This is a genomic window from Sphingobium sp. B11D3B (assembly GCF_025961735.1).
In the GTDB taxonomy this organism is placed as follows: Bacteria; Pseudomonadota; Alphaproteobacteria; order Sphingomonadales; family Sphingomonadaceae; genus Sphingobium.
Genome location: NZ_JAOQOF010000001.1, coordinates 2282469 through 2338875, shown reverse-complemented (window position 1 = coordinate 2338875; position 56407 = coordinate 2282469). Strand labels below are relative to the sequence as shown.

Sequence of the window (56407 nt, the reverse complement as noted above, 5' to 3'; positions counted from 1 at the left end):
GATCGACCAGACGCTGGGCGACCAGATCCGCATAATGCTGGAATTCAAGGCTGCCGGCGAGATCCTGTTCGCCGGGCATGATCGTGAAGCTTTGGCCCTGCGCGGGCGGAAGCTGCTGGAAGCGGGCCACATCCGCCTTGAAGGGCGAGGCGCAGCCTGCGAGGCCAAGCGCAAGGAGCGAGGCCGCTGCAGTGACGAGGAGACGCTTGCTGTTCATAAGACGGTTCCGTTTCTCGGGCGAGTACACCCTCTAGGACGTAGTGTACGCCTTGATACCTTAGGTCAAATGAACTGGCGTTGAATGCGGTTCCTGCAATCGGTGTGTCGTGTGTCGAAACGGCGCAGCGGCCTTCGGCTCAGCGCATCAATCCCATCGCCTCATAGGCGCCGCGCAGGGTGGGCTCGGCTGCCTTGGCGGCCGCTGCGGCACCCTTTTCCAATATGGCATCGAGCGCGGCATGATCTTCCTGCAACGCAATGAACCGCTCCCGGATCGGCGCGAGGTGCGTCACCAGAAGATCGGCCAGTGCCGGCTTGAAGGCGCCGAAGCCCTGCCCGGCGAACTGTGCGCACACCGCATCGGGCGTGATACCCGAAAGGGTGGCGTAGATGCCGACCAGATTGAGCGCCTCGGCCCGCCCGGCCAGACCAGCCGCCTCGGCGGGCAGCGGCTCGGCGTCCGTCTTGGCCTTGCGCACCTTCTGCACGATGGTGTCGCTGTCGTCCGTCAGGTTGATCCGGCTCATGTCGCTGGGGTCGGATTTGGACATCTTCGCCGTGCCATCGCGCAGGCTCATGATCCGCGCTGTCTCCTTGGGGATGATCGGATCGGGCAGGGTGAACAGCTCCACGCCGAAATCGGCGTTGAACTTGACCGCAATGTCGCGGGTCAGCTCCAGATGCTGCTTCTGGTCCTCGCCTACGGGCACGTGGGTGGCCTGATACAGCAGCACGTCGGCGGCCTGCAGAACCGGGTAGACGAACAGGCCGACGCTGGCGCCCTCGCGATTCTTGCCGGCCTTGTCCTTGAACTGGGTCATGCGGTTCAGCCAGCCGATCCGCGCCGTGCCGTTCAGCAACCAGCACAGCTCGGCATGAGCCGGCACCCGCGCCTGATTGAACAGCACCGAGCGATCCGGGTCGATGCCGCACGCGACCAGCGCGGCGGCCATGTCCCGCACATTGGCCAGCCTTTGCTCGCGCGTCTCGTGGACGGTGATCGAGTGCATGTCCGCCAGGAAGAAGAAGCAGTGCGACTCCGCATCCATCTCATCCTGCATCCGCACCCAGTTGCGGATCGCGCCCAGATAATTGCCCAGATGGAGATTACCGGTCGGCTGGATGCCGGAGAGCACGCGCATGAGGAAAGTCCTGCTTTATAAGAAGAGCTCCGCTCTGTCGTCCGTGAGGCGTGGCGTCAAGCCGGGCGAACAATCGGGAGGGCGCGCCTCAGCGCGGCCTGCGCCGCAACTGCGCCTTTAGCTCGGCGATGCGATAGGCGCCAAAGCCGATGGCGGCGATGGCGTAGACCAGCCCGCCGCCACCGCAGAGCAGGCCAAGCGCAATGAGGCGGCGCCAGAAGCCGGCGGCCATATGTGCGTCGAGAAGCTGGTTGCCCGCCCAGAGTGCGGCGCCCATCAGCAAGCCGGCCGCGACGATGCGCAGCGCCTTGGCGCGGAAGCGCGCGTCGAGGGTGAGGTGCTCCTTGCGGCTGAGCGTCCAGTAGAGCAGCGCGACGTTCACCCAGGCCGAGAGGGCCGTGGAAGCGGCAATGCCGGCGGCACCGAACCGCCAGATCAGCGTGAGATTGCCCACCAGATTGACCAGCATGGCGATGAAGGCGATGCGCACGGGCGTTTTCGTGTCGGCGCGGGCGTAGAAGCCGGGGGTCAACACCTTGATGAGCACATAGGCCGGCACGCCCGGTGCGAAGGCGGCGAGCACGGCCGCCGCGCCCAGCGTGTCGTCCGCCGTGAAGGCGCCATGCTGGAAGACGCCGCGGATGATTGGCACGGCCGAGACGAACAGGGCGATCGCGGCGGGCAAGGCGAGGAACAGCGCCAGCTCCAGCGCGCGGTTCTGCGTCTCATTGGCCGCGCGGGTGTCGCCGGCGCCGATCTGGCGGGAGATGAGCGGCAGCATCGCCGTGCCGACGCCGATGCCGATCAGGCCAAGCGGAAGCTGGTTCAACCGGTCGGCATAATAAATCCAGCTCACCGACCCTTGCGGCAGGAAGCGCGCTGCAAGCGAGGTGGAAATGAGCAGGTTGATCTGTATGGCGCCTTGGCCGATGGCGGCCGGTGCGATCAGCAGCAGCATCGTCTTCACCTGTGGCGAGAGGCGCGGGGCCGACAGCTTCAGGGCTACGCCGATCCGGCGGCAGGACCAGATCAGCCAGAGCAATTGCATCGCGCCGGAAACCGTGACGGCAATCGCCTGAGTGACGGCCGTTTGGATCTCTGTGTCGCCCCGGAAGAACAGCAGCGCCCCGATCATGCACAGGTTGAGCAGGGTGGGCGCTGCGGCATTGACCCAGAAGCGGTTGAAGCTGTTGAGGATGCCGCCGAGCAGCGAGGTGAGCGAGATCAGCCCGAGATAGGGGAAGGTAATGATGGTGAGATGGCGCGCGAGCGCGAACTTCTCCGGTCCGCCATCCGGGAAGCCGCCGGTCATCGCCCACACGACCGGTCCGGCGGCGAGCATCATGACGATGGTGAGCGCGACGAGGATGGGGAAGAGGACCGAGAGCACCTGACCGGCAAAGCGAATCGCTGCCGCGCGTCCGGCCTCCGGATCATCGGCGCCCTCCTTGCCCATGATGCGGTTGAACATCGGCACGAAAGCGGCGGAGAAAGCGCCTTCCGCGAACAGGGCGCGGAACAGGTTGGGCAGGCGCCAGGCGATCAGGAAGGCGTCCGACGCGAAGCCGGCGCCGACATAGCGCGCCATCAGCATGTCCCGCACCATGCCGAGGACGCGGCTGACGAGGGTGAGGGCGCCGATGGTGCCGGTGGAGCGCAGCAGGCTCATGGCTGTTCCGACAGTGGCGACGTCGACGATATTCGGGCCGGGCGAAACGGTACCGCCCGGCAGCGCTGGGGAGCGGCCGGGCGGCGAAGGGTTGCAGTCAGGCGAGGAAAGGCAAGGCGCATGGGCATGACCCTTCCTCTATGCCGGACTGGCGGATGATCAGGCGTGGCCGGCGGGCTCGCCCTGCGCAGCGGCCTCGATCTGGGCCTGCTGCTGGACGTAAAGGGCGCCGAAATCGATGGGATCGAGCATGAGCGGCGGGAAACCGCCATCCTGCACCGCATCGGCCAGCACGCGGCGGGCGAAGGGGAAGAGCAGGCGCGGCGCCTCGGCGTAGAGAAACGGGCGCATCTGGTCCTCGGGCACGTTGCGGATGCCGAAGAGACCGGCGAACACCAGTTCGACCGCGAAGGCGGTGCCCTGCTCGGCCACGGCCTTGGCGCTCACCTTCAGCGCGACTTCGTACACATCATCGGCAATCTGGTTGTTGCTGATGTTGAAGTTGATGTCGATCTGCGGCTGCTCCTGCCACTGGTAGACGGCCGGCGCGTTCGGGTTCTCGAACGAGAGATCCTTCACATATTGCGCGATCAGGCCGATCTGGGGCTGGGTGTCGGCGCCATTGGCGACGGTGTCGGTCGTGTCGGTCATGCGTGAATCCTGTTCCTCGATGGTCGCTGCCATGCCGCCGGCGCAGGACCGCCGCGACCTAGAAGCTGGAAATTCGCCGGACACCGAGCGTGCCGGGCGAAACCGCGCTCCTTGTCCATGGGCGCGCCGCTTAGCAGGCACGCAAGGCGGGGGCAATGGGGGTGGCGCTTCCCGGGTGCGCGGAACGCTCGCGTGGCCGACGAAAATCGGGGTGAGGAGGCCGGGCGGCTGCGTTGGGGGCTTTTTTACCGAATGTCGGTATCGTTCCGGCGGTCTGGCGCGTTGTCCGTTTGAAGTTTTGCGCGAACGTGCCTATGTCTTGCGGGTTATGTTTTGAAGGAAGGGTGTTGACCTCGTGACCGTCATCGTCGTGCTGGCCATGATCTTCGCACTGCTGGCGTTGCGGCTTTACTCTGTGCTCGGCAAGCGCACGGGTCATGAGCAGCGGCAGCTTCCCACGCCGGCCGACGATCGTCCGGCCGCGCCCATGCCGTCCTCCGGGCAGGTCGACAATCGCACGCCCGCGCAGCGCGCGGCCGACAATGCAGTGGCAGTGCCGGCCCAGCCCGGGCTGCGCGCGATCATCGCGACCGACCGCAACTTCGATGTCGCGCAGTTTCTGGGCGGCGCCAAGGCGGCCTATGGCATGATCCTCGAAGCCTATTGGAAGGGCGACCGCGAGACGCTGCGCACCTATTGCGCGGACGATGTGTATGACGCGTTCAGCGCCGCCATCGACCAGCGCGAGGCCGATGGTCTGACCATGGACAACAAGCTCGTCCGCATCGAGGACGCGCGGATCGACGCTGCGCGCGTCGAAAGCGGCACCGCGTTCATCGCGATCCACTTCGAAGCCGATCTGTCCGCTGTCACGCGCGACCGGGACGGCAATGTTGTGGGCGGATCGCTGGATGACGCCATCTCCACGGCGGAAACCTGGACGTTCAGCCGCAATCTCTCCAGCCGCGATCCCAATTGGGAGCTGGTGGAGACGGACGAAGGCTGAGCGGCGCGCAGGCGGATCGCCGTGCCGGCTCGCTTTCAGACCCGTTTCAAGCAGCTTTCCGCTCTGGCAAGCGCGCTGGCTCTGGCGGCGTGCGGCAGCATGATCCCGCCGGGTGGGCCTGGTCAGCGACCCGTCCCCTCCCGGCCTTCTTCGCCCGCCACGCCGCCCCAACCGGCAACACCTCGTCCGCCGCTTACCCCGGCCCCTGCGCCTACCCCTGCGCCCGATCAGGCTGAACTGGCGCCCGCCGTGGCCGCCGGCCTGACGCCGGGGCCAGCGATCGACACGGTCCTGCCGGCTGCATCCGAGCGGATGGGGCAAGCCTTGCGAGCCTTCCGCCTCTCCTGCCCCTCGCTGCTGCGTCGGCGCGACCAGAGCGGCCTCACCGGCAATGCCGACTGGCAGACGGCCTGCGCGGCCGCAGCAAGCTGGAGCGAGGCAAACGCGCGGGAATTCTTCCGGCGCTATTTCGAAACCGTGCAGGTCGGTGACGGCAAGGCATTCGCGACCGGCTATTATGAGCCGGAAATCGCCGGCTGCCGCACGCGCGCCACCGGTTGCGAGACGCCGATCTATCGCAAGCCGGACGATTTGATCGAGGTCGATCTCGGCCTGTTCAGCGAGAGCCTCAAGGGTCGGCGCATCAGGGGCAAGGTGCAGGGCTCCAGCTTCGTGCCCTATGATGACCGGGCGGCAATCACCGCAGGCGTGCTGGACGGGCGTGGCCTGGAACTGGCCTATGCCGTCGATCCGGTCGAGTTGTTCTTCCTCGAGGTGCAGGGCAGCGGGCGGTTGCGCCTGCCCGATGGCGGGATCATGCGCATCGGCTATGCCGGGCAGAATGGGCGCGATTATACCGGCATCGGCCGGCTGATGCGGGACCGGGGGCTGATCCAGATCGGCTCGATGCAGGACATCATGAGCTGGCTGCGCGCCAATCCGGCGCAGGGCCAATCGATCATGAACGAGAATAAAAGCTACGTCTTCTTCCAAGAGCTGACCGGTCCCGGGCCGCTTGGTGCGCTGGGCGTGCCGGTGACGGCGGAGGTGAGCGTCGCGGCCGATCCGACCTTCGTGCCGCTCGGCGCGCCGGTGCTGCTGTCGCTCGACCGGGCCGAGCCCAACGGGCTCTGGATCGCACAGGATACCGGCGGCGCCATCAAGGGCAGCAACCGTTTTGATACCTTCTGGGGTGCCGGTGAGCGCGCTCGCGGCATCGCCGGCGGTATGTCGGCCCGTGGGAGCGCGCTGCTGCTGCTGCCGATCGGCACCTATGCCCGCCTGACCGCTGGCCGCTGAGCGTGGCCCGGCGGGTTCTCACGCCCGATGAGCGCGCGCTCTGGGGCAAGCTAACCCGTACGGTGACACCCCTGCGGCGGGTCCGTCCGCTTCCGCCGGTGGAGCCGGTCTCGGCAGCGGCTTTTGCTGCGGCGCTGGATGCGCCCAAGCCGGTGAAGGGCCGAATTCCACCGAGTCGTCCTATGGCGCCGCCGCCATCCCCGCCGCCGCCCGTCGCCGTGCCCGTGCTGGACGGCAGCTGGGAGAAGCGCATTCGTTCCGGGCGGATTATTCCCGATCATGCCATCGATCTGCACGGCCTCAATCTGGCAGCAGCGCATATCCGGCTGGAACGGGCCATCGGCGATGCCCTCGCGCAGGGCTGGCGGGTGCTGCTGGTGGTGACCGGCAAGCCGCGGCCCGCCCCGGCGCCCGGCGAAACCCGGCGACGTGGCGCGATTCGCGCGGAAATCGGTGATTGGCTGGCGAGGAGCGCCCATGCCCACCGCATTGCCAGTGTGCGCCAGGCCCACCCGCGCCATGGCGGCGATGGCGCTCTCTACGTGATTTTGCGCCGCAGCAATTAGGCAGCGCTGCGTGGCCCGGGATAGCCATGCGCACGAGGATGTCCGCACTGGCATGTCGCCCGCTGGCAGGCAGGAAACCGCCATTTGCGTTCGTTCATGTTCGCGCTCCGAAATGAGACAGAAATTTACCGCGTTTCTGCGAAATCCCATTGGACGGAGGGTTAAGAATCGATTAACAATTGCCCCTCTTATGTGGGAGTTGAACATGAACATGAACCTCTTTGCCAAGGCGTCTGCGATCGCCCTCGGCCTTGCCGCGGTTACCCCGGCGCAGGCCGTGACCTTCCTGTACTTCCCCGGCACGTCCGCACCGACGGCAGGCTACAATGTGATCAACCAGTTCGACACGACGGCTGGCATCACCGGCTCGAACTTCCAGATCAACACGCCGCCGTCCAACTCGACCGGCGCGCCGCCGGCCTATGCGACGTTCGGTTCGTCTTCCTATCTGTCGGTTCTCGCCAACGGTTCCGCGACGATCAACTTCGGCGCCGCCAGCGCCGTGGAGTTCGACTGGGGTTCGATCGACGCCTACAACACGCTGACCGTTCTGCTGGACGGTGGCTCCAGCTTCGTGATCACGCCGGGCGGCAACTTCACCAACGACGCCGACGGCAACCAGATCCTGGCGAACACCAACGGTCTGTTCCAGATTTTCGCTGAGGGTAACGAGAAGATCGTTGGCCTGACGCTGCAATCGAGCCGCAACTCGTTCGAGATCGACAATCTCGCGACCGTTCCGGTTCCGGAGCCCGCCACCTGGGCGATGATGATCGCCGGCCTCGGCCTGGTCGGTGGCGTGATGCGTCGCCGCGCTGGCGCCACGAGCGTCACCTTCGCCTGATTTTCGATCAGTCGACAGATTTGGGAAGCGCCGTCGGTTGGGAGACCGGCGGCGTTTTCTTTTGGTTTTGGGATCGGCGGTTTAGCAGGTGAGGCGCAAGGCTGCCTGAGCGGTTCGCCCTAGTGTCGCCGCGTCAACCGAGCGTTCGGGCCGCGCTCAGGATCCGCTTGTAGATGCGCGTGAGGCTTTCGATGTCGGCCAGCGACACCGCCTCATCCAGCTTGTGCATCGTCGCATTCAGCAGACCGAACTCCACGACCGGGCAAAGCGCCGAGAGGAACCGGGCATCCGAGGTGCCGCCGCTGGTGGACAGTTCCGGTGTGACGCCGGTTTCGGCGGCGATCGCCTCGCTGATCAGGCTTGAAAACGGACCCGGCTGGGTGAGGAACGACTCGCCGCTGATCATGGCGCGCAGCGTGCCGCCTTCGGCCTCCACCAGGGTGCGGATTCGGGCAACGAGATCCTCACCGCGATGCAGATCGTTGAAGCGGATCGAGATGCGGGCCGTGGCCTTTGCGGGAATGACATTGGTTGCTGGATTGCCGACATGCAGGTCGGTGATCTCGATATTACTGGGCTGGAACCAGTCGGTGCCCTGATCCAGTTCGATCGCCTCGATGGCGGACAAGATGCGCACCAGCGGCGAAATCGGGTTTTTCGCCAGATGCGGATAGGCGACATGGCCCTGCATGCCCTCGACGCTGATCCACATGTTCACCGAGCCGCGCCGGCCGATCTTGATCATGTCGCCAAGGCGCTGGACCGAGGTCGGCTCGCCCACGAGGCAGACATCCGGCGTCACGCCGCGCTCGGCCATATGGCGCATCAGCGCGCGGGTGCCGTGGACGGCGTCGCCCTCCTCATCCCCGGTGATGAGCAGGCTGATCGTGCCGGGCAGCGGGGCGCCCTCGGCATCGGCCCGCGCGATGGCCGCGACGAACACCGCGATGGAACTCTTCATGTCCACAGCGCCGCGCCCGTAGAGCAGTTCGCCGCGCCGCTCGGGCCGGAAGGCGTCGCTCGTCCACCCCTCGCCGGGGGGCACCACGTCCAGATGGCCGGCAAAGGCGACATGCGGGCCATCGCCCGTCCGGCGGACTGCCAATAGATTTTCGACCGGCCCGTGCGGCGGCTCGCCATCGATGAAGCGCTCGACGGTGAAGCCGAGCGGGGTGAGCATGGCTTCCAGCGCATCGAACACCGCGCCGCTCGCCGGTGTGACGGACGGGCAGGCAATCAGCGCTTCGGCAAGCGCGACAGGATCGGTGAGGGACGGGGCGGTGCTCATGGCGCCTGCGTTAGCCAAGCTTGCGCGCCAAGGGAAGCGAGGTCCGCGCCCCGCGCTCCCTCTGGCGGTGATGGGGCCCCTGCGGTAGCGAGGAGGGGCGCAACACAGGAGGAGCCGACATGCCCAAGATCGAGATCGAGCAGGTGGAGCAGAGCAACAGCACGGGCTATCCGCCGCCGTTCAACGAGCCTGTGGCCGGGCGCTGGCACCGGCGGCTGGGGCGCCATGCCGGCCTGACGCATCTGGGCGCCAGCCATGTCGTGCTGGAGCCGGGCGCCTGGTCCTCGCAGCGGCACTGGCATCTGGGCGAGGATGAGTTTCTGATCATGCTGTCCGGGCAGGCGGTGCTGATCGAGGACGAAGGCGAGACCATCCTGCACCCCGGCGATTGCGTGGCCTGGGCCGCGGGCGTCGCCAATGGCCACCATCTCGTCAATCGCAGCGATACGAATTGCACCTTCATCTGCCTGAGCGCGGGAGATCGCGATGCTGGCGGGCGCTATTCCGATATCGACATGATCTTCACGGCCGGCGGCTATCAGCATCGCGATGGCGCGCCTTATGGGACTGAGCGATTGCCTTGATATCGGGATGCGGACTGCGGCGCCCTCGGCTCCTGCCTTCCCAGGAGCTTTGGTTCTCAGGCACGCTTGCAGGCTCATGCATCAGTTTACTCCACAAGCCTCCCGTTCGTGTCGAGCGAAGTCGAGACACGTGAGTGCAGTGCGTAGTGTCTCGACTTCGCTCGACACGAACGGCAAGGTGGTGGGTCTTAAACCCCGCCCGCTGGCTCCAGCCGCGGAATGACCCAGCTTTCCCACGCGGCATCGTCCAGCCATTCGCGCATCCATGGGTGGGCGAGGATGGCGTCCATATAGGCGCGCGCTGTCGGCGCCACTGCGATGGAATAGGTGACGAAGCGCAAGACGACCGGCGCGAACATGATGTCCACCGCGCCGAAGGGGCCGAAGAGAAACTCGCCCTCTGCCCCGAACCGCGTGCGGGCCTGTTCCCACACGTCCACGATGCGCGCCACATTGGCGGCGACATCGGGGCCGAGATCGCGCGGGGGGAGGATGTGGCGAGTGTTCATGCCGCAGGTCTGGCGCAGCGGCTGGTAACCGGAGTGCATTTCCGCCGCCATCGAGCGGGCGAGCGCCAGCGCTGCCTTGTCCTGCGGCCAAAAGCGAGCGCCGCCGGAGAGCGCATCGAGATAATCGATGATGGCAAGACTATCCCACACAGCGATGTCGCCATCCCACAACGTCGGCACCTTGCCATTGGAGACTGCGAGATCCGGCTGCGCCTTGCGGGCTTCCCACGCCGCGTCAAAAAGCGGGACCAGCACCGTCTCGAAGGGCAGGCCGGATTGCTTGGCGGCCAGCCAACCGCGCAGCGACCAGCTCGAGTAGACCTTGTTGCCGATGATGAGCTTCAGCATCCGCACATCTCCCCTTGTTCGATCAGAGGCTCAGCATCAGCCCGGCCAGCGCCGCGCTCATCAGATTGGCGAGGCTACCGGCGATCAGCGCCTTGATGCCGAGCCGGGCGATCATCGGCCGCTGATTGGGCGCCAGGCTGCCGGTCACCGCCATCTGGATGGCGATGGACGAGAAATTGGCAAAGCCGCACAGCGCGAAGGTGGTGATCGCCACCGTGGCGGGCGATAGCGTAGCCTGCACCTGCCCCAGCTCGATGAAGGCGACGAACTCGTTGAGCACGACCTTGGTGCCGAACAGGCCGCCCGCGACCTGCGCCTCGTTCCACGGAATGTTGAGCAGGAGCATCACCGGCGCGAACAGCTTGCCGATCAGCATCTGGAAGCTGAGATCGGGATAGCCGAACCAGTTGCCGACCCCGCCGAGCAGGCCATTGGCCAGCGCGACCAGCGCCACGAAGGCAAGCACCATCGCGCCGACCGCGACGGCCAGCTTCACGCCGGTCTGCGCGCCTTGCGCGGCCGCCATGATGAGATTGGCGGGCTTCTCCTCCTCATGCGTGGCATCGGGCAGGATGACCGGCTCGATCTCGGCATCGTCGGGATTGTCCGGCATGATGATCTTGGCCATCAAGATGCCGCCCGGCGCGGCCATGAAGGCGGCGGCGAGCAGATAATCGATCTGGATGCCCATCGAGGCATAGGCGGCTAGGATCGTGCCTGCCACGCCGGCCATGCCGCTCGTCATCACGGTGAAGAGCTGGGCGGGCGTGAGGCTGGCGAGATAAGGCCGGATGACGAGCGGGCTTTCGCTCTGGCCGACGAACACATTGGCCGCGCAGCACAGGCTCTCCACGCGGGAGATGCCCGTCACCTTCTGGATGGCGCCGCCGACCCAGCGGATGACGAACTGCATGATGCCAAGATAATAGAGGATCGAGACGAGGCTCGCGAAGAAGATGATGACGGGCAGCGCGGCGATGGCAAAGCTGGTGCCGCCGACCTCCGGCCGGGCGAGCGGCCCGAAGATGAAGTTCGTGCCGGCCTGCGCATAGCCGAGCAGATTGCCGACGCCATGCGACATGGCGGCGATGGCGGCCTTGCCTGCGGGTACGTAGAGAACCAGCAGGGCGATGCCGGCCTGCAAGGCGAAGGCGGCGGCGACCACGCGCAGGCGGATGGCGCGCCGGTTGCCGGAGAGCAGCACGGCGATGGCAAGAATGACGATAATGCCGGCAAGGCCGATGAGGATGGGCATGAAGTGGCGGCTGTCCCCTGTTCGCATGGCCCGCCAAAGGGCCATCAGCGCGAATCGCTTATACAGGCGCGCTGCAGCGCGGCAATCGGCTGCGCGGCGCGGGGCACCGTTCGCGAGCTGCCGTTGCGGATCGCGCACAGGGTCTCTTCCCGCCTCGCTGCAAAGTCATTAAGCGACGGGGATGACCGCACCCGCTCAGGCCTCGTCCGCACCCATCGCCCGCTCGCTGTTCGTCCTGTCCGTCTTCTATGGCGGCATGGTCTGCATCGCGGGTGTTCTCGGCAACAAACAGGTTTCGCTCGGGCCGCTCGGCGCGATCGGCTCTGCGCTTGGCTTGGGGGACTTGGCGGTGGAAGCAGGCATCTTCGCCTTTCTGCTGCTGGTCGTCGTGTCGAGCGCAGTGGCAGAACTGCATGGCCGCGCCGTTGCCAACCGGCTGGTGTTGCTGGGCTTCATCCCGCTGATCGTCTCGATCCTGCTCTCCGTGGTTGTGCTGGCCCTGCCGGCCGCGCACGAAATGGCGCCGGAGCGGCAGGCAGCCTTCGCCATGATCATGTCCGGCACGCCGCGCATCTGGGCGGGCGGCATCGTCGCTTATGGTATTTCGCAGATCCTCAACGTCACCATCTTCGCGGCGCTCAAGGGGCAGGCGGGGAGCCGGCTGCTCTGGCTGCGCGCCGGCACGGCGAGCGTGCTCTCGCAGATCGTCGATACGCTGCTGTTCGTCACCATCGCCTTTTACGGCGTCTTCCCCATCGGAGCGCTGCTGGTGGGGCAGATGCTCGCCAAGGTTCTGCTCTCGGCGCTGCTTGTGCCACCGGTCATCTATGCGTTCGTGGCATTGGGGCGCCGGCTCGACCGGTAATGTAATCCGTTCGGGCTGAGCTTGTCGAAGCCTCGCTCTTCTTCTTGATAGAGGGAAAGAAGTAGCACGGCCTTTCGACAGGCTCAGGGCGAACAGGGAGGTAAGGGATGCCACACCCCCTCCTTTCTTGCAGCGCGGGCCGCAAAGCCTTATGCGCCCGCGCATGACCGATCACGCACCCGATCCCGCCCTGCTGGCCAAGGCCGAAACCCTTACCGAGGCGCTGCCCTATATGCAGCGTTATGCCGGCGAGACGTTCGTCGTGAAATATGGCGGCCATGCCATGGGCGACCCGGAAGCGGCGCGCGATTTCGCCGAGGATGTGGTGCTGATGAAGATGGTCGGCATCAACGTCGTGGTCGTCCACGGCGGCGGGCCGCAGATCGGCGCGATGCTCAAGAAGCTGGGCGTCGAGAGCAAGTTCGTGAACGGCCTGCGCGTGACCGACGAGGAAACCGCGAAGATCGCCGAGATGGTCCTCGCCGGATCGATCAACAAGGAGATCGTCGGCTGGATCGCCCAGGCAGGTGGCCGCGCGGTCGGTATTTCCGGCAAGGATGGCGGCCTGGTGCTGTGCGAGAAGGTCGGCGGCAAGCGCGAGCCGGACCCGAACAGCGGCATCGAGCGCAATGTCGATCTGGGTTTTGTCGGTGACCCCGTGAAGGTCGATCGGCGCATTCTCGACAGCCTCTCGCGCGACGGCATCATTCCCGTGGTCGCGCCGGTTGGCATTGGCGCCGACGGGCACACCTACAATGTAAACGCCGATACCATGGCGGGCGCAATCGCCGCTGAACTCGGCGCCAAGCGCTTCTTCCTGCTCACCGACGTGGCGGGCGTGCTGAACAAGGACAAGGATCTGCTGAGCGATCTGACCCCGGCGAAGATCGGCGGTCTGGTCGAGGATGGCACGATTTCCGGCGGCATGATTCCCAAGGTGGAAACCTGCGTGAAGGCTGTCGAGGGCGGCGTGGAAGCGGCGGTCATTCTCGATGGGCGCATTCCGCATGTCATGCTGCTGGAGGTGTTCACCCGCCAGGGCGCCGGCACGTTGGTGCATCTGTAACGCGCGGCGCGCTGGGGTTATGGCGGTAGAAAATCACCGCTCTCAAGCAACTTGCAGCCGCTAGGCCCACTGGGCTAGACTCTTTTTAACCTTCCACCACAGGACGAACCATGGCCGTTGCCCTTATCCAGACCTTGGCGATCCTGCTGAATGTCGCCTGGTGGATCATCATCGTTCAGGCCATCTTGAGCTGGCTGATCGCGTTCAACGTGATCAACACCAGCAATGATATCGTGCGCAGCATCTGGGTCGCGCTCGACCGGCTGACCGAGCCGCTCTATCGGCCCATCCGCCGGATCATGCCGGATTTGGGCGCGCTCGATCTCTCGCCGATGGTCGTGCTCATCATCATCATCATCCTGCAGGGGCCGGGCCTGACCGCGCTGGCAAGCCTGCTGCTCTGAGCGGACGTGCGCCGTGCCGCTTCGTCGTGACGGCGCAGACCTGCTGCTGGCGATTCGCCTGACGCCCAAGGCTGCGCGTGCTCGCCTTGGCGGAACGTTCACGGATGCCGCCGGGCAGCGCTGGTTGCACGCGAGCGTCACCGCGCCGCCGGACAAGGGCAAGGCCAATGCCGCCCTGCTGACGCTGCTCGCCCGACATCTGCGCGTGCCCGGATCGTCGATTTTGCTGGAGACAGGGGATACCAACCGGCTAAAGCGCCTGCGCATTGCGGGTGCTGATCCGCACACGGAACAGTCTTTGAGAGAGATCGCTGAGAAGGAGCGAAGCGCGACATGAGTTTGGGCAAGGAAATCGACGGCAAGGCATTCGCGGCGAAGCTGCGCGGGCGGATGGCTGAGGCAGTCCCCGGTTTCGTGGAGAAGACCGGGCGCAAGCCGGGCCTCGCGGTGGTGCTGGTCGGTGAAGACCCGGCGAGCAGCGTCTATGTCCGCTCCAAGGGCAAGGCGACGGTCGAAATCGGCATGAACAGCCTTGAGTTCAAGCGCCCCGCCACGATCAGCCAAGAAGAGCTGATCGAGCTGGTCGAAGAGCTGAACGCGGACGATAGCGTGGATGGCATCCTCGTCCAGCTGCCGCTGCCTGCCCATCTCGATGACAAGGCGGTGATCGCCACCATCGATCCCGCCAAGGATGTCGATGGCTTCCATGTCGTCAATGCCGGCAAGCTGGCGGTGGGCGATCCTACCGCGCTGGTGCCCTGCACGCCGCTTGGCTGCCTGATGCTGCTCAAGGACGAGCTGGGCGACCTTTCCGGCAAGGAAGCGGTTGTCATCGGTCGCTCGAACATCGTCGGCAAGCCGATGATGCAGCTGCTGCTGGCGGAAAGCTGCACCGTGACGGTGGCGCACAGCCGCACGCATGATCTGGCCGGTGTGGTCCACCGCGCGGACATCGTGGTCGCGGCGGTCGGCCGACCGGAAATGGTCAAGGGCAGCTGGATCAAGCCGGGCGCCGTGGTCATCGACGTGGGCATCAATCGCGTGAAGGGCGATGAGGACGGCAAGAGCAAGATCGTCGGTGACGTCGCCACCGCCGAGGCGATCAACCACGTCGCGGCGATCACGCCCGTGCCGGGTGGCGTCGGTCCGATGACCATCGCGGTGCTGTTGCGGAACACTTTGGTCGCCGCGCACGTTCGCGCGGGTCTGCCCGCACCCAAGGGCCTTTGATCCGCCGCGCTGCCTTTGCCTTGCTCGCCACGCTCTCCTTGGGCGTGGCGGCTGGTCCTGCGCAAAGTCAGCGCCAGATGATGCCGAGCGTCGGCGTCGGCACGGCCAATCCCAGCGCCATCGTCGCTGCCGAACTGGGCATGGCCCGCCAGGCGCGCGAGGAGGGGCAATGGACGGCGCTGCGCAAGCTGGCCGACAAGGACGCCGTGATCTTCGCGCCCGGCCCGCTCAATGCCCAAGCCTGGCTCAAGCAGCAATCGGACCCCATCCAGCCGGCGCGCTGGAGCCCACAGCAGATCTTCATCGCTTGCGATGGCAGCTATGCCGCCGCGACCGGGTCGCTGGAGCGCGCGAACGGGCAAGCGGCTCGGTTCGTCACCCTTTGGCGCCAGCAGCGCAAGGGTGATTATAAGTGGGTGATGACGGCCACCAGCGACACGCCATGGAGCGGCGAGGCGGACGGCATGATCAAGGCCTCCGTTGCCGATTGTGCGCGGCGGGGTGAGCGGCCGGAGCGGCGCGATCGCGATATCGTGCGCCTGCCGGACCCGCCGCCGGCCAGCGGGTCGGCGCAGTCCGAGGACGGGTCGCTGCGCTGGACATGGACGGTGACAGGCGATGTGCGGACGCTGGAGGTCTTCCTGCGTCGCGGTGCCGGTGAGGAGCGGGTTATTCAGGAGACGGTGGCGGAGGGCGCGCGATGATGGAGCTGTTCCTCGCGGCGTTCATCACGCTGTTCGTCGTCATCGACCCGCCGGGCACGGCGCCGATCTTCAGCAGCCTCACCATGGGCGCGAGCGGCGCCCAGCGTCGCAGCATGGCGGTGCGGGCGGTGATCGTGGCGGCCTGCATCCTGCTCGCCTTCGCGCTGGCGGGGGAGGCGTTCCTGCGCACCCTCGGCATCACGCTGGAGGCATTCCGCATCGCGGGTGGCATCATGCTGTTCTTCATCGCCATGGACATGGTGTTCGAGACGCGGACGCGGCGGCGCGAAGACCGCGCGCAGAAGATCAAGGAAACGCCGGAAATCGAGGATGTCGCCATCTTCCCTATGGCGATGCCGATGATTGCGGGACCGGGGTCGATCGCGACGATCATGCTGTTGATGGCGCGGGCGACGGGTCCGCAGGAGACGGCGATCGTGCTCTTCGCGCTCGCGGCCAATCTGCTGCTGATGCTGGCGGCGCTGCTGGCGGTCGGCCCGATCATGCGGGTGTTTGGCGGTCAGGTGGAGGCGGTCATTACCCGCTTGCTGGGTGTGATTCTCGCGGCGCTCGCGGTGCAGTTCGTGATCGACGGTTTGCGCCAGAGCATTCTCTGATTTGAAAGCGAAGGGCCGGAGAGACACGCTCCCCGACCCTTCCCATCATACCGTTCAGCTCGCGACGGCGGGCACGATCTTGATTTCCACGCGGCGGTTCTGCGCCTTGCCGTCAGCGGTTTCGTTACTGGCGACCGGGCGCGTCTCGCCATAGCCCATCGTCGCCATGCGGATCGGATCGACGCCGCGACGCCCGAGATAATTGGCAACGGCCTGCGCGCGACGCTCAGAGAGCGCCTGGTTGTAAGCCTCGCTGCCGTCGGAATCGGTGTGACCCAGCACGTCGATCATCGTCTTGGGATATTCCGCGAGGGTCGAGGCCACCTGATCCAGCGTGGACTGTGCCTGCGGCTGCACCGTGGCTTGATCGGTCGCGAAGGTGATGCCGGAGGGCATGCGCAGCAGCAATTCGTCGCCCTGACGGACGACATCGACGCCCGTGCCGGCGGTCTGCTGGCGCAGTTTCCTCTCCTGCGCATCCATATAAGCGCCGACGCCCGCGCCGGCCACGGCACCAATGCCGGCGCCGACGATCTTCTCCGTGCGGTCATTGCGGCCGCCCAAAATGTCGCCGAGCAGATAGCCGCCGAGCGCGCCGCCGACGCCGCCGATAGCGGCCTTCGAAATGGTCCGATTGCCGGTTTCGGGATCGGTCACACAGCCGGAGAGGGCCAGCGCCGCCAAAGCGGTGCCGGCAAGGGCGAAGGGGGAATGGCTGCGAAGGCTCATGATTATCTCCTCAAGTCTGGCCTCCCACGCTGTTACGCGGGAACCCAGCCATTAACGGCGCGGGAACCTGATTAGTTCCTGAACGAGGGAACTCTTGCCGGCCTGCGATGTTGCCCGGCAATGTTGCAAGTGGCTTTCCGTAGCGAAAGCCGCTAAGCTTTCAGCCAACAACCCCCTTTAGAAGAGACCATGCCGCCTTTTCCCTGGCTCGATGCCGCCATCGTCCTCGCGCTGATTGCGCTCAACGGCGTCTTTGCCATGTCCGAACTGGCCATTGTCTCGGCACGCCGGCCACGGCTGGAGGCCATGACCCGCAATGGCAAGCATGGGGCACGGGCCGCGCTGGGCCTCAGCGCTGAGCCGGGTCGCTTCCTGTCCACCGTCCAGATCGGCATCACGCTCATCGGCATTCTCGCCGGTGCCTATTCGGGCGATAAGCTCGGCGGCCCGCTGGGCGCGATCTTCGCCTATCTCGGCATGTCCCCCAATCTGGCCCAGAACACCGGTTTTGGCGTTGCGATCGTCGCGACGACCTATGTCTCGCTGATCATCGGCGAGCTGGTGCCCAAGCAGCTTGCGCTGCGCAATCCCGAGCCGCTGGCCTGCGTCGTCGCACCCCTGATGATCATGCTCGCGCGGGTTGCTGCGCCGATCGTCTGGGTGCTGGATCAATCCAGCGAGGTCATCTTCAAGCTGATGCGCCTCAAGCGCGAAGGCTCGGATCATGTGACGGCGGAGGAACTGCAGCTCATCGTGGCGGAAGCGAGCCGGCATGGCGTGATCGAGGAAAGCGAGCGCGCGATCATTTCCGGCGTGGTGCGACTGGCCGACCGGCCGGTGCGCGAAGTGATGACGCCGCGCCGCGATGTCGACTGGCTGGATGCCGATGCCAGCGCCGAGCAATTGCGCGAGAAGCTGCTCGCCACCCCGCACACCCGCCTGCCGGTGGCGCAGGGCAGCGTGGAGGACATTATCGGCGTCGTGCAGGCGCGTGACGTGATGGCCGCGCTGTTCCGGGGCGAAGCGCTGGACCTGCGGGTGCTGATGCGCCCCGTTTCCATCGTGCCCGATCAGGTGGATGCCATGGACGCCCTCAACCGCCTGCGGGAGGCCGACGCCCCCATGGTGATGGTGCATGACGAATATGGCCATTTCGAAGGCATTGTGACGCCGGCCGACCTCATGTCCGCCATCGCTGGCGAGTTCGCGTCGGACAGCGATCTTTACACCCAGCCGATGGTCACGGAGCGGGAGGATGGCAGCCTGCTCGTCTCCGGCCAGATGGCCATCGACGCGCTGGCCGAGCGCATCGACCTCGATCTCTCCGAAGACCGCGACTACGCGACCGTTGCCGGCTTTGCGCTGGCCGTGCTGCGCCACCTGCCCGAAGAGGGCGAGCATTTCAGCGAGCAGGGCTGGCGGTTCGAGATCGTCGATATGGACGGGCGCAAGATCGACAAGCTGCTGGTCAGCGCGGAAGATTAAGCCGCACGCGCGGGCGTTCGCTCAGGCATAGGCATAAGGCCCGCCCGCCTCCAGCGCGCGCTGATAGGCAGGCCGTGACTGCACCCGGTCCAGCCAGGCGATGGTCGCGGGACGGCTCTCGTCCAGCCCGCCCCGGCTGCGCGCGGCCTCCAGCGGAAAGCTCATCATCACATCAGCGCCGCTGATCTGGTTGCCGGCAAACCACGGACGCCGGCTGAGCTCGGCTTCGACATAATCGAGATGCACGTCGATCATCGGCTGGATGCGCTTGACGGCGACCTTGCCGACCAGCGGAATGCGGGAGAGCACGAGCTTGAGTAGCAGCGGCGGCATCATCGATCCTTCCGCATAATGCAGGAACATGCGGTATTGCAGCTTACCGTCAGCGTCATCGGGCGGCCCGAACTGGCCGGATTTCTCGACCAGATATTCGACGATCGCGCCGCTCTCGACCAGCGTGCGGCCCTCGTCTTCGAGCACCGGCGACTTGCCGAGCGGATGCACCGCCTTGAGCGCAGCGGGCGCGAACATGGTTTCGGGATTGCGCTCATAACGGCGCAATTCATAGGGCAGCCCCAACTCCTCCAGCATCCACAGGATGCGCTGCGAGCGGGAGTTGTTGAGATGGTGGACGATCATGGGCGTGCCCTTGCAATGATTGATCCCCCGCGCCCTTGTCCCTGATGGCAAGGGGCGGAGTCAAGGCGAGGGGCCGTGGTATGGGTCAGGCGGTCAATCCGCCGCGCTGCCGGCTTCCCGCGCGATTTCCCGCCATCCGAGGTCGCGCCGGCAGAAGCCGCCGGGGAAATCGACCTGATCGACCAGCGCATAAGCGGCGTCGCGTGCCTGTGTGACCGTGGCCCCGCGCGCGGTGACGTTCAGCACGCGGCCGCCGCTGGCCACGAGTTGCCCGTCCTTGAGCGTCGTACCGGCGTGGAAGATCTTGGCACCATCGGGTGCCGTCGGAAGCGCGATGGGCGCGCCTTTCTCGGGCGTGCCGGGATAGCCCTTCGCGGCCAGCACCACGGTCAGCGCCGGGTCGGGCGCGAAGCTGGGGCCGCTGGCCTCGTCGAGCGTCCCTTGCGCGACGGAGAGCAGCAGCGCGACAAGATCGCTGGTCAGCCGCATCATCAGCACCTGGCATTCTGGGTCGCCAAAGCGGCAATTATATTCAATGAGCTTGGGGCCGTCCGTGGTGAGCATCAGCCCCGCGAACAGCACACCGGAATAAGGCGTGCCGCGCGTGGCGAGCGTCGTCACCGTCGGGCGGATGATCTGGTCCATCACGGCATCCTGCAGGGCAGGTGTGAGCACCGAAGCGGGACTATAGGCGCCCATGCCGCCGGTATTGGGGCCAGTGTCGCCTTCCCCCACGCGCTTGTGATCCTGCGCCGAACCGAAGGCGACGACATGCGTGCCATCGGTGAGGGCGAAGAAGCTGGCTTCCTCGCCTTCCATAAATTCTTCCAGCACCACTTCCGCGCCCGATGCGCCGAAGCTGCCGCCGAACATGTCGCGGATCGCCTCTTCGGCCTCTTCGCGCGTCTGCGCGATGATGACGCCCTTGCCGGCGGCGAGCCCATCGGCCTTCACCACCACCGGCAGGCTGAAGTCGCTCAGCGCCGCCAGCGCCATCTCGGCGCTGGTGCAGCGGACATAACCCGCCGTAGGAATGGCCGCATCGCGGCAGAGATCCTTGGTGAAGCCCTTGGACCCTTCAAGCTGGGCGGCAGCGGCGCTCGGTCCGAACACCGGGATGTCCACGGCGCGCAGGCTGTCGGCAATGCCGTCCACCAGCGGAGCCTCCGGGCCGACGACCACAAGGCCGATGCTGTTAGCGCGGCAAAAATCGATCACGGCGGCATGATCGGCAAGGTCGATATCGACCAGGCGCGCCGCCTCGGCTATGCCGGGATTGCCCGGTGCGGCGAACAGGCCGGTGCAGAGCGGCGATTGCGCCAGCTTCCAGGCGAGGGCATGTTCGCGCCCGCCACCGCCGAGCAAAAGGATATTCATGAGCGATTTTTCCGTCAGTGAGGATGCGTCCGGCCGCCTGTTAGCGCAGGAGCGCGCGGGGGACAATCTGACCGCGCTCAGCATTTCCGAACTCTCCGCCCAGCTCAAGCGCACGGTGGAGGATCGCTTTGGCTTCGTGCGCCTGCGCGGCGAGATTTCGGGCTTCAAGCGGGCCGCCTCCGGCCATGTCTATTGCTGCCTCAAGGACGATGCGGCGGTGATCGACGGGGTGATGTGGAAAGGCACGGCGGGCCGGCTCGCCTTCCGGCCCGAGGATGGGCTGGATGTGATCGTCACCGGCAAGGTCACGACTTATCCCGGACGCTCCAAATATCAGATCGTCATCGAGAGCATGGAGCTGGCCGGCGAGGGCGCGCTGATGCAGCTCTTCGAGAAGCTCAAGGCGCGCCTCTCTGCCGAAGGGCTGTTCGATCCCGTCAAGCGCCGGCCGATCCCGATGCTGCCCGATGTGATCGGCGTGGTGACCTCGCCCACCGGCGCAGTGATTCGCGACATTCTCCACCGGCTTGCCGATCGCTTTCCGAGCCGCGTATTGCTCTGGCCCGTGCTGGTGCAGGGGGAGGGCGCGGCGGCACAGGTGGCAGCGGCGGTGCGCGGCTTTGGCGCGTTACCGGCGAATGGCCCGATTCCGCGCCCCGACGTGCTGATCGTGGCGCGCGGTGGCGGCTCCATCGAGGATCTGTGGTCGTTCAACGAGGAAGTCGTGGTGCGTGCGGTTGCGGAGTCACCGATTCCCGTCATTTCCGCCGTGGGCCATGAGACGGATACGACCTTGTGCGATTTCGCTGCCGATCTCCGCGCGCCGACGCCCACCGCTGCTGCGGAGATGGCCGTGCCGGTGCGCGCCGACCTCGCCGTGCAGGTCGCTGAGCTACGCGCACGGATGCAGCGCTGCGTGGCGCGCGGCCTGGACCGCAGCCGCGAGCGATTGGAAGCACAGCGGCGGCTCCTCCCGCGCCCGGACGTGCTGCTGGCGCAGGCTCGCCAGCGCGCGGACGATCTCGGCGACCGGCTGCGGCGGGGGCTTTCCCACCGGGTGAGCCGGGCGCGGCACGAACTGGCGGACGCATCCGGCGCATTGCGACCCTCATTGCTGCAGAGCCACCTCGCGCGGGAGCGGCAGACGCTTGCCAACGTCCGGCTCTCACCGCTGGTGCTCGAGCGCCGGCTGGGCGACGCGCGGCGGCAGCTGGATGGGCTGTGGCGGCTGGCGCAGTCGCTCAATCCCGATGCGCCGCTCAAGCGTGGCTTCGCCCGCGTAATGGCGCAAGGCCGGCTGGTGCGCTCCGCCGAGGAGGCGCGCGCGGCGGGGCGGGTGACGCTCAAGTTCGAGCATGATGAGGTGACCGCAATGACGCAGCCCGATGCGGCGGGTGGCGACTCTCCGGCGACCTTCCCGTCCTCCGCGTCTCCGCCACCGGCGCCCCGGCCGGCGCGCAAGGCCGCCTCATCCACGGCGCCAGCGCGGCAGACCGACCTGTTCGACTGACGGCGTGCCCTTGCATCGCGCCAGCCGCGCGGCCATGAGTGCGGGCATGACAGCTTTCCGCTTCCGCTCTCGTTCTGTTCTGGCGGGAGGTTTGCTCGCCGCATTGGCCGGCTGTGCGACGGTCCCGCCGCCGCAAGCCAGCGCGCTGCCCATCGAGGACGTGCCCGATCTTGCGCTACCGCAAGGGCCGGCCACGTTGCAGGTTCGCGGCGCCCCCCGGCAAGGCGCGCTGCTGCGCGGTCTCGTCCCCGTCGGCACGCTGGGTCTTACGCTCGATGGCGTGCCGGTGGCCGTGGACGCCGAGGGAAACTTCATCATCGGGCTGGACCGCGATGCCCCGGCCACCATGACGCTGGAAGCGACCGGGCGCGATGGGCGCAAGCAACGGCGCGTGCTGACCATCGCGCGCGGCGACTGGAAGATCCAGAACGTCAATGCCTCGATCACGGGCAGCGCTACCAGCGAGGAATTCCAGCAACGGCGGGCGGGCGAACTGGCGCGCATCGTTGCCGCGCGGGGAGATCCGCAACTGAGCAATGGCTGGCGGCAGACATTCATCTGGCCGGTGAAGGCGCGCATTTCCGGCGTGTTCGGCTCGCAGCGCATCTATCGGGGCACGCCGGGCAGCTACCATAGCGGGCTCGATCTCGCCGGTGGGCAGGGCACGGTCTATGTCGCGCCGGCGGACGGCGTAGTCGTGCTCGCCAGCGAAGAGCTGTTCACGCTGGAAGGCAAGCTGCTCATCATCGATCATGGCATGGGCCTCAACAGCGCCTTCCTGCACAGCGATCGGCTGCTGGTGAAGGAAGGCGATGTGGTGCGCCAGGGCCAGCCGCTTGGCGAGATCGGCGCGACGGGCCGCGTGACAGGTCCGCATCTGCACTGGAGCATGAAGTGGAACGATGCGCGGATTGATCCGTTACCGCTGGTACAGGGCCAAGCGGCTCGCTGATCGACAATCAGGCTGGATGCCGTAGCGTCCGGCTGTCGGTCTCATTTGCTGCATTGCAGCACGATGTGCCAAGGCCACAGTGGCGGGTGCGGCGGTCTTAAAATGCCCCCTTTGAGCATCGGACGCTACGGAAAGCTACCCCGTGGGTCTCTCCGATTTCGCCACGATTTCCATGTTCATTCGAACTGCGGTGTGAGAAGATTAACAAATAGTTTCTAGGAAAACTGCGGTTCGGGACGATTTGTGTCGTGCTGTGTAGATCGCCGCTAATATTGTTACAGCGGACCGCAGGGCGCGGAGGCACCCGGATCGGCGATTTTGTTGCATGAATGTGACATGTACGGGAAAATAGCCCCTTCATGCTGCACCTGCGCTTTACACCTTTAACCAATCCGCACAGTTTCACGGCCATATAGCGCAGGGGCCACGCGTGTTGTCGTCGGGAGACCGAGAGGGCGACGCACGATCCCCGCGTTTCGTGCGACCGGATATTCCCGGCCGCAGTTCGCAAATTCCAGAGCAAGGGACTGGATCGTGAAGAAAACAACATCGCAAACATTGCTGAAGCTGGCAGCTGCACCTGCCGTCCTCGGCCTCGCCATGCTGAGCTCCGCCGCACATGCGCAGGAGCCGCAGAACGCGGACGGCGCTGAAGACGGGGAAGTCATCATCGTCACCGGTTCGCGCATTGCGCAAGCCAATGTCGGGTCCGTCGCACCTGTCCAGGTATTGACTAGCGAAGCGATTCAGTCGTCGGGCGCTGTCAACATCCAGGAGGCTCTCCTTGAGAACCCGGTGTTCGGTACCCCCAGTTCGTCGCGTACCAACTCGGCTTTCTCCAGCAGCACGGCCGGCGTTTCCACCATTGATCTTCGTAACCTCGGAACAAATCGTACCCTCGTTCTCGTGAACGGTCGGCGCATGGTTTCCGGCATTGCCGGAAGCGCTGCCGTCGACCTCAACGCTATTCCGACGGCGATGCTGGACCGGGTTGAGGTGCTCACGAGCGGCAGCGCATCTGCTGTGTATGGCTCTGACGCAGTCGCGGGCGTGGTCAACTTCATCACGAAGCAAGATTTTCAGGGCCTGGAATTGACCGGCCAGAGCGGGATTACGCAACGGGGTGACAGCTTCACGCTTGATACCGGCCTGATGTTCGGTTCCAATTTCGCTGACGGACGTGGCAACATCGTCGTTTATGGCGGCTATTCGGAGCAGGGGGTTGCCTACAAGCGCAACCATGCCACGGAGTGGGGACCGTCCGACGTCGACAACCTTTCGGCAATCTTTTCCGATCCTGAAGGCAAGTTCTACGAGGCGGTAACGCCCTATTTGTCGGGCTACTCGCCGCAGGGCCGTTACTTTACCGACAATTATGCCTGGACATATGATCGCGGGGGCGCCGGTGCTCTTCGCCCCTGCGCCAGCACGAATGGCGGGATCGCTCCTGCCGATTGCGGCGCCTTTGCCGGCCAGCAGATCGGACCGGACGGTTTCAACCGCACGAACTATCGTTACCTCGCCGTGCCTACGCAGCGCTATATGTTCGCGAGCAATGCGCATTACGACGTTTCGGACGACATCACCGCCTTCTTCGAAGGCAGCTTCATCAGCACCAAGGTCCGGGCCGTCATCGAGCCGTTCCCCTGGGACACGGACACGTCCGGGAAGCAATATGCCAATGGGCAGATGCCCATCGAGACGCTCTACAACGGCGCTATCGTCCGCAACCCCTTCGTTCCGGACGCCATTTATAACGATTCGTCTGACACCGATGGAGATGGACTGCGGGATATCTTCGTTTCCAAGCGCCTTTTCGATTTTGGCGATCGCGTGACCGATGCCACTCGGCAGACCTTCCGCATCGTGGCCGGCCTGCGCGGTCAGTTGGGCGACAACTGGAATTGGGAAGCGTTCGGCAATTACGGCCAGACCGACATCAATCAGACCGGCACCGGTCAGATCAATGTGATCAATTTCCGTTACTCGCAGCAGATCGTGCCGAACGGCTCGGGCGGCTTTATGTGCGCCGACCCCAACGCTCGTGCGAACGGCTGTATCCCAGCGAATGTCTTCGGCCTGGGCTCGCTTGCTCCGGCAGTGGGTTATCTCGAAGCGCCTTCCAACTTCTCGGCAAGCATCAAGCAGACCCAGGTCGGTGCAAACCTCAGCGGTTCGTTGTTCTCGTTGACGGGTAAGGACGATGTCGGCGTCACAGTTGGCGCCGAGTATCGCCGCGAGTCCGCCGCGAGCGCTTGGGATGCTTTGCAAAGTGCCGGCCTTAACGGCAGTAATGCCCTTCCGCCGACGAGCGGCAGCTTTGACCTGTACGAGTTCTACGGCGAGGCGCTCGTTCCGCTGATCCAAGAGTCGTTTATTTACGACTTCTCGGTCCGTGGTGCGGCTCGTTACTCGCACTACAGCACGGTTGGGGATACCTTCAGCTGGAACGTCGGCGCCGAGTTCGCGCCGATCCGTGACATTCGCTTCCGGGCCATGCTGGCGCAAACTGTTCGTGCTCCCAACGTGACGGAACTGTTCGAAGGCCTGAGCCAGGACTTCCCGCAGGTCAACGATCCCTGCGAGGGAATTGGCGCCACGGGCGGAGGGACGGTCGGTGATGTATGTCGTGCATCGCCCGGTGTGCTCACCAATATCGCGCAGAACGGCACCTTCTTGGTGAACCAGTCGGACAGGCAGGGCGTGACCAGCTTCGCTGGCGGCAATCCTGATCTTCAGGAGGAAAAGGGTCGGACCCTGACGGCGGGCGTTGTCATCAACCCTGTGTCGATCGATGCGCTTCGCAGGTTGACCCTTTCGGTCGATTACTTCCGCGTCCGTATCCAGGATGCCATTGTTGATACACCGCTCCAGTTCATCCTGCAGCAGTGCTATGAGCAGAACATCCAGAGCTTCTGCGACTTTGTCGTTCGTCGCCCGGCGGCTCTTGGCCAGAATACGGCGGGTTCCCTCGACGAGGTGAACAGCGGTCGGTCGAACAGCGGTGGATACTACACATCGGGCATCGACGTTAATTTGAACTATGTGCAGGGTATCTCTCTTGGCGCTTCGCGCTTCGACCTGGGACTTAACGTTGCCTACACGCACGTGATCGACGGTTACGTTATTCCTCTCCCCGGTGCTGCAATGGATCCGTTTGTCGGCGAGATTGGTGCGTCACGTGACCGGTTCACGGTGAACACCAGCTTCGGCAACAAAGACGTCAAGCTGAGCTTGGTCGGAACCTATATCGGTGAGGCTTATCTCGACGATCAGTTCACTGGCGTCGAAGCCGGTACCGCCGATGCTGCTCCATATCGTCTGCATCCGGAGTTCTATCTGGATACCCAGCTGCGGTTCTTCTTCAACGAGCGGTCGGAATTCTACGTAGGCGTGGATAACGTCTTCGACAATAATCCGATCTTCACCGGCGGCCTGCCGGATACGATGGCAGCGGCCGGGCAGGATGCCGATACAGGCACCTATCAGGCTCTGGGTCGGAGCTTCTATGCTGGTGTGAAGCTTCGCTTCTGATCATCTGAACTCATCAACAAAAAGGGCGACGCCAATGGCGCCGCCCTTTTTTATGGCTTCACGTCCGAGGTTACCAACCTCACCCCACCGTCAACACCAGCGCCCCATCGCCCTCGTCAACGCGCACTGTCGCGCCGTCGGGCACTTCGCCGCGCAGGATGAGGTCGGCGAGCGGGTCTTGCAGATATTTCTGCACCGCGCGCTTCAAGGGGCGGGCGCCGTAGACCGGATCGTAGCCCACCCGGCCGAGCCAGGCGCGGGCGCCGTCGGTGAGGTCGAGCGTCACCTTGCGGTCCTTGAGCAGCTTGCCGACGCGGGCGACCTGGATGTCGACGATCGGCCCCATATGCTCCGCGCCCAGCCGGTGGAACAGGATGATCTCGTCCAGCCGATTGAGGAACTCCGGGCGGAAATGTGCGCGCACCACGTCCATCACCTGATCCTCGACCTTCTCCACCGGCTCATCGTCGCCAAGGCTGGTGAGGAACTGGCTGCCGAGGTTGCTGGTCAGCACGATGATCGTGTTGGTGAAGTCCACGGTGCGGCCCTGACCATCGGTCAGGCGGCCATCGTCGAGCACCTGGAGGAGCACGTTGAACACGTCGCCATGCGCCTTCTCCACCTCGTCAAACAGCACGACCTGATAGGGCCGGCGGCGGACGGCTTCGGTCAGCACGCCGCCTTCTTCATAGCCGACATAGCCCGGCGGCGCGCCGATCAGCCGGGCGACGCTGTGCTTCTCCATGAACTCGCTCATGTCGATGCGCACCATCGCATTGCTGTCGTCGAACAGGAATTCGGCGAGCGCCTTGGTCAGCTCCGTCTTGCCGACGCCCGTCGGGCCGAGGAACAGGAAGCTGCCGAGCGGCCGGTTGGGGTCCTGCAGACCGGCGCGTGAGCGGCGCACGGCGGTGGAGACGGCCTTCACCGCGTCGGCCTGGCCGATCACCCGGCGACCCAGCTCCTCCTCCATGGCCAGCAGCTTCTCGCGCTCGCCTTCCAGCATCTTGTCGACCGGAATGCCGGTCCAGCGCGAGACGACGCTGGCGATGTCCTCGCTGGTCACTTCCTCGCGCAGCATCGCGCCCTTGGAGGCGGACTGCGCCTCTTCGAGCTGCTTCTCCAGCGTGGGGATGGTGCCATATTGCAGCTCGCCGGCCTTGGCATATTCGCCGGTGCGCTGCGCCTGCTCCAGCTGGATGCGCGCGGCATCGAGCTGCTCTTTGAGCTTGGCCTCGCCCGCGATCTTGTCCTTCTCGGCCTGCCAGCGGCCCGTGAGTTCGGCCGACTGCTGCTCCAGATTGGCGAGGTCGCCTTCCAGTGCTGCCAGCCGGTCCTTGCTGGCCTGATCACTCTCCTTCTTCAGCGCCTCGCGCTCGATCTGGAGCTGCATAATCCGCCGGTCGAGATTCTCGATCTCCTCGGGCTTGGATTCCACTTCCATGCGGATGCGGCTCGCGGCCTCGTCCATCAGGTCGATGGCCTTGTCCGGCAGGAAGCGGTCCGTGATGTAGCGGTTGGAGAGCGTCGCGGCGGAGACGATGGCCCCGTCCGCGATCCGCACGCCATGGTGCGTCTCGTACTTGTCCTTGATGCCGCGCAGAATGGAGATGGTGTCCTCCACTGTCGGCTCGCCAACGAACACGGGCTGGAACCGCCGCTGGAGAGCGGGGTCCTTCTCGACATATTTGCGATACTCATCGAGCGTGGTCGCGCCGATGCAGTGCAACTCGCCGCGCGCCAGAGCCGGCTTCAAGAGGTTGGAAGCATCCATCGCGCCTTCGGATTTGCCCGCGCCGATCAGTGTGTGCATTTCATCGACGAAGAGGATGATCTGGCCGTCCGCGCCCTTCACTTCGTCGAGCACGCCCTTGAGGCGCTCCTCGAACTCGCCGCGATACTTCGCGCCGGCGATGAGGCTGCCCATGTCGAGCGCCATCAGCGTGCGGTCCTTGAGGGTGTCGGGCACGTCGCCATTGGCGATGCGCAGGGCCAGGCCCTCCGCGATGGCGGTCTTGCCGACGCCGGGCTCACCGATCAGCACCGGGTTGTTCTTGGTGCGCCGGGCGAGGATCTGGATGGTGCGGCGGATTTCCTCGTCGCGGCCGATCACCGGATCGAGCTTGCCGTCGCGGGCGGCCTCGGTGAGATCGCGGGCGAATTTCTTGAGCGCGTCATAGCGGTCTTCGGCGGACGCGGTGTCCGCGGTCCGGCCACCCCGCAGGCTGTTGATCGCGCCATTGAGCGCCTCGGCCTTCACGCCGGCGGTGGCCAGCGCCTTGCCGGCGGCGGTCGTCGTGGCCAGTGCCAGGGCAAGCAGCAGCCGCTCGACGGTGACATAGCTGTCGCCGGCTTTCTGCGCGACCTGCTCGGCAGAATCGAGCACGCGCACCGCGTCATTGTCGAGGCCCGGGGTCTGCTGCGCGCCCGATCCGCTGACGGCAGGCACCTTGGCGAGCGCCGTGTCGGTCTCGCGCAGCGCCGTTGCGGCATCACCGCCCGCCGCCTTGATGAGGCCGCTGGCCATGCCCTGCTCATCCTCGAGCAGCGCCTTGAGCAGATGCTCCGGGCTGATGCGCTGGTGGTTCATGCGGATCGCGACGGTCTGTGCGCTCTGCAGGAAGCCCTTGGCCCGGTCTGTGAACTTTTCGAGATTCATACTATCTCCCTTCGCCTGCCACAGATGGTGTTGCCATTTCGCAACACAAGAGGGCCAGTGCGTTTTTCTCCGACGCGATCCGGGCAGCATGATCGACCGCTGCCAATATGCCATGCCGGCTTCGTTGGGATCAACGCTCAAGCTCGCTGGCGGGTCCTCAATCCGGGGCCGGTTCGATCCGGCGCTAGGCTTGGCCGCCGCCTGCCGCTATGGTCTGGCCATGGTTTCAGGCCGTCGCTGCTACGGGTGGCGACCTGTTGATATTCGTCGGAGATTCTATGCGTCTGACTGTTCGTCGTTCGACTGCCCTCATGTATCTGGGCGTTTGCAGCCTTGCCCTTACGGCATCCGTGCCGGCCTGGTCGCAAGCGCAGCCTGCCCCCCGTCCGGCGGCCCCAGCGACGGTCAGCGCGACGGCCAGCGCAGCCGTCAAGCCTGCGCCGCTCGCCGATCTCATCAAGCGAGTCGACATTCCCTATGAGACGTTCACGCTGCCCAATGGCCTGCGCGTGATCGTGCATACCGATCGCAAGGCGCCGGTCGTCGGCGTCACCGTCTACTACCGTATCGGCTCCAAGCATGAGCCGGAAGGCAAGACCGGCTTTGCGCATCTCTTCGAACATCTGATGTTCGGCGGGTCGGAGAATGTGCCCAATTTCGATGAGCCTTTGGTTTCGGCCGGTTCCACACCCACCAATGGATCGACGTGGTTCGACCGCACCAATTATGTCGAGACAGTGCCGACGGGCACGCTCGATCGTGCGCTGTTCATGGAGGCGGACCGTATGGGCCGCCTGCTCGGTGCGGTGACGCAAGGTAAGCTCGATGCCCAGCGCGCCGTGGTGCAGAATGAGAAGCGGCAGGGTGACAATCAGCCCTATGGGTTGGTGGAATATGTGCAGCTTGAGACGCTGCTGCCCAAGGGGCATCCCTATGGCCACTCGACCATCGGTTCGATGGCGGATCTCGACTCTGCCTCGCTGGAGGATGTGAAGGGCTGGTTCCGCGATCATTACGGGCCGAACAACGCGATCCTTGTGCTGGCCGGCGATATCGACCCCGTCACGGCCAAGGCGAAGGTCGAGAAATATTTCGGCGGCATCGCGGCGGGGCCGGCGGTCAAGCCGGTTGCCGCGCCGATCCCGACGCTGCCCGCGCGGGTCGACAAGGTGATGAAGGACCGCGTGGCGACCACGCGCATCTATCGCATGTGGGTGACGCCGGGCCGCAATGACAAGGATGCGCCTTTGCTCTCCGTGGGTGGCGCGGTCCTCGGCGGCCTCGCCAGCTCGCGGCTGGACAATATCCTCGTCCGTGACGAGCAGATCGCGGTGAGCGTGACGGCGGGCGTGCAGCAGTTCGAGCAGCTTGGTTTCTTCATGGCGACAGCCGATGTGAAGCCCGGCACCGATCCGGCACTGGTCTCCCGCCGGCTCGATGAGATCATGGGCGATTTTATTAAGACTGGCCCGACCGCCGATGAAGTCACCCGCGTGGCCACCCGGCAGGTGGCCGGCGAGATTGCCGCGCTTGAAGTGGTCGGCGGATTCAGCGGCAAGGCGTCGACCTTGGCTGAGGGACTGTTATATTCGGACGATCCTGCCCAGTATAAGAAGGATCTGGCCGCCATCGCCGCGGCGACGCCCACGGCCGTGAGGGCGGCGATGCAGCGCTGGCTCACCCGCCCCGCGTTTGCACTGACGGTCGAGCCCGGTGAGCGGGAAGCCTATGCGGACGCCACCGTCGCAGCGCCGGGCGAGAATGCGCCGGCGGATGTCGCGGCGCCCAAGCCGACGCTGGCGATCCCGGACGTAACGCAGAACCCGGACCTCGATTTCCCCACGGTGGAGACGGCGACGCTCGGCAATGGCATCAAGCTGCACGTCGCGACCCGCTCGACCGTGCCGACGGTCAGCATCGCGGTCAATTTCGACGCTGGGCTTGCCAGTGACCGGCGGGACCGGATGGGGCTGGGCACGCTGATGCTCGACCTGCTGGAGGCGGGCACCACCAGCCGCTCGACCATCCAGATCGCCGAGGAGCAGGAGCGGCTCGGCGCCAGCATCTCGACCGGGCAGAGCATGGACCGCACGTCCATCTCCCTGTTCGCGCTCAAGCCCAATCTGGCGCCTTCGCTCGACCTGCTGCAGGATGTGATCCGCAACCCCGCCTTCGCGCCGAGCGAGATCGAGCGGCTGCGGACCATCCAGCTTGCCGGCATCGCGGCGGAAAAGACGCAGCCCAGTGGCCTTGCCAACCGGGCAATCTCGCCACTGCTCTATGGCCCGCAGCATCCCTATGGCGTCGTCAGCGCGCGGGGTGAGGAGGCGACCGTGAAGGCGATCACGCGCGATGACCTCGTGCATTACCATGGCGGCTGGATCGTCCCGAGCAAGGCGGAGATCTTCGTCGCCGGCGACATCACCATGGCCGAGATCAAGCCCCTGCTGGAGGCGCGTTTCGGCAATTGGCCGCAGAACCGCATGGCCTCGCCCGTCAAGGATTTCTCGGTGGCGGTGCCGACGCCCAAGCCGGGCATTTACCTCATTGATCGGCCGCAGTCGCCGCAGTCTGTCATTCTGGGCGGGGTGGTCACCAAGGCGACCGGACGCGATGACCTGGTCGCGTTCAACATGGCGAATACCGTGCTGGGCGATGATTTCCTCTCGCGGCTGAACGCGGACATTCGGGAGGCGAAGGGCTGGTCCTATGGCGTGCGCGGTGCGCTCAGCCGGCGGTTGGAGCGCAGCCCCTATCTGGTCAGCGCGCCGGTACAGGCGGACAAGACCGGTCCGGCCATCGCGGCGATGCGGGATCAGATCGTCAGCTTCCTTGGGCAAAAGGGCGTGACGCCGCAGGAATTCGCGCGCGTGGTCAATGGCGAGATCGCCGGCTTGCCGGGCAAGTTCGAGACCACCGGCGCGGTGCTCGGGCAGATGCAGGCGGATGCGCTGTTCGGCCGGCCGTTCGATTATGTCGAGACGCTGCGGGCGCGCTATCAGGCGCTCACCCCGGCCCAGCTCGACGCGGCGGCGAAGCAGCTGATCGATCCCGCACAGCTGAGCTGGGTGGTGGTTGGCGACAAGAGCCAGATTGCGGACCAGCTCAAGCCGCTGGGGTTGCCCGTGACGGAGATCACCCCCGACGCAGCCCCCGCTCGCTGAAGAACGTTCATTCCGGAAGGAGAGATGAAATGGCCAAAGTAGACGGCGCTTATGATTGCACCACCAAGACCCCGATGGGGGATCAGGCGAGCGTGTTCACCGTCGTGACGGACGGAGACACGTTCAACGGCACCAACGCAGGGCCGCTCGGCTCGCTCGATGTGAAGAACGGCAAGGTGGACGGCAACCGGCTGACCTGGACCATGGAGATGACCATGCCCATGCCGATGACGCTCACCTGCGAGGCAATCGTGACCGACGGCAAGATCAGCGGCACCATCGATGCCGGCGCTTTCGGCACCATGGCGATGACGGGTACGAGGCGCGGCTGACGGCCCGCCCGCCAGCAGGGCAGATCATAGAAAAGGGCAGCCTCCCGCTTGGAAGGCTGCCCTTTCTTTTTGGCGCTGTGGCGCGTGTCAGTCGACCGTGACGGTGACTGCGCGACGGTTCTGGGCCCAGCTGGCTTCATCCGAACCGAGCGCGACCGGGCGCTCCTTGCCGTAGCTGATCGTGTTGATGCGGCCGGCATCGATGCCGAGCGACGCCAGATAGTTCTTGGCGGCATTGGCGCGACGCTCACCGAGCGCGAGGTTGTATTCGCGGGTGCCGCGTTCGTCGGCATGGCCTTCGACGGTCACGCGCTTCTGCGGGTAGCGCATCAGCCATTCGGCCTGGCTGCGCAGCACGTTGCGATCCTCATCGTCGATGTCGCTCTCGTCCGTGTTGAAGAAGATGCGGTCGGAGGTCACGCTGGCGACGAAGTCCGCCTGGCTGCCCGGGGTCGGGCCACTCGGCGTGGGCGTCGGCGTGGTGGCCGGCGGCGGAGCCGTGTCAGCCGGTGCGGGGGGCAGGGTCTCCGGCGCCTTTTTGGCACAAGCCGAAAGGGCGAGCGCGGCACTGGAAACCAGCAGCAACAGGGGTGTGGTACGCATGGGGGCTTCTCCTACTGTCCTGAACACAAACCGGTTCGTCGTATGGTTGGGGCGTTTTGCCGACAAGTCAACCTGAAGATATGAAAACAAAGATGAATTTTTGGTTCCCCGTCACTGAAGCAGCGGTCCCCACGCGGGGTCGGAGCCGTCCACGGGCGTCACGATCTTGCGCTCATTCACCCCCGTCAGGTCCACCTGCCAGATGGAGGAATTGCCCGAGCGACCAGCAGCGGTGCGGAAGAATTGCAGCACGCGGCCATTGGGCGACCAGGTCGGCGCTTCATCCTGCCAGCCGTTGGTCAACAGCCGCTCATTGCTGCCGTTCACATCCATCACGCCCACACGGAAGTTGCCGGCGATCTTGGTGAAGGCGATGAGGTCGCCGCGCGGGCTCCACTCCGGCGTGGCGTAGCGTCCGCCCCCGAAACTGATGCGGCGCTGGCCCGAGCCATCCGCGTTCATCACATAGATCTGCTGTCCGCCCGAGCGATCGCTCTCGAATACGACCTTCGTCCCGTCCGGCGAGAAGGAGCCGCCGACATTGATGCCCGGCGTGTTGGTCAGCCGTGTCGGGCGACCGCCGGCGACGGGGATCTTGTAGATATCCGTATTGGCGCCGCTGGCCATCGAGTAGAGCAAAGTGCGGCCATCGGGCGACCAGCGCGGCGCGAAGATGGCGCCGCTGCCTTCCAGCAGCACGCGCTGGCGGCCCTGATCGACATCATAGATGTAGATGCGCACGTTGCGGCCGACATAGCTCACATAGGCGATGGAGCGATAATCCGGCGACCAGCGCGGGGTGAGCGCCAGGCTCTGGCCGTTGGTGATGAAGCGGTGGTTGGCGCCATCGCTATCCATGATGGCGAGGCGCTTGACGCGATTGTCCTTGGGGCCGGTCTCGGCAATGTAGGCGATGCGGCTATCGAAGAACGGGCTCTCGCCGGTCAGGCGCGAATAGACAAGGTCGGCGCAGCGGTGGGCGGCGCGGCGCCAGTCGCGGGGCGCGACGACATAGCCCTGTCGGGCCAGCTCGGTGCCGAGCGACACGTCATAGAGATAGCAGCCGACCGTGATCTGCGAATCGCCGCCCGCCGAGCGCACGAAGCCCTGCACCAGCGCCTCGGCATTCATCGCGGACCAGCGCGCGAAGACGGGACTGGTGACTTCCGCCATGGAAGGCGCCTGCACGCCATTGGGGCCAAGCGGCGTGAACAGCCCGGAGCCGCGCAGATCGTTGGCGATCACCTCGGCGATGCGCTGGCCGAGGGACTGGGTGGAGCCGGCCGGCGTCTCGACGTCCTGCTGGGTGGGCATGGCCGGAACCGCGATCCGCAGATCGCTCTCGACCGGATTGGTGACGTCCACGCTGAGCTGCGCCGTGGCGGGCATCGCGATGAGCAGGGCCAGCAGGGCGCTGGCACCGCGCAGGGTTTTGCGTCGAAGGCTGAGCATCATCATGGTCACAGACTCGCATAGATGCGGAGCGGCCGGAGCCACTTCCACTGTTCATAAAATTCGGCGGGCAGGTTCTTGAACGGCGCGGCGCGCATCACGGCCTGCACGGCCCGCTCGGCATGGAGATCGGCCTGGGCGCGATTGCTGGCCGTCACGCCCTCCTGCCCGACGACCTCGACCCGGCCATCGATGCGCCCGTCCGGTGTCAGGTGGACACTGAGCAGCGTCACCAGCTTTTCGGCATCGGCGCCCGAGGGTGGGCGCCAGTGCGGCTTGATCTGGCGGGTGATCTCCGCATTGAGCGCACGGGCCGCGACCGGGCTGAGCTTGGCGTTTGAGCCGCTGGTGTTGGGCGTCGCGCGGCTGGAGGCCGTCTCGGCATCGATGCCCTTGAGGAAATCGTCGCCCAGCCGGGATGCACGCTGACGCGGCGCTTCCTCACGCGCGGGGCGGGAGGGCGCGGGCTTGGCGGCCGGCGTCTCGCGCGTGCTGGCCCGCTGTTCGCGCGGCTTGGGCGCGGGCGGCGGGGGTGGCGCCGGCTTGGGCGTCGGTGCCTGCGCGCGGGGCGGGGGGGGCGGTGCAACCGGTTCGGGCTGTGCCGGCGGCGTGGGCGCCGCGGCGGCGGGCGGCGGCGGCGCAGCATCGGGCTCGACCTCGCCAATTTCCGGCGCGGTGGCGGTCTGCGGCACGTCCGGCGCATGCTCGCGGGTCAGGCTTTCGAGCGCGACAGCATCCGCAAAGGTCACGTCGATCGTCGACGGCGGTTTTAAATCGGCGCTCTTCTGAAACAGGCCAAGCGACAGCGCGCCGAGCAGAAGCACATGGCCCGCCGTGGAAATTCCCAGTCCTAGACGCTCGCGCTGGTCCATTCCCCGCCCTTATTCGCCCGTCACTGAACGCACGGTGGACGGATCCGATCCGCCCATGCCGATCCCGGTGGTGACGAGCGCCACCCGGTCCAGCCCGGCGCGATTGAGCTCACCCATCACGCGCATGACGCGGCCATAATCGAGCGCGGCATCTGCGCGCAGGAACACCTGCTCGTCCGGGCCCAGGCCGGCGCGCAAGGCATTGAGCCGGTCCGGCAGCGCATCGTCGCTCACCGGATCGTCATTGATGAAGACCGCGCCCTCCGGATCGACCGAGACGATGGCGGGCTTCTTGTCCTGATCCAGCGCGCTCGCGCGGCTCTCCGGCAGGCGCACGGGCACGCCGGTCACCAGCAAGGGGGCAGTCACCATGAAGATGATGAGCAGCACCAGCATCACGTCGACCAGCGGCGTGACGTTGATGTCCGCCATGGGCGCGCGTCGCCCGCCCCGCCGGTTGGAAGGCAGGTTCATGCCCATCAGGATTCAAGCTCGCGGCTGAAGGTGGTGTAGAGCCCGTCCGAGAAGCGCTGGACCCGCGCTTCCAGCCGGTTCACGCCATGGCTCAGGCGATTGTAGCCGATCACGGCGGGAATGGCTGCGAACAGGCCGATGGCGGTCGCGAACAAGGCCTCGGCAATGCCGGGCGCCACGACCGCGAGACTGGTGTTCTGCTCGCCGGCAATGGCGATGAATGCGCGCATGATGCCCCACACGGTGCCGAACAGGCCAACGAACGGCGCCACCGAGCCCACGGTCGCGAGGATGTTCAGCCGGTCGGAAATCTTGTCGATGGTGCCAGCCAGAGCGGAGCCCATGGCGGTGGCGAGCCGGTCGCGCGTGCCATCCGGATTCATGCCGCGCTGGGCGGTGGAGCGGCGCCATTCGGCGATGCCGGCATTGAGCACCTGCGCGCTCGGCAGGTCTTCACGGCCGCGCTCCTTGGCGAAGGCGTCCATGTCCTTGGCCTGCCAGAAGGCGCGCTCGAACTCGTCGCATCCCTTGCGCATCCGCCGGAGCCGTCCCGCGAAGCTGAAGATGATGCCCCAGGTCCAGACGCTGGCCAGCAGCAGGCCGACCATCACCGCCTTCACGACGAGATCCGCCTGGAGGAACATGTCCACCGGCGACAAAGTGAGCGCGTTGTCCGGCGCTGCGGCAGCAAGCATGAGGGTGAGAGTCATGGGCGGGGGTGTTTCTCCGGTCAGGAAGGAATCGGCGCGAGCCGGCTGAAGCGATTGATCCAGTCAGCCGGCTGACGGCGCGGGCGACCGGTGCTGTCGAGGAAGGCCACGGTGACGCTGCCTCGGGTCAGTTCCGTGTCCTCGCGCCAGACCGACTGGGCTATAACGCAGCGCGCCGCGCCGAGTTGCGTCAGCTGGCTGCGCACGGTGAGATCATCGTCCAGACGGGCCGGCGCGCGGTAGCGCAGCGCAATGTCCGTCACCGCATACACGCCCTCGCCGGATTCCTGCGCCGCGCGCTGATCGATACCGAGCTGGCGCAGCATGTCCGAGCGGGCGCGCTCCATATAGCGCAGATAATTGGCGTGATAGACGACGCCGGAAAGGTCGGTGTCCTCGAAATAGACGCGCACGGGGAAGCGGTGTTCTCCGTTCTCAAACTGTCCCGAAGCGGGATGAAGGGCGATTTGCGAAGGCATGGGCGACCAGTCCTAACCGACGCGACTCGCGGCGGGAAGCCTTTTCAAGCGTCAGAACGCAGCAGATCTTCGTTCTATCGCACGGGACCGGGGAGGATCGCTTGCCGCTCGTCGCCTCAGTCGAACAAACCGTCCTGGCTGCCCTCTGGCGGATTGAGGCCGAGATGCTTCCAGCCCGGCGCATTCAGGATGCGGCCACGGGCGGTTCGCGCGATGATGCCGAGCTGGAGCAGATAGGGCTCGATGACATCCTCGATGGTGTCGCGCGGCTCGGAGAGGCCAGCGGCCAGCGTCTCGGCGCCGACCGGGCCGCCTTTATAAATGTCGGCGATCATCCGCAGGTAGCGGCGATCCATCAGGTCGAGGCCGAGCTGGTCGACCTCCAGCCGGGTCAGTGCGGCATCGGCGGCGGCGGCATCGACGACATCATGCCCCGCGGCATGGGCGAAATCGCGTACCCGCCGCAGCAGCCGCCCGGCGATACGCGGTGTGCCACGGGCACGGCGCGCAATTTCGGTTGCGCCATCGGGAGCGATCGGCAGGTCGAGCAGCCGCGCTGCGCGGGTGATGACGTGCTCCAGCTCATCCACGGTATAGAAGTTGAGCCGCACGGGGATGCCGAACCGGTCACGCAACGGCGTGGCCAGCATGCCCTGCCGCGTCGTCGCGCCGACCAGCGTGAAAGAGGGCAGATCGATCCGCACCGAGCGGGCCGAGGGGCCTTCCCCGATCATGATGTCGAGCGCGCGGTCCTCCATGGCCGGGTAGAGGATTTCCTCCACCGCCGGATTGAGCCGGTGAATCTCGTCGATGAACAGCACGTCGCCTTCATCGAGATTGGTAAGCAGCGCGGCGAGATCGCCCGCCTTGGCGATGACCGGACCGGACGTGGCACGGAACCCCACGCCCATCTCCCGCGCGACGATCTGCGCCAGCGTCGTCTTGCCCAGGCCCGGCGGGCCGAAGAACAGCACATGATCGAGCGCTTCGCCGCGTGCGCGGGCGGCGTTGATGAAGATCCGCAGATTCTCGCGCGCGCCCTTCTGCCCGACGAAATCGTCCAGCGTCTTGGGGCGCAGCGCAGCATCCATGTCTTCAGGCGTGCGACCGGCGGTGAGAAGGGGGGAGCTTGCCATCAGCCCGGCACCCTAGCGCGCGTTGACCAGCCCGTCACTTGGCAGCCTTTCGCAGCGCGAGGCGGACCAGAGCATCCAGAGAGGCGCTTTCGCCCAGCTCGTCCAGCGCGGCGCTGACAGCGATGCTCGCTTCGCCCGGCTTGAAGCCCAGCGAGGCGAGTGCGGAGAGAGCATCGGCCTGCACGCCCGTCGCGGCCGGGATCGCCGCGCCGCTCGCATCCAGCCCGATGGCGAACGATCCGGTCGCGATGGCGCCGACCTTGTCTTTCAGCTCGCGCACGATCCGTTCGGCGAGCTTGGGGCCGACGCCATTGGCGCGGGCGACCATCGCCTTGTCCTGCGCTGCGATAGCACGGTGCAGGTCGCTCGGTTCCAGCGCGGAGAGAATGGCCAGCGCCACGCGGGCGCCCACGCCCTGCACGCCGGTGAGCAGGCGGAACCAGTCGCGCTCCGCCTCGCTCGCGAAGCCGACCAGCCGGATGAACTCCTCGCCCACCAGCATCTCGGTATGCACGGTGACGGCCCCGCCGACGCTGCCCAGCGCGGACAGGCTGCGCGAGGACATGCCGACGAGATAGCCCACGCCACCGACATCGATGACGGCACTATCCAGTCCGGTGGAGACAAGCAGGCCTTTCAAATGCGCGATCATGAGGCGGGTGTAGCGATGTTCCCGCTTCGTTTCCACCGTTTCTGAATGAGGCGCGCGTGGCTATTCATTCCCTTGCAGGTAGCCGCGCGGCCCGCCTAAGAGAGCAGCGCAGGGCTGCGTCCTTTTCCGTCCCGCTGATTGACAAATAAGCCCGCTTTGCCTATCCGCGCGCCTTCGGACAGACGGCCGCTCCTCCCGGATCGGGGCGAGGCGGCCATTTTTGTCGAGTCTGCAGAACCTGATTCGATTTTGAGGAATGAACGATGAAGCGCACCTTTCAGCCGAGCAACCTTGTTCGCAAGCGCCGCCACGGTTTCCGCCTGCGCATGGCGACGGCAGCCGGCCGCAAGCTGCTGAACGCGCGCCGCGCCCGCGGCCGCAAGAAGCTGACCGCCTGATCGAGCCCGGCGCGGACGGCGCGCTGCGGCGCGTCGTGGGTCGCATGACCCGCCGCGCCGACTATCTGGCCGCCAATCGCGGCCAGCGCGCACCCATGCCAGGCTTCGTGCTGCTGGTGCGCGATCGGGCCGATGGTGATCCCACGGCCCGCCTCGGCATTACCGTCACCAAAAAGATCGGCGGCGCTGTCATCCGGAACCGGATGAAGCGCCGTTTTCGTGCGCTTGCGCGCGAAATTCTGCCTGTTCACGCCATAGCCGGCGCCGATCATGTGCTCATCGGCCGCGAGGGCGGCGTGGAGCGCGATTATGCCTCGCTGGCCGCCGAGCTTGAGAAAGCGCTGCGGCGCATCGCCAGCGGCAAGGGTGCCCCGCCGCGCGAAGGCGGACGGGGTCGCGGCGGTCGCGGCTCCGGTGGGAGCAAGAGGGTGACGCCCCCGGCGCCGCACAATGACCCTGCCCCGCGCAACGAGCCGCCCGCATGATGTCGATCAGGGATTGTCGCCTTGGCCCCGCACAACCCGTGCTCCTGCGCAGGCAGGAGCCCAGGGCCCAACCGGCTGCCCTTGCCGCCCTGGGCTCCTGCCTTCGCAGGAGCACGGTGGTCCAGTCTGGAAGACCATGGCGTCGCCGCATACTCGACCACTCCGCCCCGTGATGGTGCGCCTTCTCATCCTCGTTGCGCGCTTCTGGCAGATCGGACCGAGCCGGATTCTGCCGCCCTCCTGCCGCTATTCGCCGAGCTGCTCCCAATATGCCATCGAGGCCCTGCGGAAATATGGGGCGATAAGGGGTGGCTGGCTGGCGTTGAAGCGGCTATTGCGCTGCCACCCATGGGGCGGCTGCGGCCATGATCCGGTGCCCTGACGCCGAATCCCCTGACATGAGCTGACAAAGAGACGGAAGCCAAAGAGACGTGGACGACAAGCGCAACATCCTTCTCGCCGTGGTGCTGACCATTGCTATTCTCTTTGGCTGGCCGGTCATCAGCAATTATTTCTTCCCGCCATCGGCCCAGCCGATCGAGCGGGCCGAGCAGCAGGCGAAGCAGCAGGGCGCGGCGCCCAATGTGCGCGGTGGGCCGCTGGCCGAAGGCGCGCAGGCGATTCGCCCGATCGAGGCCGTGCTGGGCGAAAGCCAGCGCGTTGTCATCGAGACGCCCAAGCTGCGCGGCTCCATCAACCTGCGCGGCGCCCGCATCGATGATGTCGTGCTGCCGACGCATCGCCAGACGGTGGATGAAAAATCGCCGCCGGTCCGCCTGCTCGCGCCAAGCGGCACGGCGGACGCCTATTTCGCGAGCTTCGGCTGGAGCGGCGAAGGCGTGCGCGTGCCGGATGCCAACACAGTGTGGACGGCGGACGGCACCAAGCTGACCCCGCAGACTCCGGTGACGCTGCGCTGGAGCAATGGCGCGGGGCAGACCTTCCTCATCCGCCTGTCGATCGACGAGGATTATCTGCTCACCGTCGCGCAGACGGTCGAGAATGCGGGCGGCAATGCCATCGCCGTCCGCAACTATGGCCTGCTCTCGCGCACCGGCCACAGCAAGGACAAGTCGACCTGGACGATCCACACCGGCCCGATGGGCGTGTTCAACGGATCGGCCAATTATGACATCGGCTTCGACAAGCTGGACAAGGATGGCGACAAGCGCTTCTCCACCACCGGCGGCTGGCTGGGCTTTACCGATCTCTACTGGCATGCCGCGCTCATCCCGGCGCAGACGCTGCCGGTCGATGCGCAGTTCCGCAAGGGCGCGAGCGATCGCTATCAGGCCGACCTGACCTATGCGCCGGCCGTCGTCCAGCCCGGCACTTCGCTCAGCACGACGAGCCGGCTGTTCGTCGGCGCCAAGGAAACCCCGGTGCTCGACCGCTACATGGACCAGCAGGGCATCGCGCTGTTCGACCGCGCGATCGACTGGGGCTGGTTCCGCTGGTTCGAGAAGCCGATCTTCTATCTGCTAGACTGGCTGTTCCGCCACATCGGCAATTTCGGCGTGGCGATCATCTGCCTCACCTTCATCGTGCGTGGCCTGATGTTCCCGGTCGCCCAGCGGCAGTTCGCCAGCATGGCGGCGATGCGCGCCATCCAGCCGAAGATGAAGGCGCTGCAGGAGCGCTACAAGAACGACAAGCCCAAGATGCAGCAGGAGATCATGGCGCTGTACAAGACGGAGAAGGTCAATCCGCTCGCGGGCTGTCTGCCGATCTTCCTGCAGATCCCCATCTTCTTCGCGCTCTACAAGGTGCTGATGCTGACGGTGGATATGCGCCACCAGCCCTTCTACCTGTGGATCAAGGATCTTTCTGCGCCCGATCCGGCGCACATCCTCAACCTGTTCGGCCTGCTGCCGTTCACGCCGCCCTCGTTCCTCGGCATCGGCGTGCTGGCGGTGATCCTCGGCATCACCATGTGGCTGCAGTTCAAGCTGAACCCGGCGCCGATGGACGATGTGCAGAAGCAGATCTTCTCGCTGATGCCCTGGATGATGATGTTCATCATGGCGCCGTTCGCGGCCGGCCTGCTGATCTACTGGTGCACGTCCAACATCCTCACTATCGCGCAGCAGTGGTGGCTGTATCGCCAGCATCCCGTGCTGGGGCAGCCGGCAGCGGATACGGCGAAGGGCTGAGGCGGAGCTGAGGCGTCGATGAAGGAAGCAGCTGGACCCCGGGTCAGGCCCGGGGTGACGTTGAGGTAAGGGCAAGCGCGGGCCATGTCACTTACGCTACCGCTGATGATCTTTGTCTGTCCTTCCTCGTCACCCCGGGCTTGACCCGGGGTCCAGCTGCCTTTCGCGTTGTCTGCCAGTGAGAGGGCCGCGCCTTTCAGGTGACGCTTGCAGGTTAAGGCGCTAGGGGAGCGGCATGGATCACAACCCGCACAGCGATATTGACGACGACACCGCCGCCCGCATCGAGGAGGCCCGCCGGATCTTTTCCGGGCCGATCAGCTTCCTCAAATCCGCGCCGGGGCTGAACTTCCTGCCGCCAGCGGATGTGCCGGAGGTCGCCTTCGCCGGGCGCTCCAATGTCGGCAAGTCCTCGCTCATCAATGCGCTGACCAACCGCAATGGCCTTGCGCGCACATCCAACACGCCGGGGCGCACGCAGGAGCTCAATTTCTTCGACGTGGGCGAGCCGCTGCGCTTCCGCCTCGTGGACATGCCCGGCTATGGCTATGCCAAGGCGCCCAAGGATGTGGTGAAGCAGTGGCGCTTCCTCGTGAACGATTTCCTGCGCGGTCGTGCCGTCCTCAAGCGCGCGCTGGTGCTGGTCGATGCCCGCCACGGCCTCAAGGATGTCGATCGCACGCTGCTTGACATGCTGGATGAAGCAGCGGTGAGCTACCGCATGGTGCTGACCAAGGCCGACAAGGTGAAGGCGACCGACCTCGCTATCGTCACCGAGCAAACCGCTGCAGAAGTGCGCAAGCGCCCGGCGGCCCATCCCCAGATTATCCCGACATCGAGCGAGAAGGGCATGGGCCTGCCGGAGTTGCGCGCGGCGGTGATTGAGGCGCTCGACTGAGGGCTGGCTGCGGGGGCTGGGCGCGGCATCTCAGGGATGCCGTTCGCGCTATTGGCCCCCTTCTGCCGCAACATGGCTTGTGTCGGGCGTCTCCATCGCGCCGAGCGCGTCCGAGCATTGCAGGCGATAGTGCAGGCAGCTCTCAGCCCAATGCCAGCCTATCGCCCTGCAAATCCAAAAGACCTGGCCGCTGACGGTCAAAGCCGACAGTCCCGCCGTTTCACCTCTGGCAGCCGCTTCAAATGTCGTCGCCCATATCGTCCGTGTCGAGACTCGGGGGGGCGGGTCAGACATTTTGAGCCGTCAGATCACTTGGAAAACTCTCGCTTGCGGTCGACGGGCGTGACCGGGCCGCGCCGCCATTTTTGGACCAGGGCATCGGCACGCGTCTCATAATAATCGGCCGGGCCGCCCCCGCGCGACACCGGCACGGCATGGGTGGTCTGATAGATGCCGTCGAGGATGCAGTCCTGATTGATGTGCACGTGCACGACCTGGCCGAACACCACCCGGAAGTCGCTGGGAACGCCATCCAGATCCTTGAGGTGGATGATCTCGGTCACCTTGCATTCGAACTGGGCGGGACTCGCCGCCACGCGCGGCGGCGCGACATCGATCGAGGCGATCTTCTCGATTCCCGCCATCTCGAACTCGTCGACCTCCGGACCCACCTCGTCCCCGGTCAGGATCATCACGTCAGTGACGTCGCGGCCAACCAGATTCCACACGAATTCACCGGTTTCCCGCGCGTTGCGGACGCTGTCCTTCTCCCCGCCGGACGAGAAACCGATGATCAGCGGGCGATAGCTGGCGATGTTGAACAGGCTGAACGGAGCGAGATTCGCGACCCCCTCGGCGCTGACCGTACTGATCCAACCGATCGGGCGGGGCGCGACGATCGCGTTGGCCGGCTGGTGCTTCAGACGATGGCCCTCGGCCGGGCGATAGGAGTGAAATTCTCTCATGATGGCGCAGGTCCCTTGGCAAGCTTCACTATGCCGGAATTATTTCCGGTTTATGACTCGCTAGGCCTATAAGACGTGTCTGCGCTTCCGTCTAAGATATTTTTGGGGGTGTGATTGAAGACCGCATTCACGACATTTCGGCCGCCAAGCGGTTTTGCGAGGCGGGCCGATAGCGGCGACGATGCAGGACGGCCCTAAGCCAACCGGTCTAATCCCCCTGCATCGCCCTGCCCATGCGGGCGAAGGCGGCGTTCATTTTCTCGGCCAGCGCTTCCTCTACGCCGATGTCGATCAGCGCCTGCGCCATCGCTTGCGTCCATTGCCGGGTTTCCACATCGCCAAAGCCGATCTGGCGATGCGCGGACATGATGCAGGCGCCGGGCTTTTGCGTGAACCAGTCACGTGGGCCGCCGAGCCAGGCGGTGAGGAATCCGGTCAGCGACTCCCGCATCGGCGCCAGATCGGGCGCATGTATCGCCCGCAATTCGGCAAAGCGCAGGTCCTGCTCCATGAGATCGTAGAAGCGCTCGACCAGCGCGCGGACGGCCGGCGTGCCGCCGATCTCGTCATAGGGCAGCGGGGCCGGATCGGGCGGGGGTGCTTCGGCGATGGTCGATTGGGTCATTCGGCGTGGCTCATGGCGCAGGGCTCCTCATCATGAGGAGTGAATGACAGGGCAGGCGCCGCGTCGCCTTGCGCTGGATCAAGCCGGGGAGGGATCGCCTGTTGCGCAACCCGGTGCCCAGTCGAGCGGCGCGAGCGTGAAACCGGCAAAGCCGAAACCCGGCGTGACGATGCATGAGACAAGCGCCCAGCCTCGGTCGGCCTCGGCGGCCTGCCAGTGGTGCGGGGCGATGACATGCTGCGGGATCTCGCCCGCCAGCACATCGCCGCCGAGGCGCAGGGCTGTGACCGGGCCTTCGTCGCCCGGCGCGGTGGAGAGGCTGAGCGCGTGGCCGGCGTGCCAGAGCCAGGTCTCGCTCGCATCCACCTTGTGCCAATGGGAACGCTGACCACCCTCGAGCAGAAAGTAGATCGCCGTCGCCCCGGCGCGTTCGCCGGGCATGGCCTCAGCCCGCCAGGTCTCGCGATACCATCCGCCTTCCGGATGCGGCTGGAGAGCGAGGCGGTCGATCAGGGCGCGGGCTGTTGGGTCGGTCATGCGGTCTTTGTCGCCCGATCACGATGCACCGCGCAAGAGCTTGACCGCGCGGTCCCGCGCCAGGAAGGGTGGGGCGCGACCATGACGTCCCTCTATCGCCTCGATGCCAGTGCCGCGCAGATCGGCGCGGCGCTCCATGCGGATGCCGGTGAGGACCCGTGGCCGGGAGGCTATATGACGCCGGGGCGCTATGGGCCGGTGATCGTGCGTGGGCGCGATGGCGTGCGCCGGCTGGTGCCGCGGCTATGGGGCGTGCCGCCCCCGCCGGCCGCCGCGCTGACGGGCGGCGCGCCGGTCGCGCATGTGCGCAATGTCGAAAGCCCGTTCTGGATCGGTACGCTGCGGCATACCGAGTTCCGCTGCCTGGTGCCGGTTACCAGCTTCCAGCTCTGGTCGCAGGTGCCCGATCCGCGCACCGGCAAGCGTGTCGCGCATCGTTTCTCGCTGCCGGGCGCGGCGATCTTCGCGTTCGCGGGCATCTGGCGGGACAGCGAGGTGGCGAGTTTTGCGCTGCTGACCTGCGAGCCGAACCGGCTGGTCGCATCGGTCAACCCGCGCACCATGCCGGTGATCCTCCACGCTGAAGATCATGGCCGCTGGCTGCGCGCGGAATGGAAAGAGGCGCAGCGGCTGGTTGCGCCTTATCCCTCGCAGGCGATGACGATGGATGAGGCGGGGCCGCGCTAGACAGTCCCCTTCGTCATTCCCGCGAACGCGGGAATCCAGAAGCCAGCGGAACTGCCCATGCGCCCCTGGATTCCCGCGTTCGCGGGAATGACGAGAGAACGAGGTCGGGCACTCGCCAATGCCGCCCTTCGGCCACTTCGTTTGTGTTGCGTACAAATAGGGTGCAACCTACACTCCGCGCCACCGGCGACGAGTCCGTGCTTGCGCCGCAGAGACAAGAGGAGAGGCCCATGGCCAGGATCATCGGCGGTTTCGCCGTTTCGCACACCCCGACCATCGCGTTCGCCAAGGATGCGAACAAGCAGACCGATCCCGTCTGGGCGCCGATCTTCGAGGGATTCGAGCCGGTCAAGCAATGGCTGGCGGACGAGAAGCCCGATGTGATCCTGTATGTCTACAACGACCACATGACCTCCTTCTTCACCCATTACTCGCATTTCGCGCTGGGCATTGGCGAAGAGTATGAGCCGGCGGACGAAGGCGGCGGCAAGCGCGACCTGCCCGCAATCAAGGGCGATCCCGCGCTCGCCAAGCACATTGCCGAGTGCATGGTCGCCGACGAGTTCGACCTGGCCTACTGGCAGGGCATGGGGCTGGACCATGGCGCCTTCTCGCCGCTTTCGGTCCTGCTGCCTCACGAGAATGGCTGGCCCTGCCGCCTTGTGCCGCTGCAATGTGGCGTGCTTCAGCATCCGATCCCCAAGGCGCGTCGCTTCTGGAAGTTCGGCCGCTCGCTGCGTCGCGCGATCCAGAGCTATCCCAAGGACATCAAGGTCGCGATTGCGGGTACCGGTGGCCTTTCCCATCAGGTCCATGGCGAGCGGTGCGGGTTCAACAATACCGCCTGGGACATGGAGTTCATGGAGAAGCTCACCAACGATCCGGAGTCATTGCTCGACGCGACGGTGACGGATCTGGCCAAGCTCGGCGGCTGGGAAGGCGCCGAGGTGGTGATGTGGCTGCTGATGCGCGGCGCGCTCTCCGAACAGGTCGAGAAACTGCACCAGAGCTACTTCCTCCCGTCAATGACGGCCATCGCGACGATGCTGTTCAAGGATCTGGGCGATCCGGTGCCGCCGGCCGAGACCGATGAGCAACTGCGTGCCCGCGCGTCCCGCGAGCTGGCGGGCGTCGAGGCGATCGAAGGGACCTATCCTTTCACCATTGACCGCGCGGTCAAGGGCTTCCGCATCAACCACTTCCTCCACCGCCTGATCGAGCCGGAGTTCCGCAAGCGGTTTGTCGAGGATCAGGAAGGGCTGTTTGCCGAGTCGGATTTGAGCGAGGAAGAGAAGGAGCTGATCCGCAGCCGCAACTGGATCGGCATGATCCACTATGGCGTCATCTTCTTCATGCTGGAGAAGATGGCCGCGGTGCTCGGCATCGGCAATATCGACGTTTATGCCGCCTTCAAGGGCCTGAGCGTTCCCGATTTCCAGAAGACCCGCAATGCCGCGATCACCTATTCGGTGGCCGGCAAGCAATAAGGGGCACGGCTCGGATGCTTCGTGAGAGGGCGGCGGACCTTGGTTTGCCGCCTTTCTCATGAGCATCCCAAGACAGCCTGCCGCATTTGCGCCACACCATATCGACCTTCGCCCGGACGCCGACAAAGTAGATTGCAAACTAACAGAATCTGATGAATAGATAGCTCCCTAACAACGATAATTGTCTGGGAGACTTTGCAATGAAGAGACCTGCGCGCGTGCTGCGTCAGCACGCCTGTTTCGCGGCCCTCGCCACCGTCCTCGCTTTCCCTGCTTTCGCGCAGGACAGCGCCCCCCAAAGCGATAGAGCAGATGCAAGCGACGAGGCCATCGTGGTCACCGGATCGCGCATCGCCTCCGGCTTCGACCGGCCGACCCCCGTGGCGGTTCTGGGCGCTGAACGACTGGAAACACGCGGTATTACAAATCTCGGCGATGCGCTGAACGAACTGCCTGCCTTCCGCGCGACCAACTCACCGGCCTCGACCGGTCTGGGCGCGGCGGGCGGCTATGTCGGCGGTCGCATCCTTGATCTTCGTGGTCTGGGCGCGGTGCGCACGCTGACCCTCGTCGACGGCAAGCGCTTCGTGCCGTCCACCACGCAGGCGACGGTCGACACCAACATGATCCCCTCGATCATGCTCCAGCGTGCCGAAGTCGTCACGGGCGGCGCCTCGGCCGTTTACGGTTCGGACGCCGTGTCGGGCGTCGTCAACCTGCTCATCGACAAGGCGTTCACGGGCTACAAGGCCAATGCCCAGGTCGGTTTCTCGCAATATGGCGATAATTTCACCACCCAGTTCGGCGCGGCCGGCGGTTGGCAGATCGGTGAGACGCTGCATCTGCTCGTGGGCGGCGAATATGAAAAGGCGGAGGGCGTAGAAAGCTGCCCGTCGCGCGATTGGTGCGCCAATGGCTTCATCAACATCAGCCGCAATCCCGGCGTGACAAGCCTGCCCGCCAACAACATCCTGGCGGGCGTCTATCCCTGGACGGCGCCCTATAACGGTATCACCACGCCGCCGAGCTCGGCTTATGCCGGCCGCCTCGTCCCGGCTCTCCGCGCGATCGACGGCATCGGCTTCCGCGCCGACGGCACGCCGTTCCGCACCACACAGGGCACGCTGGCCAACAACCTCTATCAGCTTGGCGGCACCAATGACGGGCCGGGCGAGAACATCTATTTCGACTTCCCGATCGTCTCCCCCACCAAGCGCTACAACGCCATGGCGTTCGCCACGTGGGAAGCCACGCCGGCCCTGACCATGGAGTTCGGCTTCAACTACGGTCATGGCGAAGGTCGCCACCGCGCGGTGCCATATCGCAATACGGCCATCACCATCCAGCGCGACAACCCGTTCATTCCCACCTCCAGCAATCCCGCGCTGGACCTGCGCACCATCATGGATGCCAATGGCCTCACCAGCTTCACGCTGGGCAAGGGCTTCAAGGATATTGGCCCGGGCCAGCTGGTCGTGAAGAATGACGTCTATCGCGCCGTCGCGTCCGCCAAATATGAGATTTCGCCCAACTGGTCGGCGGACATCTATTATCAGTTCGGCCGCAACGAGTTCCGCAGCGATATCACGGGCGGCACGATCACCTCGCGCATCCTCAAGGCGCTCGACGCGGTGGCCGGGCCCGGCGGTGCGCCGGTGTGCCGGGTGAATGCCGACGCCAGCACAACCAATAACGACCCTGCGTGCGTCGCCCTCAATCCCTTCGGCTCCGGCCAAGGCGCCACCTTCGCGGCGGCCAAGGCCTATGTTACGGCCGATGCCTTCCAGACCAACATCACCACCCAGCATGTTGTCGCCGCCAACGTCACCGGCTCGCTGTTCGATCTGCCCGCCGGGCCGCTCGGCGTCGCCGTGGGCGCGGAATATCGCAGCGACAGCGTCAGTGGCGATGCAGACGCCAATTCCAAGGCGCTGGCCTTCTTCACCGGCAACGGATCGGTCATCTCGGGCAAGATTCAGGTGGTTGAGGCTTATGGTGAGGCCGAAGTGCCGATCCTGCGCGACACGACGTTCTTCCGCGAACTGAGCTTGAACGGCGCCGTCCGCCGGACCCACTACAAGCGGTCCAGCGACTTCTTCCCGAGCAGCACGGTCAATGTGACCACCTGGAAGCTCGGTGGCGTCTGGGCGCCGGTCGATGCGGTCCGCTTCCGTGTGACCAAATCGCGCGACATCCGCGCGCCCAACGTCTCGGAACTGTTCGGCCCGATCACCAGCGCGTCCGGCATTCTCAACGATCCGGCGCGTGGCGGTCAGCAGACGGTCGTGCCGATCACGCTCGGCTCCAACCCCAATCTGCGGCCGGAAAAGGCGGACACGTTCACCGCCGGCATCGTCTTGCAGCCAAGCGGTGGGATGCTCGGGCGTTTCCGGGCGTCGGTCGATTATTATGACATCAAGATCAAGGATGCGATCAGCACGCTCGGCCAGCAGAACATCGTGACGCGCTGCTCACAGGGCGATACGCTAAGCTGCTCGCTGGTCACGCGCGATGGTGGTGCGGCCAATGGCGTCATCACCAATGTTCGTGACGTTGTGCAGAATGTGAACCAGCTCAACGCCCGCGGCATCGACATGGAGCTGAACTATCGCCAGCCGGTCGGCGCGGCCAGCGCAGTGAACCTGTCCGTCATGGCCAGCCATGTCATCGATCTGGTGACCGTGGACGCGGTTGGTCCGGTCGAACGGGCCGGCCAGACGGGTCTGCGCGGCGGTACGCCTCCGGGCATCCCCGATTGGACGGTTGACGCGACCGTGGGCCTCGACCTGGGTGAGCTGTTCTCGCTCTCCACCCATGTTCGCTGGATCAACAAGGGCTTCTACAACGCGGCGTTCATCGGCGCCGAGCAGCCTGGCTATGTAATCACGGCCTCCAGCAGCTCCAGCACCAACGCCATGCCATCGCGCACCTATGTCGACATGATGGGCACGGTGAAGGTGCCGGTCGGCGGCGATAACAAGTTGAGCGTCTATTTCGGCGTGGACAATGTGTTCAATGTCGATCCGCCGAACTTCCCCGGTGCGAACGGCAGCGGTAACAACGTGCTCTTCAACCCGGTTGGGCGCATGTACAAGGCCGGCATCCGCACGTCCTTCTGATCCCCCTGCCGTGCCGGGCGCGTTTCGTCCGGCACGGCACCCTTTGGCGCACAGGCCGGCCGACGGATCGCTCTTGACGGAGCGGGTGCAGGTGCGGGAGGTCTGCTGGAACGGCACGTAAGGGAGAATGATGGTCGACAAGGCTCCGTCCGCACAGGGTTCCACCAGCGAAGAGGACGCGGCGACATCGCGCAGCCTTCCGCGATTTGGCGGTTTTCCCATTGAGGATGCCACGCGACATCTCTCCAATTTCTACGCCGGGGCCAAGCCCGACGAGCGGACCGTCACCTTTTTCCGGACCACGCGCGCGCTGGTCGTCGCGGCACGGCGCTGGCGCAAGCTTGCCAATGACAAGGTCCGCAGTGTCGGGCAGAGCATGGCGCGGTGGGAGACAATGTATCTGCTCGCCTGCGCCCGCGATGACCTCTCCCAGCGCGAACTGGCCCAGCTGATCGGCGTCGAAGGGCCGACCATGGCCCATATGCTCAACACGCTGGAACGCGACGGCCTGATCGAACGTGCGCAGAGCCAGGTCGACCGGCGGGTGGTCCACAACCGGATCACCGAGAAAGGGCTGGCCGCCACGCGAGACATCATGGCGATCACCAATGATCTGCGCGCGGACATCCTGCGGGACATTCCACCTGAGAAGCTGGCCATTGCGCTGGAGGTCCTGGAACAGGTCCACGCCCGGCTGGACGATTACTGCTGAGGCGCGGTCATGCGGCCGGTTACGGCCGTCCCGTTGCGGTCTCTTCCTTCAGTGAGAACAGCACCGGCCATTCCCAGGCGCCTCGGCAGACCGGCATGGAGCGAGCTTCCGTCAGCCGGAAGCGGGTGCCATCCCAGCGGTAGGTCTCCGCCGTGCCGCAGTCGCCAAGGCCACGTCCCTTGGCGAAGCTGGAAAGCTCACCGCGCGAAGGATTCCAGCGGGCGTTCATAATCAGCGGTGGGGCGCTGGCATCGCCGGTGAAGCCGGGGAGATGATCGAACGGGGCGAAGGCGATCGTCCGGTTGCCGGGCTCGCCGCTCGCGATCAGTGGGACGGCGCTCACATTATATGCGCCCGCATCGCAGGGCAGCAGCAGCAGGACATGCCCGGCATCGAGTGTATGGAGATCGGGCTGACGACTGCTCTCCAGCCCACTCTCGCACTGCGCCAGGCGCTGGGCCGTGGCTTGCTCTTGCGGCGTGAGCGCAGGCGTCGCGGTTTCGGCGAGGAGCGGGATCGTCTTGGGCAGCACGGGGTCGGCCGGCAGGGCGCGCGCCATGTCGGCCGGGCCATCACCGATGGCGGCCAGCGCGCCACGGCTGCCGATGCGGCCCTGCTGCTCATCCATATAGCGCAGTGCCGCGGCGACGCCTTGCAGCGACGGGGCGCCGATGACCGTCCGGTTGCGATCGTACAGCTCGAACACATAGCTGGAGCCCATGGACCGCACGACCTCCAATGCGGTCTGGCCATCCAGCGCAATCGTGTCGCCATCGACCTTCTGCCGCACACGGCGCGTGCCATCGATCATGAAATCGACCCGGTCGCGCAGCCGGTCGGCCAGCAGCACGCGCAGGCTGGTGGCACCTGGGGGTCCGCCGTCGCGATGGATGAGGACCAGCAGCCGGTTGGGTGTATCCACCCCTTCCGGGTTCAGCGATACCGCACTGCAGGACAGGCGATTGTCGCAGCCCACGGCCCAGTTGTCGAAAACACGCAGACGACCCAGCACCGGTTCTGCCACAACGGGCGCAGTCGAGAGGACAGACCCCGACGTCTGCTCGCCGCGCGGCGGGGCAGCGGGCGCGACCGTGGCCAGGCCCGCGAGAGCCAGGGCGCTGACGCGCAGAAGCCGTGAAATCCTTGTCATTCCGCCAGTCATAATGCAGTTGAAGCCAATGGTGTAGCGCCAAGCTGCATGTGTTGCGACAGCCCGTGGTCAGCAAGCCGGGCCAAGTGGATCGAAAGGACACAGATATGCGCAGAATCGCTGTGATCGGCGCCGGCCAGATGGGCGCGGGCATTGCGCAGGTGAGCGCTCAGGCCGGCATGGATGTGCTGCTGCGCGATATCGATCTCGCGCGTGCGGAAAAGGGCAAGGCCGGAATCGAGAAGCGACTCGCCCGCGCTGTGGAGAATGGCAAGCTCGAGCAAGCGGATGCGCAGGCGGCGCTGGCACGGATCACGCCGGTGGTGGCGCTCGATGATGTCGCCGGGTGCGATCTGGTAATCGAGGCTGCGACCGAGCGGGAGGACATCAAGCGCGCCATCTTCGCGGACGTTGGCGCGGTTCTGGCGCCGGATGCGATTCTCGCGACCAACACCTCGTCCATTCCGATCACGCGGCTCGCGCAGGCGGCGCCCGACGCAGCGCGGTTCATCGGCGTGCATTTCTTCAATCCCGTCCCGGTGATGGCGCTGGTGGAGGTCATTCGCGGCCTCGCCACCTCGCCGGAGACGGTGCAGGCGGTGGAGGCCTATGCGCAGGCGCTGGGCAAGGAGGTCGTCCATGCGTTCGACGCGCCGGGGTTCATCGTCAACCGCATTCTGCTGCCTATGCTCAATGAGGCAATCTTCGCGCTGGGCGAGGGCGTGGCCAGCGTGAGAGACATCGATAGCGCGATCAAACTGGGCCTCAACCACCCCATGGGTCCACTGACTTTGGCCGATTTCGTGGGCCTCGATACCTGTCTGGAGATCTGCAAGGTGCTGCAGGACACGACGGGCGATCCCAAATTCCGGCCCGCGCCGCTGCTCGTCAAATATGTCGAAGCCGGCTGGCTGGGGCGCAAGACGGGCAGGGGCTTCTACGATTACGCCGGTGATGAGCCCGTGCCGACGCGGTGAAAGGCCTATCGGGGCGCGCGCCTGTCGCACAGCAAGGAGCCCCGTGTCCGCAGACACGAGGCTCCCGCTCCCACATCGTAAAGGTTGTGCTTAGCTGAAGCTGATCGCCATATTGGGGCGGCGTGCGCGCAGCGTGCGGCCGATCGCAGCGAAACCGATGATCATCATCGCCCAGGTGGCCGGCTCCGGCACGGCGGGCTTGACGGTGTAGAACAGCAGGTCCTGCTTGCTGCTGTTGGTCGCGACCCAGAAATCCAGATTGCTGTTAATCGTGCCCTTGTTGGCAAGGTAGGAATTGGCGGTGTTGATCAGCGTGGACTCGCCTTGGCTCGCCCATTCGAGCTCGAAGTAACCGGCGCCCAGGTTCTTCGAGTTGCTCGTTTCGTAGCGAGTCTCCCAAAGCGCCAGTTGCAGGGCAGCGGACTGAGTCTTGTCGCCACCGGCATAATTGCTCACCAGCGCGGCGACGTCGTTATAAAGAGAGCCGCCCAGATAATCGCTCAGCGACACGACATTGAACGTGCCGGTGCTCGAGTCCTGGGTGACTTCGAGACAGTAAGCCAGGAAGCTGACCGCCTTGCCGTCCCACGTGCCGGAGATATTCTGGGGCGAGAACGAGCCGCTGTAGGAGGTGGTGTTCCACCACGACGAACCAATGCTCACCTCGCCGCTCGGGCTGCTATACTGCGTCGAGAGGTTGTTGATGACGAAGGTGCTCGCGTTCGCGGCAGTTGCGGAGGCGATAGCGGCTGCACCGGCAGCGAGAGCGATAAGCGTTTTCTTCACGGCGATGTTCCCTTCAAAAGTCCTGAAGCCGGTGTGAAGGAATACTTCTCGATACAAAATGGTATTAACTACGATTGGACGCTCGTTAACTTCGATTATCGCAAAATAATCAGGAAATTCTGAGGGGAAGTTTTAAGAGAACTAGTTAATGATCCAAATGGGGTCATTAACTACGATGAGCGTTTATAAGACGCTACATTTGCGAGTGGCGTGACGCTGCGAATCGGGAAACAATGAAGGGGCGGCGGCGCCGCTGCCGCATTTCCCGATCGTCACCCCGGGCTTGACCCGGGGTCCAGCTGGCCTTCTTGCGAAGAAGGCGTGCCGCTTGAAACGTCCGAACACGGAAAGCCGCAATGTATTTGGCGATGCGTGCGAAAGAAAAGCTGGACCCCGGGTCAAGCCCGGGGTGACGGTGAGGGGGCTCAATTTCCCCTGATGTTCTCGCCGCCCTCATCGCCGGCATCCTCGGCCTGCGCCGCTGCGAGGTCCTGCAGCAGGGCGTCCACATCGAGCGGCTGGCTGCGGTCATGCGCCTCGATGCGATCGCGCAGGCTCTGTGCCCACGTCGCGCTGGGGCCACCATGCGGATCGAAGGCCAGCGGGCCGAGGTTGATCAGCGCGTCATCATAGCGCTGGTCCCGCAGCAGCTGCATCACCAGCATCGTACGGAGATTCTGGTCGAACGGCGCCAGCACCACAGCGCGCTCCAGCCCGGCCACCGCATTCTCGGTCGGGCGCCGGCCCTGCTCAAGGAAGCTGCGGTAGAAATATTGCAGGGGCAGGGGATGATTATTCTCGAACCTGTTGAGCTCGATGAACGGGCGTCGCGCTTCGGCATAGGCCGCGCTGGCGTCCGGGGCGGATTCCGCCTTGCGGAACAGCGCCCTTCCTTTCGCCAGATAGGCGCTCACCTGCCGGTCATCGAGTGCGAGGGCGGTGTTGGCAGCGGCGAGGGCGGCATCCTCATGACCCGCTTCCAGCTCGGCTTCGGCCAGCGTGGCGTGCAGCGCCGCATCGTTGGGATAGCGCGGCGCAAGAGCGCGCAAGTCCGCCACTAGCGTCTCCAGTTCTTCAGGCGAGGGGCGGTTCTTGAGCTCGATCCGCAGCGGCATGGCCGCCGCTTCGCCCTCACTCAGCGCGCGGACCGAGACGGGGCCGGGCTTGAGTGTGGCGGCAGGGAGCTCCAGATAGGTCATGCGGCTCTGCCCCAGATATTTGTCCAGATCCCGCTGCAGGGCATTGAGATCGCCAAATGCGCCTGTCGCCGCGTCCGTAAGGCTTTTGCCACTGCGCAGCAGGCGCAGATAGATCGCCAGTTGCCCGGGACGCTCCTTGCTGAACGTGAGGTAATGATAAAGCAGCCAGCTCCGCCCATAGAAGGCGGCACCCTGGGAGGCGGATTTCGGATAATGGCCCGAATTGAGGATTTGCGCGACCGGGATGACATCGCCGTACATCAGGTCGCCGGCGCGGTGCCTGGCGGGCATCCCCAAGCCGACATTGCCGTTCTTGCGGAATTGGGCAGAGGCGAAGAACTCGGCGGCGCCTTCCGAGAACCAGAGCGGCATGCCGTAGCTGCTGGTCGAGATCAGATAATGGTGCGCATATTCGTGCAGCAGCGCGAGCATCGGCATATCGAGCGTGGTGTTGCTGGTCTTCACCCGGGGAACGATGGCGAAGGCATCCCCCGCGCGCGGCACATAGAACGCGTAGGTATATTTGCTGTCGCCGCCCTGTAACCTGCGCACGTCCTTGTCGCTGCGCACGACATAGACGGTCACACGGTTGGACGGGCTGGGCGGCTCCATCTCAACCGAGAGCACATAGCCCATGGCGTGGTGGAAGCGTTCGAGCTGGTCAGAGAATTGCTTGATCTCCTCCGGCTTCTGGTCGGCGTAGATGACGAAATTCTCGCTGGAGGCTTCCAGCCAGGCCGCCTGCGCAGGCGGTGCCATGGTCGCAAAGAACAGTGCGGCCCATGCTAACAGTTTGATCGGCATTGCTATTCATCTCCCCCACGGCCGGACGCTAGGCAGGCGCGCGAGGGACGACAAGGGTGAAATGAGGCTGTCCGCGATGCACGATGTCTTTTTTAGAGCGCCCTCCGCCACCAATATGCCGCCCGCACGTTGCGCGGGGATGAAACTGCGTATCCATGCCGCGATCGATTATGCGCTGCCCCAGCCGACCGATCTCATCCTCCATATCGAAGCGGCGCATCTGCCCGAACAGACGGTGTCCGATGCCCGGCTGGACCTGAGCGTGCTCGATCATTTCGCTCGTGTCGCCGCGCATGACCATATCGGCGAGCGCGTGCTGATGCGCGCGCAGGGACAGTTGAAGGCGGACTATCACGCGACGGTGGAGATCCACCGCCTGCTGGCCGACGTGAGCGGGCTG

The 56407-nt window shown here is 65.4% G+C and carries 54 protein-coding genes (2 of these 54 only partly in view); 29 read left to right on the top strand and 25 right to left on the bottom strand.

The window, feature by feature from the left end; translation table 11 throughout:
- From M2333_RS11010 to secB, 4 genes are all read right to left on the bottom strand, one after another.
- Positions 1 to 217: the 5' portion of a DUF4136 domain-containing protein gene (locus tag M2333_RS11010; protein WP_181558658.1), read on the bottom strand. 428 nt of this gene lie to the left of the window's left edge; only the first 217 of its 645 coding nucleotides appear in the window; it begins with the start codon at positions 215 to 217; the stop codon falls past the left edge of the window.
- Between the two features lie 139 nt (positions 218 to 356).
- Complete coding sequence (gene trpS, locus M2333_RS11005; protein WP_264611770.1) at positions 357 to 1361, bottom strand: tryptophan--tRNA ligase; 1005 nt, start codon at positions 1359 to 1361, stop codon at positions 357 to 359.
- An 88-nt stretch (positions 1362 to 1449) separates the two neighbouring features.
- The gene (gene murJ, locus M2333_RS11000) at positions 1450 to 3030 is read right to left on the bottom strand and encodes a murein biosynthesis integral membrane protein MurJ (RefSeq protein ID WP_264611769.1); all 1581 of its coding nucleotides are present in this window, start codon (positions 3028 to 3030) and stop codon (positions 1450 to 1452) included.
- Between the two features lie 159 nt (positions 3031 to 3189).
- The gene (secB, locus tag M2333_RS10995) at positions 3190 to 3681 is read right to left on the bottom strand and encodes a protein-export chaperone SecB (RefSeq protein WP_181558661.1); all 492 of its coding nucleotides are present in this window, start codon (positions 3679 to 3681) and stop codon (positions 3190 to 3192) included.
- Positions 3682 to 4036: 355 nt separating this feature from the next.
- Here secB and M2333_RS10990 point away from each other — a divergent pair, with 355 nt between their 5' ends.
- The 4 genes from M2333_RS10990 (at position 4037) to M2333_RS10975 (ending at position 7396) form a co-directional block, all read left to right on the top strand.
- Positions 4037 to 4687 (top strand): Tim44/TimA family putative adaptor protein, encoded by a 651-nt coding sequence (locus M2333_RS10990; protein WP_264611768.1) that lies wholly within the window; start codon positions 4037 to 4039, stop codon positions 4685 to 4687.
- A gap of 99 nt (positions 4688 to 4786) precedes the next feature.
- On the top strand, positions 4787 to 5986 hold the full coding sequence (locus M2333_RS10985) for a murein transglycosylase A (RefSeq protein WP_264612611.1): 1200 nt from the start codon (positions 4787 to 4789) through the stop codon (positions 5984 to 5986).
- Between the two features lie 2 nt (positions 5987 to 5988).
- A complete protein-coding gene (locus tag M2333_RS10980) occupies positions 5989 to 6552 on the top strand; it encodes a Smr/MutS family protein (protein ID WP_264584238.1) in 564 nt (187 codons plus the stop codon).
- A 205-nt stretch (positions 6553 to 6757) separates the two neighbouring features.
- Positions 6758 to 7396, top strand: a complete 639-nt coding sequence (locus M2333_RS10975) for a PEPxxWA-CTERM sorting domain-containing protein (RefSeq protein ID WP_264611767.1) — start codon at positions 6758 to 6760, stop codon at positions 7394 to 7396.
- A 133-nt stretch (positions 7397 to 7529) separates the two neighbouring features.
- Here M2333_RS10975 and dapE read toward each other — a convergent pair whose 3' ends face one another.
- Positions 7530 to 8684: a succinyl-diaminopimelate desuccinylase gene (gene dapE, locus M2333_RS10970; RefSeq protein ID WP_264611766.1), complete on the bottom strand. Its 1155-nt coding sequence runs from the start codon at positions 8682 to 8684 to the stop codon at positions 7530 to 7532.
- Between the two features lie 119 nt (positions 8685 to 8803).
- On the opposite strand from dapE, the gene M2333_RS10965 reads away from it, so the two are divergent.
- Positions 8804 to 9268 carry a cupin domain-containing protein gene (locus M2333_RS10965; RefSeq protein WP_264586538.1) on the top strand — a complete coding sequence of 155 codons (465 nt, stop codon included), beginning with the start codon at positions 8804 to 8806 and terminating at the stop codon, positions 9266 to 9268.
- Between the two features lie 188 nt (positions 9269 to 9456).
- Here M2333_RS10965 and M2333_RS10960 read toward each other — a convergent pair whose 3' ends face one another.
- Entirely contained in the window at positions 9457 to 10125 is a 669-nt protein-coding gene (locus tag M2333_RS10960) for a glutathione S-transferase family protein (protein WP_264611765.1), read from the bottom strand.
- A gap of 22 nt (positions 10126 to 10147) precedes the next feature.
- Positions 10148 to 11380 carry a NupC/NupG family nucleoside CNT transporter gene (locus M2333_RS10955; RefSeq protein WP_264612610.1) on the bottom strand — a complete coding sequence of 411 codons (1233 nt, stop codon included), beginning with the start codon at positions 11378 to 11380 and terminating at the stop codon, positions 10148 to 10150.
- 181 nt (positions 11381 to 11561) lie between these two features.
- Between M2333_RS10955 and M2333_RS10950 the strand changes: the two genes are divergently transcribed.
- The 7 genes from M2333_RS10950 to M2333_RS10920 all read left to right on the top strand — a co-directional run bounded on the left by M2333_RS10950 (position 11562) and on the right by M2333_RS10920 (position 16266).
- Positions 11562 to 12245: a queuosine precursor transporter gene (locus tag M2333_RS10950; RefSeq protein ID WP_264574411.1), complete on the top strand. Its 684-nt coding sequence runs from the start codon at positions 11562 to 11564 to the stop codon at positions 12243 to 12245.
- A 151-nt stretch (positions 12246 to 12396) separates the two neighbouring features.
- Positions 12397 to 13311 (top strand): acetylglutamate kinase, encoded by a 915-nt coding sequence (gene argB / locus M2333_RS10945; protein ID WP_181558669.1) that lies wholly within the window; start codon positions 12397 to 12399, stop codon positions 13309 to 13311.
- Positions 13312 to 13421: 110 nt separating this feature from the next.
- Positions 13422 to 13715, top strand: coding sequence for a YggT family protein (locus M2333_RS10940; RefSeq protein WP_181558670.1), 294 nt, complete (start codon positions 13422 to 13424; stop codon positions 13713 to 13715).
- 13 nt (positions 13716 to 13728) lie between these two features.
- Positions 13729 to 14052 (top strand): DUF167 domain-containing protein, encoded by a 324-nt coding sequence (locus M2333_RS10935; protein ID WP_264611764.1) that lies wholly within the window; start codon positions 13729 to 13731, stop codon positions 14050 to 14052.
- The gene (gene folD / locus M2333_RS10930) at positions 14049 to 14945 is read left to right on the top strand and encodes a bifunctional methylenetetrahydrofolate dehydrogenase/methenyltetrahydrofolate cyclohydrolase FolD (protein WP_264584242.1); all 897 of its coding nucleotides are present in this window, start codon (positions 14049 to 14051) and stop codon (positions 14943 to 14945) included. Before M2333_RS10935 ends, folD begins: the two co-directional genes overlap by 4 nt.
- Positions 14942 to 15649, top strand: coding sequence for a hypothetical protein (locus M2333_RS10925; protein ID WP_264611763.1), 708 nt, complete (start codon positions 14942 to 14944; stop codon positions 15647 to 15649). The genes folD and M2333_RS10925 overlap by 4 nt, the downstream gene beginning before the upstream one ends.
- Entirely contained in the window at positions 15646 to 16266 is a 621-nt protein-coding gene (locus M2333_RS10920; RefSeq protein ID WP_264574413.1) for a MarC family protein, read from the top strand. Before M2333_RS10925 ends, M2333_RS10920 begins: the two co-directional genes overlap by 4 nt.
- Positions 16267 to 16320: 54 nt before the next feature.
- Here M2333_RS10920 and M2333_RS10915 read toward each other — a convergent pair whose 3' ends face one another.
- A complete protein-coding gene (locus tag M2333_RS10915) occupies positions 16321 to 16995 on the bottom strand; it encodes an OmpA family protein (RefSeq protein WP_181558675.1) in 675 nt (224 codons plus the stop codon).
- Between the two features lie 189 nt (positions 16996 to 17184).
- On the opposite strand from M2333_RS10915, the gene M2333_RS10910 reads away from it, so the two are divergent.
- Positions 17185 to 18480, top strand: coding sequence for a hemolysin family protein (locus M2333_RS10910; RefSeq protein ID WP_264611762.1), 1296 nt, complete (start codon positions 17185 to 17187; stop codon positions 18478 to 18480).
- Positions 18481 to 18501: 21 nt separating this feature from the next.
- Here the strand turns inward: M2333_RS10910 and M2333_RS10905 are convergent, their stop codons facing one another.
- A complete protein-coding gene (locus M2333_RS10905) occupies positions 18502 to 19119 on the bottom strand; it encodes a glutathione S-transferase family protein (protein ID WP_264611761.1) in 618 nt (205 codons plus the stop codon).
- A 93-nt stretch (positions 19120 to 19212) separates the two neighbouring features.
- Positions 19213 to 20496 carry a phosphoribosylamine--glycine ligase gene (gene purD / locus M2333_RS10900; RefSeq protein ID WP_264611760.1) on the bottom strand — a complete coding sequence of 428 codons (1284 nt, stop codon included), beginning with the start codon at positions 20494 to 20496 and terminating at the stop codon, positions 19213 to 19215.
- On the opposite strand from purD, the gene xseA reads away from it, so the two are divergent.
- From xseA to M2333_RS10885, 3 genes are all read left to right on the top strand, one after another.
- Positions 20495 to 22006, top strand: a complete 1512-nt coding sequence (gene xseA / locus M2333_RS10895) for an exodeoxyribonuclease VII large subunit (RefSeq protein WP_264611759.1) — start codon at positions 20495 to 20497, stop codon at positions 22004 to 22006. The two genes, purD and xseA, sit on opposite strands and share 2 nt — an antisense overlap.
- Before the next feature lie 46 nt (positions 22007 to 22052).
- Complete coding sequence (locus M2333_RS10890) at positions 22053 to 22958, top strand: M23 family metallopeptidase (RefSeq protein ID WP_264611758.1); 906 nt, start codon at positions 22053 to 22055, stop codon at positions 22956 to 22958.
- Between the two features lie 534 nt (positions 22959 to 23492).
- Complete coding sequence (locus M2333_RS10885) at positions 23493 to 26492, top strand: TonB-dependent receptor plug domain-containing protein (protein WP_264611757.1); 3000 nt, start codon at positions 23493 to 23495, stop codon at positions 26490 to 26492.
- A 79-nt stretch (positions 26493 to 26571) separates the two neighbouring features.
- Here the strand turns inward: M2333_RS10885 and clpB are convergent, their stop codons facing one another.
- The gene (clpB, locus tag M2333_RS10880) at positions 26572 to 29151 is read right to left on the bottom strand and encodes an ATP-dependent chaperone ClpB (RefSeq protein WP_264611756.1); all 2580 of its coding nucleotides are present in this window, start codon (positions 29149 to 29151) and stop codon (positions 26572 to 26574) included.
- A gap of 278 nt (positions 29152 to 29429) precedes the next feature.
- Between clpB and M2333_RS10875 the strand changes: the two genes are divergently transcribed.
- Positions 29430 to 32315: a M16 family metallopeptidase gene (locus M2333_RS10875; RefSeq protein WP_264611755.1), complete on the top strand. Its 2886-nt coding sequence runs from the start codon at positions 29430 to 29432 to the stop codon at positions 32313 to 32315.
- Positions 32316 to 32344: 29 nt separating this feature from the next.
- A complete protein-coding gene (locus M2333_RS10870) occupies positions 32345 to 32647 on the top strand; it encodes a hypothetical protein (protein WP_181558682.1) in 303 nt (100 codons plus the stop codon).
- A gap of 87 nt (positions 32648 to 32734) precedes the next feature.
- Here the strand turns inward: M2333_RS10870 and pal are convergent, their stop codons facing one another.
- From pal to ruvA, 8 genes are all read right to left on the bottom strand, one after another.
- A complete protein-coding gene (pal, locus tag M2333_RS10865) occupies positions 32735 to 33250 on the bottom strand; it encodes a peptidoglycan-associated lipoprotein Pal (RefSeq protein ID WP_264571999.1) in 516 nt (171 codons plus the stop codon).
- A 111-nt stretch (positions 33251 to 33361) separates the two neighbouring features.
- Entirely contained in the window at positions 33362 to 34705 is a 1344-nt protein-coding gene (gene tolB / locus M2333_RS10860) for a Tol-Pal system beta propeller repeat protein TolB (protein WP_264612609.1), read from the bottom strand.
- Between the two features lie 5 nt (positions 34706 to 34710).
- On the bottom strand, positions 34711 to 35574 hold the full coding sequence (locus M2333_RS10855; RefSeq protein WP_181558684.1) for a TonB C-terminal domain-containing protein: 864 nt from the start codon (positions 35572 to 35574) through the stop codon (positions 34711 to 34713).
- Between the two features lie 9 nt (positions 35575 to 35583).
- A complete protein-coding gene (locus M2333_RS10850) occupies positions 35584 to 36054 on the bottom strand; it encodes an ExbD/TolR family protein (RefSeq protein WP_181558685.1) in 471 nt (156 codons plus the stop codon).
- Complete coding sequence (gene tolQ / locus M2333_RS10845; protein ID WP_181558686.1) at positions 36054 to 36758, bottom strand: protein TolQ; 705 nt, start codon at positions 36756 to 36758, stop codon at positions 36054 to 36056. The genes M2333_RS10850 and tolQ overlap by 1 nt, the downstream gene beginning before the upstream one ends.
- A 20-nt stretch (positions 36759 to 36778) precedes the next feature.
- Positions 36779 to 37237 (bottom strand): tol-pal system-associated acyl-CoA thioesterase, encoded by a 459-nt coding sequence (gene ybgC, locus M2333_RS10840; RefSeq protein WP_264611754.1) that lies wholly within the window; start codon positions 37235 to 37237, stop codon positions 36779 to 36781.
- A 116-nt stretch (positions 37238 to 37353) separates the two neighbouring features.
- Complete coding sequence (ruvB, locus tag M2333_RS10835) at positions 37354 to 38373, bottom strand: Holliday junction branch migration DNA helicase RuvB (RefSeq protein ID WP_181558688.1); 1020 nt, start codon at positions 38371 to 38373, stop codon at positions 37354 to 37356.
- 34 nt (positions 38374 to 38407) lie between these two features.
- Positions 38408 to 39025: a Holliday junction branch migration protein RuvA gene (gene ruvA / locus M2333_RS10830; RefSeq protein ID WP_264579981.1), complete on the bottom strand. Its 618-nt coding sequence runs from the start codon at positions 39023 to 39025 to the stop codon at positions 38408 to 38410.
- A gap of 263 nt (positions 39026 to 39288) precedes the next feature.
- Here ruvA and rpmH point away from each other — a divergent pair, with 263 nt between their 5' ends.
- The 5 genes from rpmH (at position 39289) to yihA (ending at position 42959) form a co-directional block, all read left to right on the top strand.
- On the top strand, positions 39289 to 39423 hold the full coding sequence (gene rpmH / locus M2333_RS10825; protein ID WP_014074358.1) for a 50S ribosomal protein L34: 135 nt from the start codon (positions 39289 to 39291) through the stop codon (positions 39421 to 39423).
- Positions 39424 to 39467: 44 nt separating this feature from the next.
- Entirely contained in the window at positions 39468 to 39908 is a 441-nt protein-coding gene (gene rnpA, locus M2333_RS10820; protein ID WP_264612608.1) for a ribonuclease P protein component, read from the top strand.
- Between the two features lie 169 nt (positions 39909 to 40077).
- Entirely contained in the window at positions 40078 to 40290 is a 213-nt protein-coding gene (gene yidD, locus M2333_RS10815) for a membrane protein insertion efficiency factor YidD (protein WP_264611753.1), read from the top strand.
- A 49-nt stretch (positions 40291 to 40339) separates the two neighbouring features.
- Positions 40340 to 42061: a membrane protein insertase YidC gene (gene yidC / locus M2333_RS10810; RefSeq protein ID WP_264611752.1), complete on the top strand. Its 1722-nt coding sequence runs from the start codon at positions 40340 to 40342 to the stop codon at positions 42059 to 42061.
- 235 nt (positions 42062 to 42296) lie between these two features.
- A complete protein-coding gene (gene yihA, locus M2333_RS10805; RefSeq protein ID WP_264611751.1) occupies positions 42297 to 42959 on the top strand; it encodes a ribosome biogenesis GTP-binding protein YihA/YsxC in 663 nt (220 codons plus the stop codon).
- 308 nt (positions 42960 to 43267) lie between these two features.
- On the opposite strand, the gene M2333_RS10800 is transcribed toward yihA, so the two are convergent.
- The 3 genes from M2333_RS10800 to M2333_RS10790 all read right to left on the bottom strand — a co-directional run bounded on the left by M2333_RS10800 (position 43268) and on the right by M2333_RS10790 (position 45086).
- Complete coding sequence (locus M2333_RS10800; RefSeq protein ID WP_264574429.1) at positions 43268 to 43924, bottom strand: flavin reductase family protein; 657 nt, start codon at positions 43922 to 43924, stop codon at positions 43268 to 43270.
- Positions 43925 to 44132: 208 nt separating this feature from the next.
- Entirely contained in the window at positions 44133 to 44549 is a 417-nt protein-coding gene (locus M2333_RS10795; protein WP_264611750.1) for a group II truncated hemoglobin, read from the bottom strand.
- Positions 44550 to 44627: 78 nt separating this feature from the next.
- Positions 44628 to 45086: a cupin domain-containing protein gene (locus M2333_RS10790; RefSeq protein WP_264611749.1), complete on the bottom strand. Its 459-nt coding sequence runs from the start codon at positions 45084 to 45086 to the stop codon at positions 44628 to 44630.
- An 81-nt stretch (positions 45087 to 45167) separates the two neighbouring features.
- On the opposite strand from M2333_RS10790, the gene M2333_RS10785 reads away from it, so the two are divergent.
- The 4 genes from M2333_RS10785 to M2333_RS10770 all read left to right on the top strand — a co-directional run bounded on the left by M2333_RS10785 (position 45168) and on the right by M2333_RS10770 (position 51091).
- Positions 45168 to 45773 carry an SOS response-associated peptidase gene (locus tag M2333_RS10785; RefSeq protein ID WP_264611748.1) on the top strand — a complete coding sequence of 202 codons (606 nt, stop codon included), beginning with the start codon at positions 45168 to 45170 and terminating at the stop codon, positions 45771 to 45773.
- Positions 45774 to 46003: 230 nt separating this feature from the next.
- Positions 46004 to 47260 (top strand): gallate dioxygenase, encoded by a 1257-nt coding sequence (locus M2333_RS10780; RefSeq protein WP_264611747.1) that lies wholly within the window; start codon positions 46004 to 46006, stop codon positions 47258 to 47260.
- 200 nt (positions 47261 to 47460) lie between these two features.
- Complete coding sequence (locus tag M2333_RS10775; RefSeq protein WP_264611746.1) at positions 47461 to 50379, top strand: TonB-dependent receptor domain-containing protein; 2919 nt, start codon at positions 47461 to 47463, stop codon at positions 50377 to 50379.
- 130 nt (positions 50380 to 50509) lie between these two features.
- On the top strand, positions 50510 to 51091 hold the full coding sequence (locus tag M2333_RS10770) for a MarR family winged helix-turn-helix transcriptional regulator (RefSeq protein WP_264576568.1): 582 nt from the start codon (positions 50510 to 50512) through the stop codon (positions 51089 to 51091).
- 19 nt (positions 51092 to 51110) lie between these two features.
- Here the strand turns inward: M2333_RS10770 and M2333_RS10765 are convergent, their stop codons facing one another.
- Positions 51111 to 52241, bottom strand: a complete 1131-nt coding sequence (locus tag M2333_RS10765; protein ID WP_264611745.1) for a DUF1176 domain-containing protein — start codon at positions 52239 to 52241, stop codon at positions 51111 to 51113.
- 107 nt (positions 52242 to 52348) lie between these two features.
- Between M2333_RS10765 and M2333_RS10760 the strand changes: the two genes are divergently transcribed.
- Positions 52349 to 53218: a 3-hydroxybutyryl-CoA dehydrogenase gene (locus tag M2333_RS10760; protein WP_264611744.1), complete on the top strand. Its 870-nt coding sequence runs from the start codon at positions 52349 to 52351 to the stop codon at positions 53216 to 53218.
- Positions 53219 to 53308: 90 nt separating this feature from the next.
- On the opposite strand, the gene M2333_RS10755 is transcribed toward M2333_RS10760, so the two are convergent.
- Positions 53309 to 54004 (bottom strand): PEPxxWA-CTERM sorting domain-containing protein, encoded by a 696-nt coding sequence (locus tag M2333_RS10755; RefSeq protein ID WP_264572014.1) that lies wholly within the window; start codon positions 54002 to 54004, stop codon positions 53309 to 53311.
- Between the two features lie 425 nt (positions 54005 to 54429).
- Positions 54430 to 56007 (bottom strand): hypothetical protein, encoded by a 1578-nt coding sequence (locus M2333_RS10750; protein WP_264611743.1) that lies wholly within the window; start codon positions 56005 to 56007, stop codon positions 54430 to 54432.
- Positions 56008 to 56146: 139 nt separating this feature from the next.
- Between M2333_RS10750 and M2333_RS10745 the strand changes: the two genes are divergently transcribed.
- Positions 56147 to 56407: the 5' end (the start) of a transglutaminase-like domain-containing protein gene (locus M2333_RS10745; protein ID WP_264576563.1), read on the top strand. Its footprint extends 522 nt past the window's final position; the window shows 261 of its 783 coding nt (coding positions 1–261); its start codon is at positions 56147 to 56149; its stop codon lies beyond the right edge, outside the window.

Bases quoted from the DNA above. Each gene is read 5' to 3' on its own strand.
- trpS (WP_264611770.1), bottom strand. From the start codon at position 1,361: ATGCGCGTGCTCTCCGGCATCCAGCCGACCGGTAATCTCCATCTGGGC.
- murJ (WP_264611769.1), bottom strand. From the start codon at position 3,030: ATGAGCCTGCTGCGCTCCACCGGCACCATCGGCGCCCTCACCCTCGTC.
- secB (WP_181558661.1), bottom strand. From the start codon at position 3,681: ATGACCGACACGACCGACACCGTCGCCAATGGCGCCGACACCCAGCCC.
- M2333_RS10985 (WP_264612611.1), top strand. From the start codon at position 4,787: ATGATCCCGCCGGGTGGGCCTGGTCAGCGACCCGTCCCCTCCCGGCCT.
- M2333_RS10975 (WP_264611767.1), top strand. From the start codon at position 6,758: ATGAACATGAACCTCTTTGCCAAGGCGTCTGCGATCGCCCTCGGCCTT.
- dapE (WP_264611766.1), bottom strand. From the start codon at position 8,684: ATGAGCACCGCCCCGTCCCTCACCGATCCTGTCGCGCTTGCCGAAGCG.
- M2333_RS10965 (WP_264586538.1), top strand. From the start codon at position 8,804: ATGCCCAAGATCGAGATCGAGCAGGTGGAGCAGAGCAACAGCACGGGC.
- M2333_RS10960 (WP_264611765.1), bottom strand. From the start codon at position 10,125: ATGCTGAAGCTCATCATCGGCAACAAGGTCTACTCGAGCTGGTCGCTG.
- M2333_RS10955 (WP_264612610.1), bottom strand. From the start codon at position 11,380: ATGCCCATCCTCATCGGCCTTGCCGGCATTATCGTCATTCTTGCCATC.
- M2333_RS10950 (WP_264574411.1), top strand. From the start codon at position 11,562: ATGACCGCACCCGCTCAGGCCTCGTCCGCACCCATCGCCCGCTCGCTG.
- argB (WP_181558669.1), top strand. From the start codon at position 12,397: ATGCGCCCGCGCATGACCGATCACGCACCCGATCCCGCCCTGCTGGCC.
- M2333_RS10940 (WP_181558670.1), top strand. From the start codon at position 13,422: ATGGCCGTTGCCCTTATCCAGACCTTGGCGATCCTGCTGAATGTCGCC.
- folD (WP_264584242.1), top strand. From the start codon at position 14,049: ATGAGTTTGGGCAAGGAAATCGACGGCAAGGCATTCGCGGCGAAGCTG.
- M2333_RS10920 (WP_264574413.1), top strand. From the start codon at position 15,646: ATGATGGAGCTGTTCCTCGCGGCGTTCATCACGCTGTTCGTCGTCATC.
- M2333_RS10915 (WP_181558675.1), bottom strand. From the start codon at position 16,995: ATGAGCCTTCGCAGCCATTCCCCCTTCGCCCTTGCCGGCACCGCTTTG.
- M2333_RS10910 (WP_264611762.1), top strand. From the start codon at position 17,185: ATGCCGCCTTTTCCCTGGCTCGATGCCGCCATCGTCCTCGCGCTGATT.
- M2333_RS10905 (WP_264611761.1), bottom strand. From the start codon at position 19,119: ATGATCGTCCACCATCTCAACAACTCCCGCTCGCAGCGCATCCTGTGG.
- xseA (WP_264611759.1), top strand. From the start codon at position 20,495: ATGAGCGATTTTTCCGTCAGTGAGGATGCGTCCGGCCGCCTGTTAGCG.
- purD (WP_264611760.1), bottom strand. From the start codon at position 20,496: ATGAATATCCTTTTGCTCGGCGGTGGCGGGCGCGAACATGCCCTCGCC.
- M2333_RS10890 (WP_264611758.1), top strand. From the start codon at position 22,053: ATGACAGCTTTCCGCTTCCGCTCTCGTTCTGTTCTGGCGGGAGGTTTG.
- clpB (WP_264611756.1), bottom strand. From the start codon at position 29,151: ATGAATCTCGAAAAGTTCACAGACCGGGCCAAGGGCTTCCTGCAGAGC.
- M2333_RS10875 (WP_264611755.1), top strand. From the start codon at position 29,430: ATGCGTCTGACTGTTCGTCGTTCGACTGCCCTCATGTATCTGGGCGTT.
- M2333_RS10870 (WP_181558682.1), top strand. From the start codon at position 32,345: ATGGCCAAAGTAGACGGCGCTTATGATTGCACCACCAAGACCCCGATG.
- pal (WP_264571999.1), bottom strand. From the start codon at position 33,250: ATGCGTACCACACCCCTGTTGCTGCTGGTTTCCAGTGCCGCGCTCGCC.
- tolB (WP_264612609.1), bottom strand. From the start codon at position 34,705: ATGATGCTCAGCCTTCGACGCAAAACCCTGCGCGGTGCCAGCGCCCTG.
- M2333_RS10855 (WP_181558684.1), bottom strand. From the start codon at position 35,574: ATGGACCAGCGCGAGCGTCTAGGACTGGGAATTTCCACGGCGGGCCAT.
- M2333_RS10850 (WP_181558685.1), bottom strand. From the start codon at position 36,054: ATGGGCATGAACCTGCCTTCCAACCGGCGGGGCGGGCGACGCGCGCCC.
- tolQ (WP_181558686.1), bottom strand. From the start codon at position 36,758: ATGACTCTCACCCTCATGCTTGCTGCCGCAGCGCCGGACAACGCGCTC.
- ybgC (WP_264611754.1), bottom strand. From the start codon at position 37,237: ATGCCTTCGCAAATCGCCCTTCATCCCGCTTCGGGACAGTTTGAGAAC.
- ruvB (WP_181558688.1), bottom strand. From the start codon at position 38,373: ATGGCAAGCTCCCCCCTTCTCACCGCCGGTCGCACGCCTGAAGACATG.
- ruvA (WP_264579981.1), bottom strand. From the start codon at position 39,025: ATGATCGCGCATTTGAAAGGCCTGCTTGTCTCCACCGGACTGGATAGT.
- rpmH (WP_014074358.1), top strand. From the start codon at position 39,289: ATGAAGCGCACCTTTCAGCCGAGCAACCTTGTTCGCAAGCGCCGCCAC.
- rnpA (WP_264612608.1), top strand. From the start codon at position 39,468: ATGACCCGCCGCGCCGACTATCTGGCCGCCAATCGCGGCCAGCGCGCA.
- yihA (WP_264611751.1), top strand. From the start codon at position 42,297: ATGGATCACAACCCGCACAGCGATATTGACGACGACACCGCCGCCCGC.
- M2333_RS10800 (WP_264574429.1), bottom strand. From the start codon at position 43,924: ATGAGAGAATTTCACTCCTATCGCCCGGCCGAGGGCCATCGTCTGAAG.
- M2333_RS10795 (WP_264611750.1), bottom strand. From the start codon at position 44,549: ATGACCCAATCGACCATCGCCGAAGCACCCCCGCCCGATCCGGCCCCG.
- M2333_RS10790 (WP_264611749.1), bottom strand. From the start codon at position 45,086: ATGACCGACCCAACAGCCCGCGCCCTGATCGACCGCCTCGCTCTCCAG.
- M2333_RS10785 (WP_264611748.1), top strand. From the start codon at position 45,168: ATGACGTCCCTCTATCGCCTCGATGCCAGTGCCGCGCAGATCGGCGCG.
- M2333_RS10780 (WP_264611747.1), top strand. From the start codon at position 46,004: ATGGCCAGGATCATCGGCGGTTTCGCCGTTTCGCACACCCCGACCATC.
- M2333_RS10775 (WP_264611746.1), top strand. From the start codon at position 47,461: ATGAAGAGACCTGCGCGCGTGCTGCGTCAGCACGCCTGTTTCGCGGCC.
- M2333_RS10770 (WP_264576568.1), top strand. From the start codon at position 50,510: ATGGTCGACAAGGCTCCGTCCGCACAGGGTTCCACCAGCGAAGAGGAC.
- M2333_RS10765 (WP_264611745.1), bottom strand. From the start codon at position 52,241: ATGACAAGGATTTCACGGCTTCTGCGCGTCAGCGCCCTGGCTCTCGCG.
- M2333_RS10760 (WP_264611744.1), top strand. From the start codon at position 52,349: ATGCGCAGAATCGCTGTGATCGGCGCCGGCCAGATGGGCGCGGGCATT.
- M2333_RS10750 (WP_264611743.1), bottom strand. From the start codon at position 56,007: ATGCCGATCAAACTGTTAGCATGGGCCGCACTGTTCTTTGCGACCATG.